Source organism: Salmonella sp. NW645, from assembly GCF_051703725.1.
GTDB classification, from domain to species: Bacteria; Pseudomonadota; Gammaproteobacteria; order Enterobacterales; family Enterobacteriaceae; genus Salmonella; species Salmonella enterica.
Window position 1 is genome coordinate 57,672 of record NZ_JAMMKR010000008.1, and the last position, 57,671, is coordinate 115,342.

Consider the following 57,671-nt stretch of genomic DNA (forward strand, 5'->3'; position numbering starts at 1 on the left):
AATGGAAGAGCGCGCGACGATTGCCCGTGAGCTACACGATTCGCTGGCGCAGGTACTTTCTTATTTACGTATTCAGTTAACGCTTTTGAAGCGCGCCATTCCTCAGGATAACGCCGGCGCGCAAAGCATCATGGCGGATTTTTCCAGAGCGCTGAACGACGCCTACCGTCAGCTTCGCGAGCTACTCACCACGTTCCGTCTGACGTTACAGCAGGCCGATTTACCCTCCGCATTGCATGAGATGCTGGAAGATTTACAGAGTCAGACCCCAGCCAAACTCACGTTGGATTGCCGTTTACCCACGCTGGCGCTGGATGCGCAAATGCAGGTGCATTTGTTGCAAATTGTGCGTGAAGCGGTCCTGAACGCCATTAAACACGCCAACGCGAGCGAAATCGCCGTGAGCTGCGTCACCGCGCCTGACGGCGATCATACCGTTTATATTCGTGATAATGGCATTGGTATCGGCGAACCGCATGAGCCTGCCGGACACTATGGTCTGAATATAATGCGTGAGCGCGCGGAGCGCCTTGGCGGCACGCTGAATTTTTCGCAACCCTCCGGCGGCGGCACACTGGTCAGTATCAGTTTTCGCTCCTCCAACAAGGAAGAGAGTCAGTTAACGTAAAGAACGGCAAATCGCCGGAAGGCCAGATGTCAGGCTTTCCGGCGTTGGCACAAAAAGTATGCTGTAAAAGCGCATGATAATTTACATTATCTCCTTTATTTCTCCACGTTTGGCTCGTAGCTTGCCGCTACAGTGAAGCAGTTCAAATCTATAACGATATGTAGAAACACGAGGTTCCCCTTTAATGGCGAATTTTTTTATCGATCGCCCCATTTTTGCCTGGGTGCTGGCTATCCTGTTGTGTCTGACAGGGGCGTTAGCCATTTTTTCTTTACCTGTTGAACAATATCCCGATCTGGCGCCGCCCAACGTACGTATTACCGCGAATTATCCGGGAGCGTCGGCGCAAACGCTGGAAAATACCGTAACCCAGGTTATTGAGCAGAATATGACGGGCCTCGATAATCTGATGTACATGTCATCACAAAGCAGCGGAACCGGGCAGGCGACCATCACCCTGAGCTTTATTGCGGGAACCGATCCTGATGAGGCGGTTCAGCAGGTGCAAAACCAGTTACAGTCCGCGATGCGTAAACTGCCGCAGGCAGTACAGGATCAAGGCGTCACGGTACGCAAAACGGGCGATACTAATATTTTGACCATCGCTTTCGTCTCTACCGACGGCTCTATGGACAAGCAGGATATCGCCGACTACGTCGCCAGTAATATTCAGGACCCGCTCAGCCGCGTCAACGGCGTGGGCGATATTGACGCTTATGGTTCACAGTACTCTATGCGTATCTGGCTCGATCCGGCCAAATTGAATAGTTTTCAGATGACCACGAAAGACGTGACCGATGCAATTGAGTCGCAGAATGCGCAAATCGCCGTCGGGCAGCTTGGCGGTACGCCTTCGGTCGACAAGCAGGCGCTGAACGCCACCATTAATGCGCAGTCACTGCTGCAAACGCCGCAACAATTTCGCGATATCACCCTGCGCGTTAATCAGGACGGTTCCGAGGTCAAACTGGGCGATGTCGCCACCGTGGAGCTGGGGGCGGAAAAGTATGACTACCTCAGCCGTTTTAACGGCAATCCGGCTTCCGGTCTTGGGGTTAAGCTGGCTTCCGGCGCGAATGAAATGGCGACCGCGAAGCTGGTGCTGGATCGCCTCAACGAGCTGGCGCAGTACTTCCCTCACGGCCTGGAATACAAGATCGCGTATGAAACCACCTCCTTTGTTAAAGCCTCGATTATCGATGTGGTCAAAACGTTGCTGGAGGCTATCGCGCTGGTTTTCCTGGTGATGTACCTGTTCCTGCAAAACTTTCGCGCCACGCTGATTCCGACGATCGCCGTGCCGGTGGTATTAATGGGCACCTTCTCCGTGCTTTACGCGTTTGGCTACAGTATTAACACATTAACCATGTTCGCGATGGTGCTGGCGATCGGGCTCCTGGTCGACGATGCCATCGTGGTGGTGGAAAACGTCGAACGTATCATGAGCGAAGAAGGGCTCACGCCGCGTGAAGCGACGCGCAAATCCATGGGGCAGATCCAGGGGGCGCTGGTCGGTATTGCGATGGTGCTGTCTGCGGTATTCGTGCCGATGGCGTTCTTTGGCGGTACCACCGGGGCGATTTATCGTCAGTTTTCTATCACCATTGTCTCGGCAATGGTGCTGTCGGTGCTGGTCGCCATGATCCTGACACCGGCGCTGTGCGCAACGTTATTAAAACCGCTGTACAAAGGCGAACAACACGGGCAACGCGGATTTTTCGGCTGGTTTAACCGTACCTTCAATCGTAATGCCGAACGTTATGAGAAAGGCGTAGCGAAAATTTTGCATCGCAGCCTGCGCTGGATTCTGATTTATGTTCTGTTGCTTGGCGGCATGGTGTTCCTGTTTTTGCGTCTCCCCACCTCCTTTCTACCGCAAGAAGATCGGGGCATGTTCACTACGTCTATCCAGCTACCGAGCGGTTCTACGCAACAGCAGACCCTGAAAGTCGTTGAAAAGGTTGAAAACTATTACTTCACCCATGAGAAAGACAACATTATGTCGGTCTTCTCGACGGTAGGTTCCGGCCCTGGCGGGAATGGGCAAAACGTCGCGCGCATGTTTGTTCGCTTGAAAGACTGGGACGCGCGCGATCCCACCACCGGCTCCTCGTTCGCCATTATTGAGCGGGCGACAAAAGCGTTTAACCAGATTAAAGAAGCTCGCGTCTTCGCCAGCAGCCCGCCGGCAATTAGCGGTCTGGGCAGCTCCGCCGGTTTTGATATGGAATTACAGGATCACGCCGGAGCAGGCCATGACGCGCTGATGGCCGCACGAGATCAACTCATTGAGCTGGCCGGGAAAAACAGTTCCTTGACCCGCGTGCGTCACAACGGCCTGGACGACAGCCCGCAACTGCAAATTGATATTGACCAACGAAAAGCGCAGGCGCTGGGCGTATCAATTGACGATATCAACGACACCCTGCAAACAGCCTGGGGATCGAGCTACGTCAACGACTTTATGGACCGGGGCCGCGTGAAGAAGGTCTATGTTCAGGCCGCAGCGAAATATCGTATGTTGCCGGATGATATTAATCTTTGGTATGTCCGTAACAAAGACGGCGGCATGGTCCCCTTCTCCGCCTTCGCCACCTCGCGCTGGGAAACCGGATCGCCGCGTCTGGAACGCTATAACGGCTATTCGGCGGTAGAAATTGTCGGAGAGGCCGCGCCGGGGGTCAGTACCGGGACGGCGATGGATGTCATGGAGTCGTTGGTACATCAGCTACCGGGCGGTTTTGGCCTGGAATGGACAGCCATGTCTTACCAGGAACGGCTCTCCGGCGCGCAGGCGCCTGCGCTGTACGCTATTTCGCTATTAGTCGTCTTCCTGTGTCTGGCGGCATTGTATGAAAGCTGGTCGGTGCCCTTCTCGGTGATGCTGGTTGTGCCGCTCGGGGTCATCGGCGCGTTACTCGCCACCTGGATGCGCGGGCTGGAAAACGATGTTTACTTCCAGGTGGGGCTGTTGACCGTTATCGGCCTCTCGGCGAAAAACGCGATTCTGATTGTGGAATTCGCCAACGAAATGAATCAGAAGGGACACGCGCTGTTAGACGCCACGCTGTACGCCAGCCGCCAGCGCCTGCGACCGATACTGATGACTTCGCTGGCGTTTATCTTTGGCGTATTGCCGATGGCCACCAGCACCGGGGCAGGCTCGGGTAGCCAACATGCTGTCGGAACCGGCGTGATGGGGGGAATGATCTCAGCAACCATTCTGGCTATCTTCTTTGTACCCCTGTTTTTCGTGCTGATACGTCGCCGCTTCCCGCTGAAGCCGCGCCCGGAATAAGCTCCTGGCCAGCCTGATACGAGGTGTCGGGCACAAAAAAGGCGACTTTCGTTGAGTCGCCTTTTCTTATCCCCTATGGGAGCGCGGTGCCTTCCAGTCATTTATTTACGAAGCATGACTTCGATAAAATCTTTCCAGTTCCCCAGTTCACGTTCAATCATAATAGCCTCTCTTATTATTATGGGTATTCTACGTAGTTAGCGGTATAGAGAGAAGTTCATTTAACCGATTGTTGCGATATCCTCTGGTTACGCTGTCTATGATATTACTATGGCGCTGTAGCCGTAAATTTTATGTGACTTACTGCAATATTTAGCAACATTAATACCTTTTCTACTACTTTATCAAATCGGGTTAAAAAACAATCAATTGCATGTGCGCAAAATAGTATTTGTCCCGCGAATTATAAACAAGCCACATTTGGAACGTTTTGGAATCATTATTCACATTCACTCAACAATGTTATATTGATTGCCGATCAGCGCTGGATAAATAACCATTAACAGCCACACTTATTATCCCGCAGACGATACTATTGATTATTTATTCGAATTTCGCGTTAAAGGATTCAATATGATTACCCTCTATGGCATTAAGAATTGCGACACGATCAAAAAAGCGCGCCGTTGGCTGGAGGAGCATGGCATTGATTATCGTTTTCACGATTACCGTGTGGATGGCATAGACCTCCCTCTTCTTAATACCTTTATTGCCGAACTCGGCTGGCAGCCTTTACTGAATACGCGCGGCACAACATGGCGCAAACTGGATGAAGGCGACCGCAGCGGGATTACCGATGCCGACTCCGCCGCTGCTCTCATGGTTGAACAGCCGGCAATCATCAAACGCCCATTGCTCTGCGCGCCCGGGAAGCCTATGCTGCTTGGTTTCAGTGAATCCCGTTATCAGCAGTTTTTTGATGAGGTGTAGTCTATGTCGTGCCCGGTTATTGAGCTGACACAGCAACTTATTCGTCGCCCCTCCCTGAGTCCGGATGACGCAGGCTGTCAGGCATTAATGATTGAACGCCTGCGTAAAATCGGTTTTACCATTGAGCATATGGATTTTGGCGACACGCAAAATTTTTGGGCATGGCGTGGGCGTGGCGAAACGCTGGCGTTCGCCGGGCATACTGACGTCGTACCGGCAGGCGATGTCGATCGCTGGATCAATCCGCCGTTTGAGCCTACGATTCGCGACGGAATGTTGTTCGGTCGCGGCGCGGCGGATATGAAAGGTTCACTGGCGGCCATGGTGGTGGCTGCTGAACGTTTTGTTGCGCAGCATCCTCATCACCGGGGCCGCCTCGCGTTTTTGATTACCTCTGATGAGGAAGCCAGCGCAAAAAATGGCACCGTAAAGGTGGTTGAAGCGCTGATGGCCCGTAACGAGCGGCTGGATTACTGTCTGGTCGGCGAACCTTCCAGTACTGAAATTGTGGGCGATGTCGTCAAAAACGGGCGTCGCGGTTCTCTCACCTGTAACCTCACTATTCATGGCGTTCAGGGGCACGTCGCCTATCCGCATCTGGCGGATAACCCTGTTCATCGCGCCGCGCCTTTTCTTAATGAACTGGTCGCTATCGAGTGGGATCGGGGCAATGACTTTTTCCCGGCCACCAGTATGCAGGTAGCCAATATCCAGGCAGGCACCGGCAGCAATAATGTCATTCCGGGCGAACTGTTCGTGCAGTTTAACTTCCGTTTCAGCACGGAACTGACCGATGAGATGATCAAAGAGCGGGTACATGCGCTGCTTGAGAAGCATCAGCTGCGTTATACCGTAGACTGGTGGCTTTCCGGCCAGCCGTTCCTGACCGCACGCGGCAAGCTGGTGGACGCGGTGGTAAACGCCATTGAGCACTATAATGAAATTAAACCGCAATTACTGACGACGGGCGGTACGTCCGACGGACGTTTTATCGCCCGTATGGGAGCGCAGGTGGTAGAACTGGGGCCGGTGAACGCCACCATTCATAAAATTAATGAATGTGTGAATGCCGCCGATCTCCAGCTACTGGCTCGTATGTATCAACGTATTATGGAACAGCTCGTCGCCTGATGAGCGTTCCTGTAAGAGGAAATAAGCATGGACTGGCTGGCAAAATATTGGTGGATTCTGGTATTGGTGTTTCTGGTAGGCGTACTGCTGAATGTGATCAAAGATCTCAAACGCATCGACCATAAGAAATTCCTTGCCAATAAACCTGAGCTGCCCCCGCATCGCGATTTTAACGATAAGTGGGACGATGAAGAAGACTGGCCGAAGAAAGATCAGCCGAAAAAGTAACCGGATAACATGCCGGACAGCTATCGCTATCCGGCATGCTCCCCACCGCCGGGCATTACGTCGCGCAAACGCTGCGTTCGTCCGGCATCCAGCGCAATCAGCGCCTGCGCCGCCTGCGCACGCTGCAACGCCAGCAGAGCTTTACGGCCTGAAATGCGTAGCCGGGCGCACAGTTCGGCATCGCTGGCTTTTTCCTCCAGCCGCCCTCTCAGCGCCGGTAATGGCAATGCGCTGTATTGCAGTAAACGATGCAGGCAACCTAACGATGTCAGTAGCGGGCGGTGCGCGAACGCAAAACCGACCAGCTCACGCCAGTCTTCACCATTAAGCGCCTGTTCGCGTAACGCCGCCAGCGGTATCGCCTCGCCGTTCCACTGCGTCAGGATATCCGCATCGCGGCGCAAACGTCGGTGTTCCTGCTGCGCCAGCCGTTTTCCCGCGTCGCTCAGCGGCAATAACGCCATCGCCGTATAGCAACCGCTGCTCGCCTCCCGATGGTTGCCCATCCGTACCAGTACAAAGCCGCAGCGTTGCCAGAAACGCCACAGCTCCGGCGTATAGCCGAAGCTGACGGAAAGATAATCACACTGCGCCGCCTGCATGCACGCGCAGGCAATCAACTGCTGACCGATGCCTTCGCGCTGGCGGGCGGGGTGCACCGCGATACGGCTTACGCGACGCCCGACCAGCGTGGCGGCTAAAGGGTCGCTACCGTGCGCCGCCAGCGACTGCGCCACCAGATTTCCACGCGGACGCCGGAAACCGGCCCATACAGCCTGACTGAGTTCTGCGGATAGCCCGCCCTCTTCGACCAGCCAGAGGGCGCCCGCCACACGGTTATTCGCCGTAGCCTGCAAAAAATGCTGCCCTGGCGCATCCATCATTCGGCGCAGATCCAGCGGCGAAGTACGATAGTGCGCCCCCGACAGTAACTGATACACAGCCCTCGGCAACGCGGGCGTCTCCCCCCAGGCCTGTTGGTAAAACGCCGAGATTGCTATCGCGCCATGTGGCGCCTGCGCAAACGCTTCATCGTCGAATATCAGCGCCTCGCTGACGATATTTTCCAGCGGGCATTCTGGCGCCCAGCGGACAGGCTGACGAAGCGTGAAGCGGTGAAGCTGCGGAAAACGGGCGCAAAACTTAAGTAAAAAACCGCGTCCGGTGCCTTCGTAGCCCTGAACGGTGGTGGTGAGTAGTATGCGGGGAAAGCGCGAAACCAGTTGCAGCAGCAGCGGCGAGGGGATTGCCGCCGCCTCGTCAACTACCAGCCAGTCGGCTCTTGCCCCGCTCGCCAGCAACGCATCCGGCGCCATAAAGCAGAACCGCTCACCGGCAAACGCTGCCAGGATATCCGTTGCCGTTTTCGCCGGTGCGGTCACGATAGCCGTGCCCGCCATCCGGGAGATGAATTGCCCGGCCAGCGCCGATTTGCCGCGCCCACGGGGGGCAATCACCGTCGCCACGCCGGGCGGCATTTCACGTAAACGCGATAAGATAGCCGCCTGCTCCGGCTGCGGCTCGCCGGTGGCGGGTCGCCAGCGTTCACGGGAAGGATAAGATGGCCAGCAAAACGGCTGGCGCTGTCGCCAAAGCAGCGTTTGCGGATCGCGGGAGAGAGTCCGTTTAAGATGCTGTGCAAACTGCGGTGTGGGGATAGGCTGCGCGCAGTCGCTCCAGCGCAGTGAATCGGTATCAGGCCTGCTTTCCCACGTCTCATACGGCGGCATCAGCAGAAGCAGCCAGCTTCCGGCCTGCAAGGTCCCGCTCAGGGCGGCAAACGCTGCGGCGTCAAAGCCCTGCCAGGCATCAAATATCGCATGACGAAATTCACGGCCCAGCAGCGTTTGTAACGCCTGTGGCGTACAGCGCGGCTGCGCGGGCGCGTCAGGCGCAACCCACAGCCAGTCACCGGGCAGCGCAGCGCGTATCGCCTCGGCCCGCTCCCGGCACCACGCCGCATCGCCGCTGATGACCAGTAAACGGCGAATGCCTTCCTGTGTCATTTGCGACGTTAACGCCTGTAGCGCATCGATATCAGACATCCCTGCCCCGGTTTATCAAAAGTTTTTGCCAAATGTATTACATTGCGCCGGGTCACCGCTGTCAAATCCACGCTTAAACCAGCTGTAGCGCTGTTCTGAGGTGCCGTGGGTAAAACTATCCGGCACGACGCGCCCCTGCCCCTGCTGCTGTAAGCGATCGTCGCCGATAGCCTGTGCGGCATTGAGCGCCTCTTCCAGATCGCCCGCCTCCAGTACGCCTTGCTGCTGCATACTGTGTCCCCACACGCCGGCAAAGCAATCCGCCTGTAGCTCCATGCGCACCGAAAGGCGATTCACCTCCGTTTGCGACGCGTTTTGCTGTAACTGGCGTACTTTCGGCTCAATACCTAACAGTTTTTGTACGTGGTGGCCGACTTCGTGGGCGATGACATAACCCTGAGCAAAATCACCGTCCGCGCCCAGCTTATTTTTCATATCATCGTAAAATGAGAGATCGATATAAACGGTGCCGTCCGCCGGGCAGTAAAACGGCCCCATCACGGACTGACCCGCGCCACAGCCGGTGCGCGTCATACCACGGTACATCACCAGTTTTGGCTGCTGATAGCCGCGCCCCATTTTTTGAAAGAGTTGTCCCCAGGTATCTTCGGTCGTCGCCAGGATCACCGAGGTAAATTTTGCCGCTTCATCATCATTGGGGCTTATCGAACGCGTCGACTGCTGCTGCGAAACCGGCTGACCGGTCAACAGACCGGTTAAATCCACCCCATAGTACCCTGCGACCAACACCACCACCAACAGAATGATGCCGCCTTTCCCGCGCGGAAGACGAAAGCCAGGGCCCCCCAGCGAAGGGCCGCCAGGCCGATTACGTCTGTCCTCTACATTGTTGCTTTCACGACGCCCTTGCCAGCGCATAATCACCTCATTCTCTCTTTGTTATACAGATGATCGTAGGCGGTCAGGCGCAGGATTACCACAGGTAAACGCTATCAGAATGAGGAAAGGATGATACCGGAGAGCGGTTGCCCCCCGGTCAGAAGCGGAATTAATCTAATTTCACGCCCAGGCGATGCGCGACGGCTTCATAGGCTTCAATCAGACCACCCAGACTCTGGCGGAAGCGGTCTTTGTCCATTTTGTCCAGCGTCTCTTTATCCCACAGGCGGCTGCCGTCCGGCGAAAACTCATCGCCCAGCACCACTTCGCCTTTATACAGGCCAAACTCCAGTTTGAAATCCACCAGGATAAGACCCGCGTCATCAAACAGTTTTTTCAGTACGTCGTTGGCTTTGTAGGTTAGCTCTTTCATACGCGCCAGATTTTCCTGACTTACCCAACCGAACGTTTCACAGTAGGAACTATTCACCATCGGGTCGTGCAGCGCGTCGTTTTTCAGGAACAGATCGAATATCGGCGGGTTAAGCTCCATGCCTTCTTCCACGCCCAGACGCTTGACCAGCGACCCTGCCGCACGGTTGCGCACCACACATTCAACCGGCACCATCTCTAGTTTCTTCACCAGACACTCGGTATCAGACAGCAAACGTTCCATCTGGGTCGGGATGCCCGCCTCGGCCAGTTTGGTCATAATGAAATGGTTGAATTTGTTATTTACCATGCCTTTGCGATCAAACTGTTCAATGCGCGCGCCATCCCCTGCTGACGTATCATTGCGGAATTCGAGCACCAACAGGTCCGGGTTTTCCGTGCTGTATACGGTTTTCGCTTTACCACGATACAACTCAGCTTGCTTTTGCATCTTTAACACTCCTGGGTGTGAATTAACGATAAGTATTCATTTCCTGCTACGCCTGCCGGAGACGTCGGCCTGTAATTGTGGTGCGAAATAGCGGTTAAATCGCGTTTTTGTACCGACGCACACGTTTGCGTATCTTACCAGAAAAAAGGGCCGGATTACTCCAGCCCTGTTAAATTACTTGTTGAACGCTGCCTGGAAGACGGCAACCAGCGCGTCGTTCTGGCTTTGCGTCAGAGTATGCCCCTTAGGATCGATAAACTGCAAGCTGCTGCGGTTATCTAAATCGCCGACCTGCAATTTATAGTCTCCGGATGCCAGGCCCGGGTCGCTAGCGCCCAGATCCCGCCAGTCGCTGTCAGACAACGGTTTGTACGTTACCGCCATGCTGCCCTGAGAGCGAGTGCTGTCGGTGACTTTCATGCCCACTTTTTCCAACGCGGCCGGGAGGCGTTGCCACACGAGGTTGAACGGACCGCGAACGACCAGCATAGGTAAACCGGTATCATCAGCGGCGCTCTGCACATCCATCGTTGCGGCGGAACGGTTCTGCGCGGCATTTGCCGCATCCGTAGCGGTCTTATCCAGACCGGCGGAAATGACGTTCATCATTTCCGTGCTATAGCGCTGCAGCGACGCCGCGTCAGCGACCGGCTTGCCAGCCTGTTCCAGATTAACCAGTTTTACCGTTACCGCCTGCTGATAGCCCTGCGGCTTCACCGAGATTTGATAACGTCCGCGATACTGTTCGTCTTCATCCAGGCGGTTCCAGTTCACCCAATCGGTCGTCAGGGTCTGGCTGGCATCGTCACGTTTTTCAATCGGATAATTTTTCGCCTGAATCACGCTGACGACTTGCGGCCACAGCGTGCTGCTCCGGCCATTCTCCACCAATAACGTAGCGGTATCGCCAGAGAACTGGGTACGCGCGCCGCTCACTAACGCTAACGGCTGCGCCGGCGGACGGATATCCAACGCCTTACCAACCGCGCCGCTCCCCTTCGTGACCGGAATAACGTAGTCGCCGGTCGTTATCGGCAGGATCATTCCTGCCGGGGCGTGAAGTTCAGCAAGCGGCGCGGCATCCAGATAGGATTCATCGCCGCTTACCTGGCGCTTGTAGCGCGAATCGGAACTACAGGCAGCGAGCAGCAAAACAAGCGAAACACCCGCAACCTTCGCCAGGCGCGACTTTTGTACTGAGTAAGCCATCAAATCTCCCTAAACTTTACAGCAGGCCAGCATGCTGAAGCGCTGCTTTGACGATGTCACGACCATGGTCCGTGATAGGCGTCATTGGCAGGCGCAGCGTGTCGGTCGCCACAAGACCCAATGCCTTACATGCCCATTTCACCGGGATAGGATTGGGTTCGACAAATAGTTTGTTGTGTAACGGCATCAGACGCTGGTTGATAGCGCGCGCCTCGGCAAATTGCCCTTCCGCCGCCAGTTTGCACATGTCAGCCATCTCGCGCGCCGCTACGTTAGCCGTAACGGAAATCACGCCATGACCACCCAGTTGCATAAAGTCCAGCGCAGACGCGTCATCGCCGCTAAGCAGAATAAAATCGTCTGAAACCAGCTCTTTGATCTGGTGAACGCGGGTTAAGTTCCCTGTCGCCTCTTTGATAGCGATAATATTTTTTATTTCCGCCAGACGACCCACGGTTTCCGGCAGCATATCGCAACCGGTACGGGACGGCACATTATACAGAATTTGCGGCAAGTCAGTGTGTTCCGCGATGGCTTTGAAATGCTGGAACAAACCTTCCTGCGTGGGGCGATTGTAGTACGGCGTTACCGTCAGGCAGCCAACAATGCCGCTATCGTTAAAACGCTGCGTCAGGCTAATCGCTTCCGCGGTCGCGTTTGCGCCCGTGCCGGCGATAACCGGAATACGTCCGTCAGCCAGTTCCAGCGTCATCATCACGACATCGCCATGTTCATCATGGCTTAGCGTGGCAGACTCGCCGGTGGTGCCAACCGAAACAATCGCCGAGGTACCGTTGGCGACATGATAATCAATGAGTTTTTTCAGGCAAGATCTACTGACGTTACCTTTCTCATCCATCGGCGTAACAAGCGCGACAATACTTCCCGTGAACATGGGCCATCCTCTGTGCAAACAAGTCCCTCAATGGTACGTTTGGTATGGCAATAAAAGCAAGCGACCAAAGCCGTTCTGATTGTTGTATGCAGGTTTTTTTTATGGTTTCCTTAAGATTACCTCACCGCTCAAAGGAATAACTGGTTTGACACCGTCATCACAACACTATTTGGTTATCACTGCGCTGGGCGCCGACAGGCCCGGTATTGTGAATACCATTACTCGCCATGTCAGCAGTTGCGGCTGTAATATCGAAGACAGCCGACTGGCGATGCTGGGCGATGAATTCACGTTTATTATGTTGTTGTCCGGCACGTGGAACGCGATTACCTTGATTGAATCGACATTGCCGTTAAAAGGCGCGGAGCTGGATCTGCTGATTGTGATGAAACGGACGTCCGACCGCCCCCGCCCGGCAATGCCCGCGACGGTATGGGTTCAGGTTGAGGTCGCCGACTCCCCGCATTTAATTGAGCGATTCACCGCGCTGTTTAATAGTCATGAAATGAATATTGCGGAGCTGGTCTCCCGCACACAGCCGGCTGAAGGTGATAAAGCTGCGCAATTATTTATTCAAATCACCGCACATAGCCCGGCGTCGCAAAATTCCGCAAATATTGAGCAAGCCTTTAAAGCACTATGTACAGAACTCAATGCGCAAGGCAGTATAAACGTCGTCAATTACTCACAACATGATGAACAGGATGGAGTTAAGTAATGAATCCACTGAAAGCCGGTGATATCGCACCGAAATTTAGCTTGCCGGATCAAGACGGGGAACAAGTAAATTTGACCGACTTCCAGGGACAGCGCGTTCTGGTTTATTTCTACCCAAAAGCCATGACACCCGGCTGTACCGTGCAGGCCTGCGGCTTACGCGATAACATGGACGAGCTCAAAAAAGCAGGCGTGGACGTGCTGGGCATCAGCACCGATAAACCTGAAAAACTCTCCCGTTTCGCTGAAAAAGAGCTGCTGAACTTTACCCTTTTGTCCGATGAAAACCATCAGGTGTGTGAACAGTTCGGCGTCTGGGGCGAAAAGTCGTTTATGGGCAAAACGTATGACGGCATTCACCGCATCAGCTTTTTGATTGACGCTGATGGTAAGATTGAACACGTCTTTAATGATTTTAAAACCAGCAATCACCATGATGTGGTGCTGAACTGGCTGAAAGAAAACGCGTAAAAGCCTCAGGCCGCGCTGATGTGCGGCCTGGAAAGGAATGCGTCGTCAGGCTTGCCGCGCCAGACGCCATATCGCCGCCACATTGCGCGCCGACAGGCTCAGGTTATATTCCGCCTCGTGTAAGGCTTCCGGCAGCGTAACGATATGCGACAAAATCGACAGCGCTGCATCGATACCCTGTTGATACACAACGTGATGATCGTGTTGCAGCCCACCGGCGAGCGCGATAACCGGTTTATGATACCGCTTCGCCACTCTGGCGACGCCAATCGGCGTCTTGCCGCAAATACTTTGGCTGTCCAGCCGCCCTTCTCCGGTAATCACCAGATCGGCATCTTTAACCGCCTGCTCAAGCTGTAGCGTTTCCACGACAATCTCTACGCCGGCGCGTAATTCCGCATTGAGCAATCCTAAAAGCGCGGCGCCCATTCCACCTGCCGCGCCCGCGCCGGGAGCATTAATCACCTCACGCCCCGTAGCCTGATAAATATGTCGGCCCCAGTTTTCCAGCGCCGCGTCCAGGGTGTTCACCATTTCCGCTGTCGCCCCTTTTTGTGGGCCAAAAATGGCCGATGCGCCCTTGGGACCACACAGCGGATTGTTGACATCGCACGCCACGGTTATCGATACCTTACGCAGCAATGGGTGACAACCGGACAGATCGATAGAGGCCAGCGCCGCCAGCGCCTCGCCGCCCGGAGAAAGCGAGCGCCCCTGTTTATCGCGCAATATAACGCCAAGCGCCTGCATCATCCCCGCGCCGCCGTCATTCGTCGCGCTGCCGCCAATTCCCAGAATAATACGCTTTACGCCACGCTCCAGCGCCGCGACGATTAACTCGCCGGTGCCGTAGCTGGTGGTATTAAGCGGGTTGCGCAATTCAGGCGAAACGTGATGCAGCCCGGATGCCGCCGCCATTTCAATCACGGCGGTATCGCTATCGCCCAGCATTCCCCAGCGCGCGGTCACCGGTTGCCCAAGCGGGCCTTGTACCCACTGGTCGACATAACGCCCGCCGCTGGCCTCCACCATTGATTGTACGGTTCCTTCCCCGCCATCCGCCATGGGCACTTTAACGTAGTCGGCGTCAGGATAAATTTCGCGGAACCCCTTTTCTATCGCCTCAGCGACCGCCATTGCGGACAAACTTTCTTTAAATGAATCAGGAGCAATAACAATTTTCATAGGGATTATCCTGCAAAACCAAAGAAACCGAACATCAGAGTAGAAATAAAGGTAATGGCTAACCCCACCAGCGTTTCATACGGCATTAGCTTTAAACGTTCATGAATTTGCATATTGACGCTGCCGCCCGTCGCGTGGAAAAAGCTGCCGTGCGGCAGATGGTCCAGCACCGTGGCGCCCGCATGGATCATAGCGGCTCCCGCCAGGGCGGAAACGCCAAGTTCAAGTAATGTGGGAGAGAAAACGCCGGACGCCACCGCCGTTCCCGCCGTGGTTGAGGCCGTCGCCATTGACATCATGGCGCCAGACACGGGCGCCAGCAGCCAGGACGGCAATCCCGAAGCGGTGAGGCCATGAATCAGGACATCTTTAAGTTCGGAATTAGCGATAATGCCGGCCAGCGTACCGGTTCCCAGCAACATAATAGCGACAGGCGCCATACGCATCAGACCAGCGACCATGTACTGGTTACAGTGGCGCGCGCGTCCCATCAACAGCAGACCGACCAATCCCCCTACGGGCAGGGCAATTAACGGGTCAATGGAAATGTCGGCAAACGGACGGAGAGAAAGCAGGAAAATAGCGACCAGCGGCGCGCTAATCGCCACCAAAAAACCGGGTCTGGCGACGGAGTCATCATGGTGAGTCACTTCATGATCGGCGACGCCCGCGCCTTTATTATTCAGCCGTTTCGCTAACAGATAGGCGATAATAAGCCCAACGATGCCCGGAACCACGCCCGCCAGCATAATAGAGGTAAGAGGAACATGAAACGCATCGGAGGCGGCAATAGCGTTCGGGTTAGGTGACATCACGTTACCCGCTTTGCCGCCGCCAACCATCGCCAGCAGAATAGCGCTTTTTGACAGGCCAGCATTACGCGCAATCGACAGCGCAATCGGCGCGACGGTAATCACCGCCACATCAATAAATACGCCGACGGCGGTCAAACATAGTGTGGCAATGGCTAATGCCAATAATGCCCGGGTTTCCCCCACTTTGCGGACAATCGTCTCAGCAATCGTATTCGCCGCCCCGGACTCAATTAATACGCCCGCCAGTACGCCTGCGGCCAGAATACGCAATACGGCATTAACGATGCCCTGCGCGCCTGACACCATCAGCGACACGGTTTGCAGAAGATCGGCGCCGCCAATCAAACCGCCGACCAGCGCGCCCGCCATCATGCCGTAGGCTGGCGACACTTTTCTTAAAATTAATACGATGGCCACAACCAATGCGGCAATGGCTCCCAGGGTGGATATCGACGTCATATACTGCGCCTCCTTTAACATGGAGCGCGCAGTATGGAAAAAACCGCCTAAAAATCCGCTGGAGCTTTCAACAAATTTCGATTCGACCAGGCAGCGGTAACTTGTCGGACGGTACAGATTCGGCCTGGAGCTCCATACCGATATAAAGCCAAAGCGTACTTTTTAACTCGTTGATTTTTATGTGCGTAATATCCTCACAGCGCTGTAAGCGATAGCGCAATGTATTCACATGAATATGCAATGCTTTGGCCGTTTGCGTCAGGTCACAATTATGTTCAAACCAGGTTCGCAGCGTCTGTTGCAATACGCCTTTCGCGTCATGTTGCGCCAGTTGCAGCCACAGACGCGATAACTCCTGCACTTGCCAACTTTCAGACAGCCCGCTTAGCAGCGCGGGAAGCGCGTGGTCATGATAAAAAATGTACTGGCTGCGCAGCTTTTGTCTTTTCGCCATCGCCTGCGTGGCTCTCGCAGTGAGCAAAGATCGGTGCAATCCCGTCTCGCCGGCAAAATAACCCCCAACCAAAATACGGCTAAAGCCCGATGATGCAGCCCATGATTTAAAAATCTGCAATTCGCCCATTTCCTGGCGGGTATTCCACTTTCCCTCTTTTAACGTGATAGGCTTAATAATGATTAATTCATTAAATTCGGTAAACGTCACCAAATGGTTGCGCGCGTGATTCTCGAAATAATCCATTACATTGCGCAACGCTTCGCGATCCGGCTGGGAAAGTTCAATAATCAGCACCACTCTGGGAACCGCCAGATCAATACCCAGATAGGCCGCCATGGAGCGCAACGACTCTGTTGAATTTTCTCGCAAAATCAATTGGTTGATCAGCTCTTCGCGATAGCGTTTATCCCACTGTCGCTGTTCGATCAGCACCATATGCTCGATCACCAGCTCCGCCGCCATTTTAACCAGCTCGGCATACGCGCGAACCTCCTCCGGCTCGCCGGTAATGCCGACCACGCCGATAAGCTGTTCATGAAAAGAGATGGGAAGATTAATGCCGGATCGCACGCCTTTTAGCTGATTGGCGGTAGCGGAATCAATTTCTACAATACGGTTTTCCTTCAGCGCCAGAATGGCCCCTTCGTGACGCTGGCGAAGCCGCGAAGGTTCGCCAGACGCGATAATGACGCCATGTTCATCCATGACGTTTACCGAGTAAGGAATAATTTTCATGGCTCGCTGTACAATTTGCCGCGCGGTATACCCTTTCAAGTAATGTTTTCTCAACACACTCATTCCCTGTTTCGTTATCGCTTCACATTAAAAAAACAATCTCGCATCAATGATGTCACTTATTAACGAATTTCTCAGAAGAATGCTTAGGCTAAGTCACCAAATTTTGGCGGCTTTACAGCGAGAATTTTGTAGGTTCCGACAATAAAAATGCCGCAACACGGTGCGGCATTAAAAAAAAGAGCGGCTTTCTAAGCGCTTGTCCCTCATCAGGCGTGCGCAAAATGGCGGCAGGGCACTATGATGTCGTTCACGCTTTACAACTTTTGTACAGGCCGCTCAGGATGAGGCATCTGTCACCTGACCATCCGGCCAGGCATGGACAACGGCTTTAATCAGCGTCGCCAATGGAATGGCGAAAAACACTCCCCAGAAACCCCACAGACCGCCGAAAATCACCACTGACAGAATAATCACCAGCGGATGCAAATTCACCGCTTCGGAGAAAAGTACCGGTACCAGCAAATTGCCATCCAGCGCCTGAATAATCAGATAAACGGCAAAACAGCTCCAGAATTCCGTCCCCAGGCCAAACTGAAACAGCGCGACGCCCACCACCGGAATTGTCACCACAAAGGCGCCGATATAGGGGATCAGGACCGAAAAGCCCACCAGTACCGCCAGCAGTAGCGAATAATTGAGGCCAAACAGCAAAAAGCCCAGCCAGGTCGCTACGCCCACCACCACCATCTCCAGCACTTTTCCGCGGATATAGTTGGTGATCTGCTGATTCATCTCATTCCACACCTGCCCCGCCAGCCCGCGATTACGCGGCAGCACGCGGCGCACGGCATTTAGCATCTGCTCTTTATCTTTTACCAGGAAAAAGACCATCAGCGGCACCAGCACCAGATATACCGCCAGCGTCAGTAGCCCGACTAACGAAGCCAGCGAATACTTCACCACCGAATCGCCCATGTTAAGCATCCGGGTACGCATGTTTTCCGCCATCGCATCAATAATGCCCGCATCCATCAGCGCCGGATAGCGTCGCGGCAAGGTCGCGGCAAAATCGGACAGTTTATTCAGCATACCGGGCATATCACGAATCAGGTAAATACCCTGCTGCCAGGCAATCGGCATCACCACAAACGCCATTAATAACAGAATGCCGACAAAGAGGATAAGGACAATGGAGGCTGCCCAGCGCCGGGAACAGCCAATCGCCTGCAGGCGCGCCGTCGGCCACTCCAGCAGGTAGGCCAGTACGATAGCGACCAGCAGCGGCGCTAACAGGCCGCTAAAGAAAAAGAGGATGCTAAAACCAGCCACCAGAATAACCAGCAAGGCAATCGCCTCCGGGTCGCTGAAGCGACGGCGATACCATTGCATTAACATTTCGAGCATAAAACCCTTCCCAGAACTCAACTGCGGGATTGTGATGCCGAATTGTATCGAAATGTCACAAAAAAGACTTCGCTTTTTATCGTTGATTCAGGAAACTAAAATAGTGAGTCTGTGCTCATCACAGTTACACTTATGAAGTGTCGGAGCGTGGAACGATATTTCACGACGTTGGTCAAAGGGCTATCTCAAAACAACAGGATAGAGGTTATGTTCAGGCAGTTGAAAAAAAACCTGGTGGCAACCCTCATTGCAGCATTGGCTCTCGGTCAGGTCGCGCCCGCATTTGCCGACCCTGCCGACACGCTGCCCGATATGGGAACCTCGGCAGGAAGCACGCTTTCTATCGGACAAGAGATGCAAATGGGCGACTTTTATGTGCGCCAGCTACGCGGCAGCGCGCCGTTAATCAACGATCCGCTGCTGGTGCAATACATTAACGCGCTGGGTATGCGTCTGGTCTCGCACGCCGACTCCGTCAAAACGCCCTTCCATTTTTTCTTGATCAATAATGACGAAATCAACGCGTTCGCGTTCTTTGGCGGCAATGTGGTGCTGCACTCGGCACTTTTTCGCTACGCGGATAACGAAAGCCAGCTAGCTTCAGTCATGGCGCATGAAATCTCCCACGTGACGCAGCGCCATCTGGCGCGCGCGATGGAAGATCAAAAGCGCAGCGCGCCGCTTACCTGGGTGGGCGCGCTGGGTTCCATTTTGCTGGCCATGGCCAGCCCACAGGCCGGTATGGCGGCGCTAACCGGTACTCTGGCGGGAACGCGCCAGGGAATGATAAGTTTCACCCAGCAAAATGAGCAAGAAGCCGACCGTATTGGTATTCAGGTACTGCAACGCGCCGGATTTGACCCACAGGCGATGCCCTCTTTCCTCGAAAAACTGCTCGACCAGGCGCGTTACTCCACGCGTCCGCCTGAAATTTTGCTCACTCACCCCTTACCGGAAAGCCGCCTTGCGGATGCCCGCAACCGTGCCAACCAGATGCGCCCGGTCGTGGTGCAATCTTCCGCCGACTTTTATCTCGCCAAAGCGCGCGCCCTGGGAATGTACAATTCCGGACGTAACCAGCTTACCAGCGACCTGCTGGATCAGTGGTCTAAAGGCAACGTGCGTCAGCAACATGCGGCGCAATATGGCCGGGCGTTGCAGGCGATGGAAGCGAGCAAATACGATGAAGCGCGCAAAACGTTGCAGCCGCTGTTAAGCGCGGAACCGAACAATGCCTGGTATCTTGACCTCGCCACCGATATTGACCTGGGGCAGAAAAGAGCCAACGACGCGATTAATCGCCTGAAAAATGCCCGCGATCTGCGCGTTAATCCTGTGCTGCAGTTAAACCTCGCCAATGCGTACCTCCAGGGAGGCCAGCCCAAAGCGGCGGAAACCATTCTGAATCGCTACACCTTTAGCCATAAAGATGACGGTAACGGCTGGGATCTGCTTGCTCAGGCCGAAGCCGCGCTGAACAACCGCGATCAGGAGCTGGCGGCGCGCGCTGAAAGTTATGCGCTGGCGGGACGACTGGATCAGGCAATTTCACTGCTCAGTAGCGCCAGCGCCCAGGCAAAACTGGGTAGCCAGCAACAGGCGCGTTACGATGCGCGTATCGACCAGTTGCGCCAGTTACAGGAACGCTTCAAGCCATACACGAAAATGTAATCGCCGTTTATTAGCCGGATGGCGTCACAAGGAGAACTCATGACCGACACGATTAAAATCTACCATAACCCGCGCTGTTCGAAGAGCCGCGACACGCTGAACCTGCTGAAATCTAACGGCGTGGAACCGGAAGTGGTGCTTTATCTGGATACGCCCGCTGACGCCGCCACCGTGCGAGAACTGCTGCGTATGTTGGGCATGTCCAGCGCGCGCGAACTGATGCGCCAAAAAGAAGATCTCTATAAAACGCTTCATCTGGCGGATAGCCAGCTGAGTGAAGAGGCGTTAATCCAGGCGCTGGTTGAACACCCTAAACTGATGGAGCGCCCCATTGTGGTGGCAAATGGTCAGGCGCGCATTGGCCGACCGCCTGAGCAGGTGCTGGACATCCTCGGTTAACCGTTGAACGCCGCCGTCGCGGCGTATTACAGTTTCAGGATCTCTTTGACAAACGGGATCGTCAGTTTTCGCTGGGCAGTGATCGACGCATGATCGAGCTGATCCAGCGTCATAAACAGCGTGCGCATTTCGCGATCAAGACGTTTGAGTAAAAACCGCCCGACATCTTCCGGCAGTTCAAACCCCCGTAACCGGGCGCGCAACTGTAGCGCCTGAAGTTTGTCTTCATCGGAAAGAGGCTGGAGTTTATAGATTTGCCCCCAGTCCAGACGGGAAGCGAGATCGGGCAAGCCCAGATTTAACTGTCTTGGCGGACGATCGCCGGTGATCAATAACCGCGTCTTACCGGACTCCAGAATGCGGTTATAGAGATCAAAGATCGCCATCTCCCACAGTTCATCGCCAGCAACACACTCAATGTTATCAATACACACCAGCGAGAGGTGTTCCATACCGTCGAGCACTTCCGGCACGAACCAGGTGCGTTTATCGAGCGGGACGTAGCCTACCGCATCTCCACGCTGCGACAGTTCAGCGCAGGCGGCGTGCAGCAAATGGCTGCGGCCCGCGCCTTCACGCGCCCAAAGGTAGATATATCCACTATGTTCCTGGCGCAACACGTTTTGTAACGCGGCCAGTAGAGAGGCGTTATCCCCCGGCCAGAAACTTGCGAAAGTTTCGTCGTCAGGAAGATAAAGTGGCAAAGAGAGCTGTGCCGGTGTGTTCAGAGATACCTCAACCCAGGATGACATAAAATCGCGCTGAGTTTACCACATAATTCCCTTGAGATAGAACCGGGCAGCATCGCTGCCCGGCAACCCGTTACTGATGCGGAGACTCCGCATCATTTGCCTCCAGTACCACTTCTTCCGGACGCAACAGGCTAATCAGTTTAAAAATCAGGCTCAGGCCAATCCCGACGATGGTCGCCAGAGCCATCCCTTTCAATTCTGCCGCGCCGATATGCACTTTCGCGCCGCTCACGCCGATGATCAAAATCACCGAGGTGAGGATCAGGTTTTGCGCTTTGTTGTAGTCGACTTTTGATTCGATCAATACGCGAATCCCCGACGCGCCGATGACGCCGTACAACAGCAGCGAGACGCCGCCCATCACGGGTAACGGGATAATCTGAATCGCCGCCGCCAGTTTGCCGACGCAGGAAAGCAGAATGGCGAAAATCGCCGCGCCGCCGATAACCCAGGTACTGTAAACGCGGGTGATCGCCATGACGCCAATATTTTCCCCATAGGTGGTATTCGGCGTGGAGCCGAAGAAACCGGAGACGATCGTCGACAGTCCGTTAGCGAACATCGAGCGGTGCAAACCGGGATCGCGCACCAGATCTTTTTTGACGATATTCGCCGTCACCACCAGATGACCGACATGCTCGGCGATCACGACCAACGCCGCGGGCAGAATCGTCAGGATCGCGAACCATTCAAAACGCGGCGTATAGAAGGTCGGCAGCGCAAACCAGTGTGCCTGGGCAATGGGCGTGGTATCGACCACTCCCAGCGCGAATGACAGCGCATAGCCTGCCAGCACGCCGATCAAAATCGGAATGATCGCCAGGAAACCGCGAAACAGTACGGAGCCGAACACCGTCACCGCCAGCGTGACCATGGAGATGATAATTGTTTTCGTGTCCGGCGACTGCCCTTGCGCAGGCAGCAATCCGGCCATCCCCGCCGCGACGCCAGCCAGCTCCAGACCGATGACGGCAACGATTGCGCCCATTGCCGCAGGCGGGAACATCACATCCAGCCAGCCGGTGCCCGCTTTTTTAACGATGAAAGAAACCAGACAGAACAACACGCCGCACATAATAAAACCGCCCAGTGCCACTTCATAACCCAGCGGCAACAGCAGTAGTACCGGGGAAATAAAGGCAAAGCTCGATCCGAGGTAGGCCGGAATTTTACCTTTGCAGATAAAGAGATACAGCAGCGTTCCGATACCGTTAAACAACAGCACCGTCGCGGGGTTGATATGAAACAGAACTGGCACCAGCACGGTCGCGCCAAACATGGCGAAAAGGTGCTGTAAACTAAGCGGGATTGTCTGTAAAAGCGGCGGTCTTTCACTCACCCCGATAGCACGGCGCGTCATAGTGTTTTCCTCTAAGTGTGTTTGTTATGAGTTGTTTTATTCAAAAAAAAGCCGACTCTTAAAGTCGGCTTTTAATTATTTATTCACTTACTTGGTACCAAAAATCTTATCGCCGGCATCGCCAAGCCCCGGAATAATGTATCCGTGCTCGTTAAGCCCCTGATCGATAGAGGCGGTGTACAGTTCAACGTCCGGGTGCGCTTTTTCCAGCGCCGCAATGCCTTCCGGCGCGGCGACCAGCACCAGCACCTTAATGCTGCTACAGCCTGCTTTTTTCAGCAGGTCGATGGTCGCGATGACAGAACCGCCAGTCGCCAGCATCGGGTCGACGATCAGCGCCATGCGCTCATCAATGTTCGATACCAGTTTCTGGAAATAAGGTACTGGCTCAAGCGTCTCTTCGTTACGGTACATCCCGACTACGCTGATACGCGCGCTCGGTACATTTTCCAGAACGCCTTCCATCATGCCCAGACCCGCCCGCAGAATCGGCACAACGGTAATTTTTTTACCTTTGATCTGGTCGATTTCCACCGGGCCATTCCAGCCTTCGATGGTGACTTTTTCCGTTTCCAGGTCGGCTGTCGCTTCATACGTCAGCAGGCTGCCTACTTCTGAGGCGAGTTCACGAAAGCGTTTAGTGCTAATGTCGTTTTCACGCATCAGACCCAGCTTGTGTTTGACGAGTGGGTGTTTGACTTCCACGATCTTCATACTCTTCTCCTATCCTCAGATGACTGGCAACCACAAAAAAAATCGCCGGATTATACCGCTTTTCCTCTCTGGCGCAACACAATGTATGCTTGACCTGGATCAACCAAAAGCGCAGATAGCGGAAAAGTGAGTATAAATCACTCACGTTGAAACAGGCGATAAAGGCTAACAACCGTTTGAATCTTAGCAATTTTAAGGATGAATGGCCTGTCCAGACCACCTGTCGTAAACCAAGTGCTGGATATCCTTTTCTTTTTTACCAACAGAGAAATTTTCAAGCAGCGACCGAAACCATGCCAAAAAAATCGCCCGGATATCCAGGGCGCAGACCACGCTCGCAAACGTTTGCTTTCCCTGTTAGAATTGCGCCGAATTTAACTTTTACCGCAAGAAAAAACGTGGGGAACCAGGCAGTGACCGATAAGACCTCTCTTAGCTATAAAGATGCCGGCGTCGATATTGATGCGGGTAACGCTCTGGTTGATCGAATCAAAGGCGTAGTGAAGAAAACTCGCCGCCCGGAGGTTATGGGCGGTCTGGGCGGTTTCGGTGCGCTGTGCGCGTTGCCGCAAAAATATCGTGAACCGGTACTGGTTTCCGGCACTGACGGCGTAGGCACCAAACTTCGCCTGGCGATGGACTTAAAGCGTCACGACGCTATCGGTATTGATCTGGTGGCGATGTGCGTAAACGATCTGGTCGTTCAGGGCGCGGAACCGCTGTTTTTCCTCGATTACTATGCCACGGGTAAACTGGATGTCGATACCGCCGCCAGCGTGATCAACGGTATTGCCGAAGGCTGCCTGCAATCCGGCTGCGCGCTGGTTGGCGGCGAGACGGCGGAAATGCCGGGCATGTATCACGGCGAAGATTACGATGTGGCGGGTTTCTGCGTCGGCGTAGTCGAAAAATCAGAAATCATCGACGGCTCCCGGGTTGCCGAAGGCGACGTGCTGATCGCGCTCGGCTCCAGCGGCCCGCACTCGAATGGATATTCGCTGGTGCGGAAAATTATTAACGTTAGCGGCTGCGACCCACAAACCACTTTGCTGGAAGGGAAGCCGCTGGCCGATCATCTGCTTGAACCGACCCGTATCTACGTAAAATCGGTTCTGGAACTGATTGAAAACGTCGATGTACACGCTATCGCCCACCTCACCGGCGGCGGCTTTTGGGAGAATATTCCGCGCGTTCTGCCGGAGAATACCCAGGCGGTAATTAATGAGTCGTCCTGGCAGTGGCCCGCTATCTTTACCTGGCTGCAAACCGCCGGTAATGTCAGCCGACATGAAATGTACCGTACCTTTAACTGCGGCGTCGGCATGGTGATTGCGCTCTCCGCTCCGGAAGCGGACAAAGCGCTTGCTCTGCTAAACGAGAAAGGTGAAAACGCATGGAAAATCGGTATCATCAAAGCCTCTGATTCCGAACAGCGTGTGGTTATTGAATAATGAATATTGTGGTGCTGATTTCCGGCAATGGAAGCAATTTACAGGCGATTATCGATGCCTGCGAAGCGAAGAAAATTAAAGGCACCCTCAGGGCAGTATTCAGCAATAAGGCCGACGCGTTCGGCCTTGAACGCGCCAGAGAAGCAGGCATTCCGGCGCAAGCGCTGACTGCCGATCGGTTTGACAGCCGCGACGCCTTCGATCGCGAGTTGATTCGCAAGATAGACGCGTATGCGCCCGATGTGGTCGTGCTGGCCGGTTTTATGCGTATTCTGAGTCCGATGTTTGTCGCGCATTACTACGGGCGTCTGCTGAACATTCACCCTTCCCTGCTGCCAAAATATCCGGGGTTGCATACCCATCGCCAGGCGCTGGAAAACGGCGATGAGGAGCACGGTACCTCGGTGCATTTCGTGACAGACGAACTCGACGGCGGCCCGGTCATTCTCCAGGCGAAGGTGCCGGTTTTTGCCGACGACAGCGAAGATGATATCACCGCACGCGTACAAACTCAGGAACATGCGATTTATCCGCTGGTGATTGGCTGGTTTGCGCAGGGGCGTCTAAAGATGCGCGATAACGCCGCCTGGCTGGACGGGCGTCGTCTGCCGCCGCAAGGTTATGCGTCTGACGAATAATACGTCATCGGACAGGACTGCGTCTGCTTGCCGGATGGCGGCATAAATGCCTATCCGGCCTACTCTTTTCCCTTCCTTTATGCTATCAGTTTATTGTCATATTTTTCTGGCGCAGTTGGACATTAACGCGTAATGCTCGCCATAATCATCAGGCAGTGTCCCGTGAATAAAACGGAGTATAGGTAGTAATGGGTCAGGAAAAGCTATATATCGAGAAAGAACTGAGCTGGTTAGCATTTAACGAACGCGTGTTACAGGAAGCAGCGGATAAATCCAACCCGTTGATTGAGCGGATGCGGTTCCTGGGAATCTATTCTAATAACCTCGACGAGTTCTACAAAGTGCGTTTCGCTGAATTGAAACGACGCATTATTATCAGCGAAGAACAGGGTTCAAATTCTCATTCACGCCATTTGTTAGGCAAAATTCAGTCCCGCGTGTTGAAAGCAGACCAGGAGTTCGACGGCCTGTACAACGAATTACTGCTGGAAATGGCGCGTAATCAAATCTTTCTGATCAACGAGCGTCAGCTCTCGGTGAACCAACAAAGCTGGTTGCGCCACTATTTTAAGCACTATTTGCGCCAGCATATTACCCCGATTCTCATTAACCGGGAGACGGATCTTGTTCAGTTTTTAAAAGATGATTACACCTATCTGGCGGTGGAGATTATCCGCGGCGATACCATCAACTATGCGCTGCTGGAGATACCGTCCGACAAAGTCCCACGCTTCGTTAATCTGCCGCCGGAGACACCGCGCAGACGCAAGCCGATGATCCTTCTGGATAATATTCTGCGCTACTGCCTGGATGACATTTTTAAAGGGTTCTTCGACTATGACGCGCTTAATGCCTATTCGATGAAAATGACCCGCGATGCCGAATATGACCTGGTGCATGAGATGGAATCCAGTCTGATGGAGCTGATGTCTTCCAGCCTGAAGCAGCGCCTGACCGCTGAACCTGTGCGCTTTGTCTATCAACGCGATATGCCCGCCGCGCTGGTCGACGTGCTGCGGGAAAAACTGACGATCTCCCGGTATGACTCAATCGTACCCGGCGGGCGCTACCATAATTTTAAAGACTTTATTAATTTTCCGAATGTCGGTAAAGCCAACCTGGTCAATAAACCGTTACCGCGGTTACGCCATCTTTGGTTTGATAAAGAGAAGTTTCGTAACGGTTTTGACGCGATTCGTGAACGTGATGTGCTGCTCTATTATCCGTACCATACCTTCGAGCATGTACTGGAACTGCTACGCCAGGCGTCGTTTGACCCAAGCGTGCTGGCGATCAAAATCAATATTTATCGCGTAGCGAAAGACTCGCGCATTATTGACTCGATGATCCATGCCGCCCATAACGGCAAAAAAGTCACCGTGGTGGTGGAGTTGCAGGCGCGCTTCGATGAAGAGGCGAATATTCACTGGGCCAAGCGGTTAACCGAAGCGGGCGTCCATGTTATTTTCTCTGCGCCCGGGCTGAAAATTCACGCCAAACTCTTCCTCATCTCACGAAAAGAGGGCGATGACGTGGTGCGTTATGCGCATATCGGCACCGGTAACTTCAACGAAAAAACAGCGCGGCTGTATACCGATTATTCGCTGCTGACCGCCGATGCGCGCATTACCAATGAAGTGCGCCGGGTCTTTAATTTTATTGAAAACCCCTATCGCCCGGTCACTTTCGATTATTTGATGGTTTCTCCACAAAACTCACGGCGTCTGCTGTATGAGATGATCGATCGTGAAATCGCCAATGCCCAGCAAGGCTTACCGTCAGGGATTACGTTAAAGCTTAACAACCTGGTCGATAAAGGGTTGGTCGACAGGCTATACGCCGCGTCGGGTTCGGGCGTCCAGGTCAATCTGCTGGTGCGCGGTATGTGTTCTCTTATTCCGCAACTGGAAGGCATTAGCGATAATATTCGTGCGATTAGCATTGTGGATCGCTATCTGGAGCACGATCGGGTTTATATTTTCGAAAACGGCGGTGATAAGCAAGTTTGGCTCTCTTCAGCTGACTGGATGACGCGTAATATTGACTACCGTATCGAAGTCGCTACGCCTATCCTCGACCCGCGGCTTAAACAACGCGTCCTGGATATCATTGACATTCTGTTTAGCGACACGGTAAAAGCGCGTTTTATCGATAAAGAACTCAGCAACCGCTACGTGCCGCGCGGCAATCGCCGTAAAGTCCAGGCGCAGCTGGCAATTTATGACTACATCAAATCACTCGAGCAACCAGACTAACGCTATGCCAATTTACGATAAATCCCCTCGCCCGCAGGAGTTCGCTGCGGTCGATCTCGGCTCAAACAGCTTTCATATGGTCATTGCCCGCGTGGTTGACGGCGCAATGCAGATTATCGGGCGCTTAAAACAGCGCGTCCATCTGGCGGACGGGCTGGGCGCGGATAACAAACTCAGCGAAGAAGCCATGGAACGAGGGCTTAGCTGTCTGTCGTTGTTTGCTGAACGCTTACAAGGTTTCTCCCCTTCCAGCGTCTGTATCGTAGGCACCCATACGTTACGTCAGGCGCAAAATGCCGCTGATTTTCTCAAACGCGCGGAAAAGGTTATTCCCTACCCGATAGAGATTATTTCCGGTAACGAAGAAGCGCGCCTGATTTTTATGGGCGTAGAACATACGCAGCCGGAAAAAGGCCGCAAGCTGGTGATCGATATCGGCGGCGGGTCAACAGAGCTGGTCATTGGCGAAAACTTCGAACCCAGGCTGGTTGAAAGCCGTCGTATGGGCTGCGTGAGCTTCGCGCAGCTCTACTTTCCCGGCGGCGTTATCAATAAAGAAAACTTCCAGCGCGCCCGAATGGCGGCAGCGCAAAAACTGGAAACCTTAACCTGGCAGTATCGTATTCAGGGTTGGAACGTGGCGATGGGCGCTTCCGGTACGATTAAGGCCGCTCATGAAGTTCTCCTGGCGCTGGGTGAGAAAGATGGCTTCATTACGCCGGAGCGCCTCGATAAACTGAAGTCAGAAGTGTTGAAGCACCGCTCCTTTAATGCGCTCAGCCTGCCGGGTCTGTCTGAAGAACGAAAAGCGGTCTTTGTGCCGGGCCTGGCGATTCTGTGCGGCGTTTTTGATGCTCTGGCTATCCGCGAGCTTCGCCTTTCCGACGGCGCATTGCGCGAAGGCGTGCTGTATGAAATGGAAGGCCGCTTCCGCCATCAGGATGTTCGCAGCCGTACCGCAAAAAGTCTGGCCAATCAATACAACATTGACAGAGAACAGGCCAGGCGCGTGCTGGAAACCACCATGCAAATGTACGAGCAGTGGCAAACCCAGCAGCCAAAACTGGCGCATCCGCAGCTTGAAGCGTTGCTCCGCTGGGCGGCAATGCTGCATGAGGTTGGACTGAATATTAATCACAGCGGTTTACATCGCCATTCGGCTTATATTCTGCAACACAGCGATTTGCCCGGCTTTAATCAGGAGCAGCAAATGATGATGGCGACGCTGGTGCGTTATCATCGTAAAGCCATAAAACTGGATGATATGCCCCGCTTTACGCTGTTTAAGAAAAAACAGTATCTGCCGTTAATTCAGCTACTTCGGCTGGGCGTATTACTGAACAACCAGCGGCAGGCGACCACCACGCCGCCGACGCTGCGGCTAACGACCGATGACAGCCACTGGACGTTATGTTTTCCGCATGACTGGTTCAGCCAGAATGCGCTGGTACTGCTTGATCTGGAAAAAGAACAGCAGTACTGGGAAGCGGTAACTGGCTGGCGTCTCAATATTGAGGAAGAAAGCTCGCCGGAGATCGCCGCGTAAATTGTGGATCAGACGCCGCGCTGCGGCGTCTGCCTTTACTGAATCTCAGATAATAGCTGCGGCTCGCCAATTAAATATCCCTGAAGATAGTCGATCCCCAACGACAGCACGACGCTTCGTATTTCTTCGCTCTCGACATACTCCGCGACGACCTGCATTTTTTTCATTCGCGCTAAATGACAAATAGAAGCCACGATCTGATAATCGAGACTGTTTGACACTATATTGCGAATAAAACTGCCGTCAATTTTAAGAATATCGGCGTTAACGTTTTTCAGCCGCGCATAGCTGGCGTAGCCTGTACCGAAATCATCAATCGCTATCTGACAGCCAAACTGCTGTAGCTGTCCCAGCGTCAACTGCGCCTGCTCAGCATTGGTGAGAGAGTTGCTTTCCGTTACCTCAAAAACCAGTTGCCAGGGTTCAACCTGATATTGTTTAAGCAACTGCTTAACTTCTGCAGGAAAACGGGCGCGACATACCGATGTTGGCGACAGATTAATGGCAAAACGATGCGCGGGCATATATTCCCGGCTGGCCGCCATAAACCGCAGCGTGTTTTCAATCACCCAGAGATCGATAGCGGAAGACAAACCAAACTCATGCGCCACGGGTAAAAAATTGTCCGGGTTGATAACGTCGCCGTTGTCATCCCTGAGTCGCAGTAAAATTTCATGGTAAACGTCCCCACGTACACCGAAAATAGGCTGCGCCATCAGGAAAAAATGATCGTGCTCCAACGCCTGTTGCAGGCGATTCATCATCGCAATTCTGCCCTTCAAATCGCGCTGCAGGTGCATTGCGCCGCGCCGCTGTAAATCCTCCGGCGCGTTAGTCGTCAACGAAAGATCGGAACTAGTGCTTAATTCGCCCAACAGCAGATAAAGGTGGCTAACCGGAGAACGCACGCAGCAGTAGCTCACGCCGACAGGCGGCTGTAGCGGCAGTCCGTCCCAGATAAACCGAAACTGCTTAATATGTTTATCCAGCGCTTCAATACGCTGCTGATGCGCCTCTGTATTAAGACGCAGCACCAGGTCGTGCCCTGACATCTGGTAGACGCACTCATTTGAGGCCAGCATCGGCGTAATCCAGTGAGAGAGCTTTTGCTTATACTGGATGCGTAGCATGACGCCATAATTTTTACCCAATAGCTCCAGACCCGGCACGTGTAAAAAACAGATCGTAGACCAGGGCGCATTTTGGAGCGCGCGGTTTAACGCACGTAAATTGGGAAGATGTACAACCGGGTCAAGATAGGCCAGCCGCCGTGCGCGACCACTCACTACGCGCTGGCGCGTGGCCAGCACAGACATATAATTAACAATAAAAGAAAAAACCAGATAGCTCGAAGAGGTAATCGCTAATTGCGTATCATAACCTGAATACCAGGGCATATAACGCTGATAATAATGAATTGACGTAATTAGCACGACGGCCCAGATAATTGAAATAAACTTATAGCCATAGCGCATCGCGCCCCACAGCATGACCGGCAATAATAACGAAAGCGTATAGTTGGTACTAAATATTGAACTATTATCAGTCAATGGCATACACAGTATAAACATTAGTGTAGTCAATACGGCCAGCCAAATAACGATCTCTTTTTTAGTGGCCTTGCTATCAATCTGTAGCTTTAATTGCTGATAATACCCGCGCAGGTGCAGGGGATTGCGGAGAGTACGAATAATAAAATAGCACAATGGCACGCCTATAAGGTTACCGACCAGTAACGCCTGGTAATTAATCAGCGTGTTGATATTAAAGGGCATTACCCCCATCAGGCTGGCTTTACTTTCGTACATGCCAACAAAAGCGGCAAACTGGTAGATGACCAGAAATAATGTTGCTGAACAAAATACCTGCCAGAACATTCGTTGAAACAACAGGTGGGCGTCGCCGTGGGAAACATTATTTCGCCGGGGGGAAAAGACACGATAGCCGCCCCAACTTAGCACGATAGTAATGATAAAGTGCATCGTCACAGAAAGGGTTTCATACAGACCTGTCTGCGGGTATCTGCGCCAGAAGATAGCAAGCACAATGCCCGGCAGTGCTGCCCAGCCGAAAAAGAGCATCAGGCTAAGCATAAAAGCTAACGGCAGGTAAAAAAGAACCACATTTCCAGTGCTGGTAAGCGCATAAGTATTTGCGCTACTTAAAACAGGTAGTAAAATCGAAGGGAGAATGAGCGGTAGTCCCCACCATTTATCTCTGATATTTATATAAGTTTTATTTAGTTTCATAGATGCTCAGCAGAACCCCCCAATCCCAAAGGGGCGTTAACAGACAGGCATCCCACCTGACTTTAAATTGATGATGCGATATACATCACACGATAGTCATCGATTGTAATTATTAAACAAAAGTAACATTTGATTTAAGTCAATTATTACCTTTCTCCTGCCGCCTTTATTCGTCTTTTTATTCTTTGTTATCATTAATTTATTATTAATGTAAATACTAAAATTATCTTCCATAACAATATAAGATAAATCAACTGACGCAATTTTACATTAAGAGGAATTGACCATCGGTTCGCAGTATGCCTTAATGTAGAGTGAACGCAGGCTTGTTACGTTCTTCGCCTTGATAATACCCTTGAAGAACCCAGCCTGATCCCGCCCATACCGCTGGGCCAACGTTAAGGAACCCTTTGTGAGTCAGGCCAACAGTATGCGAAAACGACATCGATTTAACACTCGCATGACCCGTATCGTACTGCTTATCAGTTTTCTCTTCTTCTTTGGACGTTTCGTCTACTCTTCTATCGGCGCCTGGCAGCACCATCAGGATAAAAAAGAAGCGCAACAATCATCGCTTTCTGTCACCACGCCGGGACAACGTTAAGCTGTTATCCGTTAAAAAGCCCGCGCAAGAAAAAGAAGCTTTAGCGTTGACGCAAAAAGACAATCCCACTCAATGGGTTCAGGCCATGATCAGACGCTTAAAGAGCAACCGCGGGATATCCTGCCTGGGTGATAAGATCACATGCGCGGTTACTAAGATTCCCTCGACCGAATACAAAATCCGATAGCCTTCAGCGTGGTTAAACTCCCGGTAGCTGGCACAAGTTCAGGGCAAATCTGGCATCCCAGCGGGCACTGGCGTACGGTACTCTCAAACTGTGTGAGTATCTCTACGATAGCCGGATGCCGCTCAACCTCAACGCGCTTCAGGAAACCCGCTATTGTGTCGATGCAGTGCTTTACCGTAAACATATACTCAAAGGTCACCTGCGGTTCCGCCCTATCCGCCAGAGCCAATGCGAAATCAGGAAGATAACCATCGTGGGAGGAGAATAAGGTGACCAGTCCCATACGTCAGAATTTGTTTTGTAAAGAGCCACGTGGGATCAGATTACCGACGTTGACAGACAAAACCATCAACTCATTACAGCTAAGCTCAACGAATAATTTAGGTCGTTTCGTTGGTCGTAATGTACCCTGGCTCGGTTGGGTTATGACATTCACTACGATTTATGATATCCAGCGTGATATTAAAGATACATTTAATCGTGTGGCGGTTCCTAAAGATCGCATTCAGTGGACGTACTTCTAATGAGAGATATTGAGAAAGAAATTATCGATTTTATCGATCAGGAATATAACACTAAAAAGTACTTTCTCTGTGGGTCAAAGCGAACCATCACGCTTGATACCAGTATTAGGGATGATCTTAAACTCGTTTTTGAAGATAGTGAAGAATTTCTACAAGAGTACTTCAAACGTTGGAATGTAGATTCAGAAGGATTTGACATACTCAACTATCTGAATCCAGAGTATTTTGGAAGTAAAGAGCCTGATCCGCGTAAGCCACTAACAGTTGGTATGCTCGTTGAAAGTGCTAAAGCTGGACGTTGGTTATATAGTTGAAGAATAAGTTATTATATTTTAAATACCTCTTATTTGGGCTGAATCGCCACGGATAATCTGGACACTTCTGAGTCGTTGGTAGATCTTTTTCTTTATCCGCTCACGCTTCAGTAGCTGGAAAAAGCTTTCTGCAACCGCATTGTCATGACAGTTGCCACGACGGCTCATACTGCCCTCCAGTCCGTGCGATTTCAGGAACGACTGCCATTCATAGCGGGTGTACTGACTACCCTGATCAGACTGAACCAGCACCTGTTTTTGGGGATGACGTCGCCACACAGCCATCAGAAGCGCATTCAGGACAATATCTTTTGTCATTCGTGGTTGCATTGACCAACCGATAACTTTGCGCGAGAACAAATCAACGACCACGGCAAGATACAGCCAACCTTCGTGGGTTCGTAATTACGTCAAATTTGCCGTCAGGAGCTGTGCGCTACACAAAAAATGCATCTATGCACATAAATAAAAACCCTCTGCAAAAACAGAGGGTTAAATTTCCTTTTACCTGTTCATGAAAACACAGGAAGGGTTATCGGCTTATTCCCACTCAATGGTAGCCGGTGGTTTACCGCTAATGTCATACACCACACGGGAAATCCCGTTGACTTCATTGATAATGCGGTTGGAAACACGACCCAGGAAGTCATACGGCAGATGTGCCCAGTGCGCGGTCATAAAGTCGATGGTTTCGACGGCACGCAGAGAGACCACCCAATCGTACTTACGACCATCGCCCATGACGCCTACGGAACGGACCGGCAGGAAGACGGTGAACGCCTGACTAACTTTGTCGTACAGATCCGCTTTGCGCAGTTCTTCAATGAAGATAGCGTCCGCACGGCGCAGCAGGTCGCAGTACTCTTTCTTCACTTCACCCAGTACGCGCACGCCGAGGCCCGGCCCCGGGAACGGATGGCGATACAGCATATCGTACGGCAGGCCCAGCTCCAGACCAATCTTACGCACTTCGTCTTTGAACAGCTCTTTCAGCGGTTCAACCAGCCCCATCTTCATCTCTTTCGGCAGGCCGCCGACATTGTGGTGAGATTTGATGACGTGCGCTTTACCGGTTGCAGACGCCGCAGATTCGATAACGTCAGGGTAGATGGTGCCCTGCGCCAGCCATTTCACGTCTTCCAGTTTGAGCGCTTCTTCGTCGAACACTTCCACAAAAACGCGACCGATGATCTTACGCTTGGCTTCCGGATCGTTCTCACCAGCCAACGCGGACAGGAAGCGGTCTTCTGCCGGTACGTGAACAATGTTCAGACCAAAATGGTCGCCAAACATGTCCATCACCTGCTCGGCTTCGTTGAGGCGTAACAGGCCGTTGTCGACGAAAACACAGGTCAGATTTTTACCGATCGCGCGGTGCAGCAGCATTGCGGTTACGGAGGAATCCACGCCGCCGGAGAGACCGAGGATTACTTTGTCGTCGCCCACCTGCTCGCGAATGCGCGCCACGGCGTCGTCGATGATCTTCGCCGGCGTCCACAGGGCTTCACACTGGCAGATATCGCGTACAAAACGCTCCAGCATACGCATACCCTGGCGGGTATGGGTCACTTCCGGGTGGAACTGTACGCCGTAGAAGCGTTTTTCTTCGTTGGCCATAATGGCGAACGGGCAGCTTTCGGTGCTGGCGACGGTCACGAAGTCGGACGGAATCGCCGTCACTTTATCGCCGTGGCTCATCCACACGTCCAGCAGCGGTTTGCCGTCGGCGGTCAGGGAATCTTCAATACCGCGAACCAGCGCGCTGTCGGTCAATACTTCGACCTGCGCGTAACCAAATTCACGCTCATTAGAACCTTCTACATGACCACCAAGCTGCATCGCCATAGTCTGCATCCCGTAGCAGACGCCAAATACCGGCACGCCTGCTTCAAAGACATACTGCGGCGCGCGCGGGCTGTTTTCTTCGGTGGTGCTTTCCGGGCCGCCGGAAAGAATAATGCCGCTTGGGTTGAAGTCACGAATTTGTGCTTCTGTCACATCCCACGCCCACAGTTCGCAGTAAACACCCAGCTCACGCACGCGGCGTGCAACCAGTTGAGTGTACTGAGAACCGAAGTCCAGAATGAGGATGCGATGCTTATGAATGTTTTCCGTCATTGACGCTTATTCCGAGGCAAGTGAAACAGATTAAATAAATCGCCCGACATGAAGTCGGGCGAAGAGAATCAGGAGCCCAGACGGTAGTTCGGGGACTCTTTGGTGATGGTCACGTCGTGAACGTGGCTTTCCTGGATACCCGCACCGCTGATACGCACAAACTCCGCTTTAGTACGCAGTTCGTCGATGGTAGCACAACCGGTCAGTCCCATACAGGAGCGCAGGCCGCCCATCTGCTGGTGAATGATCTCTTTCAGGCGACCTTTATAGGCTACGCGGCCTTCGATACCTTCCGGCACCAGTTTGTCGGCAGCGTTATCGCTCTGGAAGTAACGATCAGAAGAGCCTTTGGACATCGCGCCCAGCGAGCCCATGCCGCGGTAAGATTTGTACGAACGGCCCTGGTAGAGTTCGATTTCGCCCGGGGATTCTTCGGTACCGGCCAGCATAGAGCCCACCATTACCGCGCTTGCACCTGCGGCGATGGCTTTGGCAATGTCGCCGGAGAAGCGGATACCGCCGTCAGCGATAACCGGAATTCCGGTGCCTTCCAGCGCTTCAACTGCGTCGGAAACAGCGGTGATCTGCGGAACGCCCACACCAGTCACGATACGAGTGGTACAGATGGAGCCAGGACCGATACCGACTTTCACCGCGCTGCAACCGGCTTCCGCCAGCGCGCGAGCGCCTGCGCCCGTCGCAACGTTGCCGCCGATGATTTGCAGGTCAGGATATTTAGCGCGCGTTTCACGGATACGTTGCAACACACCTTCAGAGTGACCGTGAGAAGAGTCGATCAGCAGTACGTCAACGCCTGCCGCCACCAGCGCGTCAACGCGCTCTTCGTTGCCCGCGCCTGCGCCGACCGCCGCACCGACACGTAAACGGCCCTGCTCATCTTTACAGGAGTTTGGTTTACGTTCCGCTTTCTGGAAATCTTTTACGGTAATCATGCCAAGCAGATGGAAGTTATCATCAACGACCAGCGCTTTTTCTACGCGTTTTTCGTGCATTTTTGCCAGCACGACTTCGCGGGCTTCGCCTTCACGAACAGTCACCAGACGCTCTTTCGGCGTCATGTAGACACTCACCGGCTGGTTCAGGTCAGTCACAAAACGCACGTCACGACCGGTGATGATACCCACCAGCTCGTTATCTTCAGTCACCACCGGATAGCCCGCAAAACCGTTACGCTCGGTCAGGGCTTTCACTTCATGCAACGTGGTGGTTGGCAGGACGGTCTGCGGGTCGGTCACTACGCCGGACTCGTGTTTCTTCACGCGGCGAACTTCTTCCGCCTGGCGCTCGATGGACATGTTTTTGTGGATAAAACCAATGCCGCCTTCCTGAGCCAGGGCAATTGCCAGGCGCGCTTCCGTCACGGTGTCCATCGCCGCAGAAAGCATAGGAATATTCAGACGAATAGTTTTCGTCAACTGCGTGCTGAGATCGGCAGTATTCGGCAAAACGGTGGAGTGAGCGGGAACAAGGAGGACGTCGTCAAACGTCAGGGCTTCTTTAGCGATACGTAGCATGGGCAATATCTCACCTGGGAGGTTAATAAATATTGCCGCGGCATTATACAGAACGTAATCGGTTGCATCTACATTTTTTTGCAAATAGTGCTTGCGATCCCCCGTGAGCAGGTTACTATCGATTGAATAACCTGCTGATTTAGAATTTGATCCCGCTCACATGTTATCCTCTCAAACCTCCTCAATTTTTACCGTAAGCCGCCTTAACCAGACGGTTCGTCTGCTGTTAGAACAGGAGATGGGACAGGTATGGATCAGCGGCGAGCTTTCTAATTTCACGCAGCCTGCGTCGGGCCACTGGTACTTTACGCTCAAAGACGATACCGCTCAGGTGCGCTGTGCGATGTTCCGTAACAGCAATCGCCGGGTGACGTTCCGCCCGCAGCACGGGCAGCAGGTGCTGGTACGCGCCAATATTACGCTGTACGAGCCGCGCGGCGATTATCAAATCATCGCCGAAAGTATGCAGCCGGCGGGCGAAGGCTTGTTGCAGCAGAAATATGAGCAGCTAAAAGCCAAACTCCAGGCCGAAGGGTTGTTCGATCAGCAGCATAAACAACCGTTACCCTCCCCGGCCCACTGCGTGGGGGTGATCACCTCGAAAACCGGCGCAGCGTTGCACGATATTCTCCACGTGCTAAAGCGTCGTGACCCATCCCTGCCCGTTATTATCTACCCGACTGCGGTCCAGGGCGATGACGCGCCGGGGCAGATCGTTCGTGCTATCGAACTGGCGAACACGCGGGGCGAGTGTGATGTGTTAATTGTCGGGCGCGGCGGCGGCTCACTGGAAGATTTGTGGAGTTTTAACGACGAGCGCGTGGCGCGGGCGATTTTTGCCAGCCGCATTCCGGTGGTCAGCGCCGTCGGTCACGAAACGGACGTCACGATAGCTGATTTTGTCGCCGACCTGCGCGCGCCGACGCCATCAGCAGCGGCAGAAATTGTCAGCCGTAACCAGCAGGAGTTGTTGCGCCAGATTCAATCCGCCCAGCAGCGTCTGGGCATGGCGATGGACTACTACCTCGCCAACCGCAGCCGTCGTTTCACGCAGATTTTTCACCGTCTGCAACAGCAACATCCGCAACTGCGTCTGGCCCGCCAGCAAACCGCGCTGGAACGTCTACGCCAACGGATGGGGTTTGCGCTTGAGGCCAGGATTAAGCAGGCCACTCAGCGCCAACAGCGCGTAAGTCAACGCCTGAGCCAGCAAAATCCGCAGCCGCGAATTCACCGCGCGCAGTCGCGCATCCAACAGCTGGAATATCGTCTGACGGAGAATATCCGCTCACGGTTAAGCGAACAGCGCGAACGCTTTGGCAACGCGGTCACGCATCTGGAGGCGGTCAGCCCGTTAGCCACGCTGGCGCGCGGCTATACGGTTTCGACGACAACGGACGGCAAGGTGCTGAAAAAGATCAAACAGGTCAAAGCAGGCGATATCATGACCACGAGACTGGAGGACGGCTGGCTTGAAAGTGAAGTCAAATCCGTCACGCCGGGCACGTAATCCAACACTCCCCTACCCTTTGCAGCGCGATGTTGGGTTTCGACTTCGCCTCAGCCAACCTACGCGCCACATTGGATAAGGTGTAGCCATAATCTGACGATCAACCGGTTTGTCATTCGCCTCAAAACCGGGCAGAGAATACCTGCCCGGTTTTGTCACTAACTTACCAGTTATAGCGCAGATTGAGGCTACCGTTCAGATCGCCAAAATCATTGCTGCCAGTCTGCCCGGCAACCTGAGCGCGAACGCTCCACTGCTTATCGATATCTGCCTGCAGACCTACTTTCAGCTCCGCACGGTTAGCCGGAAGATCCTGTTTCACCGTAGCATCATCAAACGATACCGACACATCATCGCTGGTGTGCAGCCAGTTAGCTTCAGCAAACGGCTGGATAACCGTACGACTGCCCTTGTACAGCTTGCCGTCAACTCGCAGACCCAGGCGCGTTGTCCAACTGTCACTATCCTGACCGTCGATCCGGGTGCCGTAGTTATCCTTCACGCTATCCGCTGAGTAATTCTGCCAGACAACCTGCGCCTGCGGCGTCAGACTGACAGTATTGCCGTTACTCAGCGCAATATCGTAGCGATAACCGGTTTCCAGCGAGACAGCGTTAGCGGTTGAATCGTAAGATTCAGAACCCGCATCACCGCTCTCTACGCTGTTGTTGTAGAAACCATATTGGTACCAGCTGTCGACATACGCGCCGCTATGCGTTTGGGCATCGGCAAACCAGGTGGCATAGACGCCAAGGTTGTAGCCGTCTACGTTGCCGCTACTGGTGAACTGGCTACCGTCTGCGCCACGGTTACCGGTACTGTCGGTATCGGCGTTGATGTAGCTCGCCATGACGCCAACGGTAACGCTCTGCTGGCCGTTGCCCCAGGCCAGAATGTCGCCGCCTAACTGGAACTGGGAGTAGTTGCTGTCCATATCGATATTGCCGCTGACAGCCTCGGATTCCGCTTTACCCGCTTTGAAGCGCGCCCATACGCTGCCATCGGCGTTACGATACTGGCTACCCTCGCGGTCATAGAGGGTCTGCATTTGCAGGTTGCGCGCCATCCACTGGTTGCCCATGTACGCGCCGATATCCGCACGGTACTGCGGTGCGACATCGCCGCCATCGTCCGGAGGCGTGACATCACGGTCATCATCTGGAGGCGTGACATCACCGCCGCTGTCGTCATCATCAGACTGTGCTTTTGACGCCAGATACCAGTCGTTGTCACTTTCATTCCAGTACAGACGGTAGGTATACAGACTGGCGTTAACTTCATTTTTTAACACAAACGCATCGCTTGTCGATGTGCCGCCAACATCCACCACTTCGATACCGTTAGTGGTCTGCGCCCCATTGCCGATGCCGTTGATGTACAGATCGGTGGTGCCGGAGGCATCGCCGGTAATGACTAACTTATCGGTCGCCGAATCATCGTCGCCCAGGACGGTATTCAGGTAAAGCGAGCCGCCGTTGCCGGTGTAATCGCCATCGACATAAAGCGTATTGCCAGGCGTGCTGGAGGAGCTGCCGCTGGCGAGCGTCCCCATGTTGATCAGATCGCCATTGAGGGTGAGGATGGCGCCAGTTTCCTCGCTGTCGCCGAAGACCAGCGTCCCTTCGTTGGTCACCTTACCGTTAACGGTCGTACCGTTGCTGCCGCCGAAGGTCGCGTCAGAGGCGACGTTCACCGCCTGCTGGCTGCCCATTTCGCCAATCGTACCGTCCCCGGACAGCCACAGTGTGCCTTCCTGTACGTTGGTATCGCCGCTATAGGTATTCGCGCCGCTCAGCGTCAGTTTACCCGCGCCCAGTTTGGTCAGCGATTTACCGTCCCAGTCGCCGTTGCCGGTTTTATCGCCCAGTACGCTGGTGACTTCAAAACTGTCGCCTGCGCCCAGGGTAAACGTGCCATGTGCTGGCGTCGCTGACGTGGCGGTCGCATTCCAGCTCAGCCCTTCGGTAAGCAGATATTCTGACGCATCTTCAGGATTGATTGTCCCGGTTACGGTCAGATAGTCCGGCTTGTCAGTAAGGTTCATCGTCAGGCTGGTAAAGTCGCCGCTGATATCGCTGTCCATATCCATCAGTTTAAAGGACTGGAACTCCGCGTCGGAGGCGCGCGCTTGCAGGCTGGCGTCGCTGACGACCAGATCGCCGCCAAGCGTGGCGCTGCCGCCGGTAATCAGCGGTTGCACTGAGTCACTATTCAGCTCAACGTTCAGCGTACTGCCATCTTGCTGAATTAACGCGCTGTCGCCGAGATCCAACGAGGTGCCGAGCGCCAGTTGGGTCGTCGCGCCGCTATGAGTGGTGATGCCGCCCACCGCACTGACTTCACCATCTGCGTCCAGCACCAGCGTGGCGTTATTGTCGACCAGGCCGGTGCCCAGCGCCGTCGTACTGGCGGCGACCAGCGTACCTTCATTGATGGTGGTGCCGCCGCTGTAGTCGTTGTCGCCGGAGAGGATCAGCGTGCCTGCGTCTTCTTTGGTCAGCGATTTACCGTCCCATGTGCTATTCGGATCAAGCGTGTCGTCAACGTCTGTCAGATTAGCCGCAACGTTAAAGCTGCCGTCAGGGTCGCTAAGGGTAAAGGTACCGTGAGCGTCGGTAGAAGCGTTGTCTCTGTCCGCATACCAGGAGAGGGAGGCCGTCAGATCATAGTGGGTGTTGTCTGCTTCGTCGACTTTTCCGTCGATAGTCAGGAAGTCAACATCTTCTCTATTCATTCCCGCGACGGTCAGATTGTCGAAATCGCTGGTAATGGCGCTGTCGCTGTCAATCAGCGTGTAGGTGTATGCCTCAGGCGTCCAGCTGTCTGTAACGCTGCCGATGCCTGTGACGTTCAGCGTGCCGCCCAGCGTGACGCTGTCGGCGGTAATGGCGATTTCACCGTTGGCCTTACTGAGATCAATATTCAGCGTACTATCGGCTTGCTGAGTCAGCGAGTCGACGTTGAGCGTCGTACCTTTGGCCAGCTCAGTCGTTGCTCCAGACTGGGTTGTGACATTCGCAAGATTGAATTCGCCCTCCGCGTCCAGCTTCAGCGTACCCGCGTTATCGACATCACCGCCGCCCAGCGCGTTAACGTTGGTGGCAATCAGCACACCGTCGTCAATAGTGGTGCCGCCGGAGTAAGTGTTATCGCCGCTTAACGTCAGCTCGCCCGTACCGGTTTTCACCAGCGCGCCGGTGCCGGAAAGCGTATTTTCCAGTTCGCCTTCGCCGACCTGAAGCACGCCGCTGTTGGCAATAACGCCAGTGCCCAGTGAATCCGCATAGTCAGCCGTCAGCGTACCGCCGGTTATGGTGGTGCCACCGCTGTAGGTGTTATCGCCGGTCACGATCAGCTCATCGTTACCGGTTTTGACAATTTGGCCCCCACCGGTCACGTTGTTATCCAGCGTGCCCTGACTCAGCGCAAGCGTTGCGCTTTCTGTAATCGTCACATCGCCAGTACCGAGCGAGGCGGCGTCTTTGGCGGCCAGAATGCCGCCGTCAATTTCAGTGTCGCCGTAGTCGTTGCCAGTGTTGCTGAGGATCAGCGTGCCGTCGCCCTGTTTGGTTAGCTTGCTGCCATCCCAGTTGGAGGTCGCCGTGGTTTCGTCCAGTTCGCTGGTGACGGTAAAGGTACTGCCTGCATCAACGGTAAAAGTGCCATGCGCAGCGCGCGTAGAATTTGCGCCCGCGTACCAACTCAAGCCCGTAGACAACTCGTAGTTGGTATTATCATTCGCATCAACGCCCGCGTTGATCGTAAGGTAATCCGGCATAGCAGAGATGTCGGCATCCAGCGTTACGCTGTCAAAATCGGTAGTGATCGCAGTTTGCGAATCAATCAGCGTGAACGATCCTAAGTGTTCGTCGGTTTCGGGCGCGACAAAGGTGGCCGTTGAGCTAAGGTTCAGCATCCCGTCCAACGTGACGTTGGCGGCTTTGATAATTGGCGAGCTGTTGGCGGTATCCAGCGTCGCGTTTATCTGGCTGCCGTTCTGCAAGGTCAGGGTATTGTCCACCGTCAGCAGCGTACCTGTCGAACCGCTCGCGTTGCCCAGCGTAATGCCGCCGTCGTTGGTCAGGTTGCCGACGGTTGACGGGTCGGTCATGTTCCACTGGCTGGTTTCGTCAAGCGTCAATGAACTGTTCAGGCCGTTGACGCTCCCTTGCAGTGAGGATTTTTCGGCCAGCGACAAGGACGATACTGTGCTCCCCGCGTCAATGTTGCCATTCAGCGTTGTGTTGTTGGCCTCTACGGTTGCCGCATTATCCAGTTTAATAGCCGTTGGGCCAGTCAATGTGCTGTCGGTTAATGTAATGGGCTTTTCCATCACCGTGTTTTTATCAACGTGCAGCGCGGCGGCGTCGTCTGAGGTCACGTCCGCATTATTGACCGTCAGCCCGGAGTTATTGCTGTAAAAACTGCTGCCCCCCGTGGTCATCAAAATACCATCGCCTTTGGCGATGATGGTGGCGCCGTCAATGTTGACGGAAGATTTGGCGCTCTTAATGCCGATATCTTCGGACGTAATGACCATCGAGTTTTTATTATCGCCGGAAATGGTTACCGTTGAGGCATTACCAGCCTCAATGGCTGCGCCTTTGGCATTATCGTGCATGATGGTTGAGTTCTTGATATCAAGAATACCCTGGTTGGAGGCAATAACCGTACTTTTCGTGCCCGTAGAACTCACCGTACTATTGGTCACATACAGAAAGGCGTTGCTTGTCGTGTTACCAGCCACGCTCAATTGACCATTCGTCAGCGTAACTTCGCTTCCGTCCTTTATTTTCAGCGTGCTGCCCTCGCCAACCGATATGTTGCTAGTGGTTTCCGCTGTTGCTGTTACCTTGATATCGCTCAATGTCGCTTGTGACTCGCCGCTGAGCGTCATGATGCCGTAATTGCCTTTGACCTGGAGGGTCCCTCCCGTTAGCGTTATGCTGCTCTGTCCGGTGAGTTCGATACCAGTACTATAGTTTCCTGTCGTTGAGATTTCTGCGTTGGTGAGATTAAGCACCGCGCCGCTGGCGAGCTTAATCGCCGTGGCGATTGCGTAGCTACCGTCCGGGAGGAGATCTCCGCCGCCGTCCGTCTCAATCACAACGCCCGTGCCTGTGCCTGAGGTTGGCTGCCATCCCCCCTTAGCCGTTGCCAAACCTTCCAGATACAGAGCCGTACCCTGGCCGGTACCTGAATAAGAAATTGGCGACGTTTCTGCGTTCAGGTCGTGGTCGGTTCCGTCAATGTAGGACACCGGATTATCGGCCATAGCCAGCGGACTGGCGAACCCAAGCGCGGCAACAATTGCGAAGGCCAGCGCATTGTGTTTTGCACTAATTGTCCATCCTGACTCAGGCTTTTCAATAGAAAGGGCGACTTCATTAGCGTGCGCCTGTATTTTAACTTTGCTGTGGCCTCGCGCCAGTTCTGAAGCCACGACATACATATTTCGCACGGCGCTCCAGACGATACTGTAGGTCCTGTTCAATTTTTAAATTTCCTTTTAATAACGTTCACGAAGCAAACTTGATTTTGATTGGCTGTAAATAGCTTTTAAATGGTGTATATAAATGAGATAAATAATAAATAACAAAAATATAGCTCTATGAATGATTACAATCATCTGTAACAATATATTATCAAAGACAGATTATTAACTAATTTCAAGGTCTATTTCAATGCCAGGTCAACCTTTGATTAATTTATAATTGATATAAATACATCCATCCATTTTATAAATATTTATATTATGAATGATATTTAATGGTTTCATATATTGAGATAAATAGATGCGTGAGGAAAAAGGTGTGATTATCATGCAACACCTGGTGTTATTGTAAATATACTCGTCATACTTCAAGTTGCATGTGCTGCGGCTGCGTTCCCTCACCCCAGTCACTTACTTTATGTCGCCTTCCTGCAACTCGAATTATTTAGAGTATATGGGTAGCGCCAGATGCCGGGTTGCAGAAGCGAGACGGCGCTTTTACACACTCGCGGCAAACGGTGGTGACTCCAATTAGCAGAACATATACTTTTCAATGAATGTGTCGATTACTTTTTCATGAAGCTCAATGGAACGTGAAAAGCAGATTTTTTTCGTGCCAGACGCTTAATACGTTAATCCACGCACGTCGCATAACCTGCTGAACTTGCCGGCTTAATGGCGCAGTTTTGATTCCTGGTATTCTCATCCACGCCGCAATACATGCCGCCGCTCGAGGTTGATTTAGATAAATAGGGGTAGCCCTGCGTCGGCCAGCCTAACGAGCTAATGGAATGATACAGCGTCAACAGGTCGTTATTATCCGGTGCTTTGCTAAGGCTACCGCACTGCTTGGCAATATCCCATTTAGTGTTGTCCACCGTATGCGCCATCGCCCAGTACTCGTTATTTGTATGCACTCCGTTGGTAAATACTGGCGTCACGCCTGACAGCAGCTCAGCCTGAAGCCACGGACGATGCAGCGTTTTTCCGTTAACGGATGTCGTATCCGCCATATTTCCCCAGAACAACGCTTTATCCGTATCCGGACTGGTAAGTACCATAAAAATCACATCCAGTGATGCGTGAAGAGTCGTATTGTCCGTCAGTTTCACCGTGAGTGGCGTTTTCAGTCCCAGGCTTTTATCCTGATTAAGCGTAAACGTTGCCGTACCGTCGCTGCCGGTAGTGCCGGTAAAGACAATCCCGGTGGTGGTCATACTTTGGCTGGCGCTTGCGGGTGTCAGCGCTTTAAGCATGAGATCGTCTGCTCCGGCATCCGCTGCCACGTCGCCATCCGTTACCACCGTACCTGCCCGATTTTTCGAATCGCCACGTGACAACGTAAAACCGACGTTGGCGACCGGGTTACCGCTGCTATCTTTTACCGTCACCGTTAACGGCATCGCGCTTCCCTTCTCCACTACCGCCGCGTTTTTCGCGCCGTCCATCGCCGTCGAGGTCAGCGTAATACTGGCAGGAGTAGAAGTACGCGGCTCGACCAGACACACCTGAGCGCCGGTGGCAGTCGATGAACTGGCGGTGCCTTTATCGCCGCTATTCAGGTTTATAAATTGGTAATATCCGGTATTCGGCGCACGATCCGCCGCCCACCAGAATTTGTTCCCCGCCACCGGCCAGCCGTAGTTTGTACCGATTGCGCCGTCAGGATTGTCGCCATACAACGTTTGCAGATCGCCTGACAACGACTGGTATTCGACATCACAGCCGGTTGCGCCCGCTTTTTCAGTGTTCGCTGCGGTGACTAAGGGCCATGTTTCATTGTTAACCAGGTAAGTACCGCTATTCGACGTCATCTCCGCCGCCAGCAGCGGACGTCGGAACTTCACGCCCGCGCTGTTGGTCACGGTTTCCGGCATGTGTCCCCAGTATTTGGCTTTATCGCTGTCCGGGCTGGTAATGACGGTGAAAATGACGTCCATATTGCTAACTGTCAGCGGATCGTCGACAAGCATCGCCTGCAGCGGTGTTCTCAGGCCACGGGAGTCATCCTGCGTCACTTCGAGTTGCGCTTTACCATCCTCATCCGTAATGCCATACCAATAACTTGTGCACGAAGATACCGTGCAGTTAAACGTCATTGAGCCCGTAGACGGCGCAACCGATGTGAGTACCATGCCTCCGCCGGAACTGCCATCAACGACACCCGCCCGGTCTATCGAAAGCGTTCGTCCCAAACGGATAGCGGTATTGGGCTGCGGCGTGCCAGAACCATCCCTCACAGTGACGGTCAACGGCAGACTCTCGCCCTTCTTCGCCACTGGAGCGCCTTTATCCGGATCCATGGCGCTGGAGGTGAGTTCTATCGACAAGTCCCGGCGCTTTGCCAGACAAAGCTGCGCCGTGGCGGTATTGGCTTTGGTTGTCAGCGTATTATTATCGCTGAGTCTGACATACTGGAACTGACTGTCTGAGTGCGTGGCATCCGGTACTGAGTTACCCGCCCCCCAATATTTTCCTGATGCCACCGGTAGGCCAAGCGTTGTCGTGAGTGCGCCATTGGGATAATCGGTATATAGCGTCTGTAAATCATTTACCGTCGGCAACCCCAGCCGATCGCACGGGCTGGCGGTGTCCTGATACATATTCGGATAACGGCTCCAGGTATACCAGGACTCGTTATTTTCCGTATAACCCGACGTGTCCGCTGTTGAAGAAAGTTCAGCGCGCAGCAGCGGTCGCTTAAATTCAACTCCCTTACTGTTGGTAAAGGTTTCCGGCATATGGCCCCAGTATTTGGCCTTATCGCTGTCCGGGCTGGTCACTACGGTAAAGATTGCGTCTTTACTGTCCGTCAGGTTGCTGCCGTCCATCGTGGCGGCGCTGATAGTGGTCTTTAAACCTGTGGTACTGTCCTGAGCCAGGGTAAATGTCACCTGACCCAGTTCATCAGTTTCCACGTACAGATATTTCGCGGAGGTATCCAGCAGGGATGTCGCAAGGCCGGACGGCATCACATTACGTAGCGTAATATCGTCTGTGGCACCTGAAGCCGATGCGGCGCTGTTGGCGCGATTGTACGACGTTCCCCGGCTGATTTTCACCATCACGTTTTTCATCGGCTGGCCTGCGGCGTCTTTCACCGTGACGGTGGCGGCAATCTGCTCGCCCTTCTTCGCCTTCGCAATCCCGGTGGCTTCATCCTGGCCTGCCAGCGTCAGCGTCAGGCTGGCAGCGGCGCGGCGCGCCGAGACAAGACAGGTCAGCATGTAGTAAGCCGTGGTGCTGGTCGTCGTTTTGACATCATTGCCGTCGTTAAACAGGTTGACCGCTGCGTACAGCGACTGCGCGCCGTCTGACGATATCACGTAATCCCCCGCCCACCAGTAGCGGCTGACGTTGTTGTTGCCCGAACTGGTCATCGGCCAGCCGTTACGGCTACGCATGGCATTATCAGGCCAGGTATTGTACAGCGTCTGGAGGTTGCTGACGCTGGGCAGATAATCGCGCCCGCAGCCGCCGCTGACGCCGTTCCAGGCTTTATCGACGGTTATCATGCCCCAGGTTTCGCCCTTGTCGTAGTAGCCGTTGGCGATGGTCAGCGTTTTGCCGGGCGTAGCGCTGAACTCGCTCGCCAGCAGCGGACGTTTGTACGCCACGCCGCTGCTGTCGGTTAACGTTTCCGCCATATGGCCCCAGTAGCTGGCCTTCGGGGTGTCCGGGCTGGTAACCACGGTGAAAATAACCGGCAATGGCGCGGTCGTTGTGGCGTTGCTGTGCTCTATCGACGCCATCAGCGGCGTTTTAAAGCCAGCGCTCCCGTCCTGGCTGATATCCAGCGTCAGCGTACCGTCCGCGCCGGTAGCGGTGTAATACTCAACGCCGCTGTTACGCGCGTCGCTGTGGTTAATCTGTATGGCTGCCGCCTGCGAACCGTTAACCTCCTGATTCGCCCGCCCAATGCTGTCGCCGCGCGTAAAGATAACCGGCGTGTCCGCCACCGGCTTGCCCTGGGCATCCAGCGTGGTGATGGTGACCGGAATCGTCTCGCCGACCTTCGCTTTAGCGAAACCATCGCTGTCGTTATACTGCGGCGAAGTCAGCGTTATCTGCGTCGCCACCGGATGGGCGTTTTGCAGGCAGACAAAATAGAGTTTTTCATCCCACAGCAGCGAACCGATGCCGCCGTCGCGCAGATTAATCGACTTAACGTAGCGGTTTTCCGATGTCCTGCTTAAATCGGCGGTGCTGTCCTGGTAGTTTTTACCGTCCAGCGGCCAGCCCTGCTGGGTATTCATGGCGCCGCCTGGCCAGGCGTCGTACAGCGACTGGAGATCGGCAAGCGAGGGCACAAATCCCGCGCCGCAGGCGTCTTTCGCCACCTCAAAATTCACGCTGCCCCAGGTTTCGTTATTTTCCGTATTGCTGCCGTGGGTAATGCCGCTGGCGATTTCAGCCGATAACAGCGGGCGCTTAAATACCTCGCCGTTGGCCGCCGCTACCGTTTCCGGCATATGGCCCCACATTTTAGCCTTATCGCTGTCGGGGCTGGTGACCACGGTAAAGATGGTGTCGATGCTGGCCGTCGCGCTGGCGTTATCGTACAGCGCCGCCGTAATCGCGACCTTCGTACCGTGGGTATCCGGGCGGGTGACGGTGATAATTTTGCTGCCGTCCTCGCCGGTCAGTTCGCCGATTTTGGTGGCGGTATCGTTGAGCGATTCACCGTCGATGACCACCGCAGAAACGATGCCGTCGCCGCTACCGGCGATATGTTTTTCCCCCTGGCGGGTATAGCCGTCGCCGCGACTGAGCACAAACGGCGCATCCGGGACCGGATTGCCGCTGGCGTCTTTCGCCGTCACCTTGAGCTGAAGGGTGTCGCCTTTTTTCACTTTCACCGCGTGCTCGCCGCCGACGTCATACCACAGCGACGTATCTACCGGTTCGATGGTAATTGAGGCGGCCGTGGGATTGACGCCAACCAGGCAACTCACAAAATCGGAAGCGTCGCCGGAAGCGGTTTTGTCGCCGGAGGCCAGCGATACCGTCTGCCACGAACTGGCGCTGGCGAAGGTGGAAGACCAGTAGTTATACGACGTCGGCCAGCCGGATACGGTGTGAATTTTATTGCCATCGTTCGCGGTATAGAGTGCGCTAAGCTGGTGATCTTGCGGCAGATGATTAACCTCGCAGCCTCCGGCGTCGGGGTTGTTCAGCGCATCGGCATGGGTAACGCGCGCCCAGGTTTCGTTATTCTGATCTTCGGTCCTGGTCGCGGCAGTCGCTTCCGCCGCCAGTTTTGGCCGCTGGAATTCCATATTGTCCACGGTGATAGTATCCGCCATATGTCCCCACATATGCGCTTTTGGCGTGTCGGGGCTGGTGGGGACGGTGAATTTCACGCTGCGGTTGACGGGGGTGGTGATCAGCGAGTGGAGCGGCAGTACGGTCAGCGGCGTCAGCAAGCCGACGCCCTGCGGCTGTTCAATCACCAGCGTGGCGTTCCCCTCGGCATCGGTGATGCCCTGATACGTCATCGACGCCTGGGAGGAGCCAAACGAGGTTCCCCCCATGACCAACGTTCCGTCGCTGGAGTCGGTAAAACCGGTCGTCGCGTTGTCGCGATTTTTGCCATGCGACATGGTCACGGTAAACGCGGCGTTAGGCACAGTCAGTCCGTTCAGCGCGTTGACGGAGTGCACGTTCATCGTTACCTGTTCGCCCACTTTGGCGACCGCATTGCGTAACGACTCGTTGCCATCGAAGTAAACGTTCAGGATGGTCACCAGTTCGTTGCCGGAACAGGAAAGATAGTTCGGTTCAGCGCCGCTGAACATGCTGTCCGCGCCGGTCGCCAGGTTGACGTGCGCGGTGGTAGAGCCATCGGTATCCGCCGCGATATAGCTGTGTTTCTGCGTCGGCCAGCCGTAGGTCGTTTCCATCGCGTTGCCGGAATGGGCCGCATACAGCGTATCCAGCAGCAGTTGCCCCGGCACCTGGCCCGCGCCGCACTGGTTTGTCGCCGCCGTTACCGAGTTAAACGTGGCCCAGTATTCGTTATTCTCAAATTCAGAGCCGGTGTCCTGCGCGGCTTCGTCCGCCAGCAGCGGACGTTTGTAGATATTGCCCGCCTCCACCACGCCCTGCATATGGCCCCACATGCGCGCCTGCGCCACGTCCGGGCTGGTGACTACGGTAAAAATGACGTTCTGCGTCGCTTCCGTCCCGTCGAACAGCACCACGCGCACCGGGGTTAACACGCCCGCGCCCCGATCCTGGGTCAGCGCCAGCGAGAACTGGCCGTTGGCGTCGGTGACGCCGTGATAGTGACCGTCGCTGCCTTCCAGATTGGTGATGACGACCGGTTCATCCGACCACTGATGCGCCGCGTCAATATCGGCGTTCTTTTGATTCTGGCGATTCTGTTCGTCGCCCAGATAGACATTAAAGTAGCGATAGGGCAGCGGTTTGTTGGTGGCGCTGTCGGTCACGCTGATCTTCATATTGATCTCATCGCCAACCTCGACTTTCGCGGCATTGACCGTTGAATCAAAACTGTCGGCGCTAATCACTAACTTCGGCGTAACCTCCGGCGAGGCTTTATCCACGCAGCTTACCAGCGATTGCGTGGCGTCCGGCATTTGCGTAAGGCTGCGGCTGCGCATATCAATGCTGATATGGTCGGCGGCGATCGACCCCTGGGAGGAGGACCAGTACTCTTCATCTCCGGATGTCAGCCCCACCGGCCAGCCGAGGGTGGTGGATAAATCGCCGCGCTCAATTTTTAACCCTTCCAGTTGGCGCGCATCCGGCAGAATATCGCAGTGTTTATCCGCATTAGCCCAGTTGAACTGCGCCCAGCTTTCATTGTTGATACTGACGGCGCGGTCTTCGCCGTCGGTTTCCGCCGCCAGTTTGGGGCGGCTAAAGGTGTAGCTTTCGCCGTCCACCGTGGCGGTGGAATTGTCCGCCATATGGCCGTACATATTGGCGCTGCCGCTGTCCGGGCTGGTGAGGGTGGTAAAAATCACGTCCACGTCGGCTTTCAGCGCAGGCGCGCCTGACGGGTGCGCCACCAGCGGGGTTTTTACCCCCGGACCGTTAGCCTGGGTGACGGTCACCGTCGCCACGCCTTCCGCATTGGTGGTGCCGTGATATTCTGTGGCGGTGGTGGTCAGTTCGGTATTGCCGACGCGTACCGGCGCGGTATTGTTCACCACGCCCTGGCGATTCAGCGCATCGCCGCGGGTAATCACGAACGCGATATTGCCCGCAGGCTCGCCGTTACAGCCTTTGGTATTCACCGTCAGCGTGATGCTTTCACCGGCTTTGACCTTCGCGGCGTTTAGCGACTCGTCCAGATGATCGGCGACGAGAGTAACCGGGTCGCCCACGGCGGGGGCAATATCCACCGCAATCTTTTGATTGAGTATCTCTACCGCGCTGTCATAAGGCACGCCGGTGCGGGTAAGCAGCCACAGCGGCGGTACGGCGGTTGAGGTATCCAGTTGCGGCCAGACCACCAGGTGGCGGCCCGCCATATTTTGCTCACAGAACGTCAGGTTTGCCGATGGCTGCGGAGACAGCGGCGTATCCGGCGTGGCGGCGTCGGCCCACACCAGCGTGACGGTGGGCGCGCGTTCAGCCTGCCAGGCCAGCGGCGGATCGGCGAAAATATCGCCTTCGGTATCGTGCGGATTGGTTAAGGTCAGCGCGCTGCCTGCATCGCTGGTGCTGAACTGGCTGGGTTTCGCGGAGTAATCAACAGAATTAGCCGCATCAGATCGCAACTGAACGCTGCCCTGATAGACCGGGATCGTCACACTATCGGCCTGAGGGGGAGTACCGTTAATAGCCGCAGTTTGCTCAGTGAGTTCCTGCCATGCGCCGCTGTTTCGCACGGCCTGCGCGAAGAAAGGCGTTAAAATAAAGGCGCATAACAGCAACCAGGATAAAAAACCGACACACTTTTTCGATTTCACTGACGTACCTGAGAAAAGTCCATTTCGTTGCAGCTCATTCCATTAATACAAGGAATTAAAAATGCATCGCGACCGGCACAACGCCAGCCACAAGGGATACACAGGTTGGGCGCGCCTCACCCAACCTACTGCACCCGGCACGAGGCATAAGCAAAACCTTGACTTGAAAGCGTACAGTTTTCCGTATTGGTCGTTTCGTTAAATGAGCAATACTTACCGCCAACCATCGTTTGCGATGCATAGTCATATGTATACGACGACGCCGGCGCAGCCGTAGGCCAGTGCAGGTCGCCAATGATGTTCTTCAGCGCCTTCAGATCGTCCAGCGTCGCGGCGTTTTCCAGCGAGCCGCAAAGATAAGGCAGCGATGTCGTAGCATGAATGGATGTTTCACCATAATCAATATAGTTCGCCGCCCAGGTTTCATTATTAAGCGGCCAGGTGCCTGGCGGCATTTTGGACATCTCTGTTTTCAGGAATGGGCGGCGCAGCGTAACGCCGTTAACCTCAACGGTATCCGGCATATGGCCCCAGTATGACGCATACGGTGTATCCGGGCTGGTTGGTACCGTAAAGATCGCATCGACGCTCGCCGTCTCGCCAGCCAGCTCCGAAAGCGTCGCCGTGATGGATGTTCTCAAACCCAGCGATTTATCCTGGTTTAACGTGAACCGCAACTTACCGTCATCGCCGGTGACGCCATACCATTTCGTGCTGGTTCCCCTCTGGTTATTAAACACCACTGCCGCACCCGCAGGCGATACCGGCGTCAGGGTCATGCCTGATAACGCGCCTTTGGACGCAACCGGCTCGCCAATCACACCGGCCTGAATGTATTTGCTATCCACCGTGCCACGCGAATAAGAGTAATCACGCGTCAGCATAACCGTCGCCCCCGCCTGCGGCTGCCCGGTGCCGTTAGTCACCGTTACCGTCATCGGTATCGCCTCGCCTGTTTTCGCCACCGCCGCCGATTTATCCGCGTTCCACACGTCCGTAGATAACGCAATCTTCATCTGTCGCGGTTCCGTCAGACAGAGCTGGTAATAGAAATTCCCCGGAGTTTCCAACGTGGTGCCGCCATTACCCGTATTGAGATCGGTAAATTGCCAGTAAATGGATTGATTTTTTACCAGGCTGTCGCCTGCCCACCATTTTTTCTTGATGGGTAATCCAATGTCGGTCGTGATCTTACCTTTGGGGTGATCGCGGTACAGCGACTGGAGATCATCCTGCGTGGCCATCTGATTTATCGGGCACGCGCCATAATTCCCGGTATTAAAATTATTCACCGTAAACCAGGTTTCATTGGTTTCGAAGTAACTCGACGTATGATTCTGCGATGAGAGTTCGCCATACAGCAGCGGGCGCATAAACTCCGCGCCGTTGCTGGCGGTGAAGGTTTCCGGCATATGGCCGTACATATTGGCCTTGTCGCTGTTCGGGCTGGTGATGACGGTAAACACTGCCGGCAGCGACGAGGTTACTGTCGGCGTATCATACAGGCTGGCAGTCACCACGCTTTTCACCCCGACTCCGCCAGGTTCGTCAAGCGAAAGGGCCAACGTACCGTTCGCCCCGGTCGCCCCATAAAGAACCGATGAACTGTAGGCAAACTCTTGCGTCGCGCCACCAGACTGCGTCATCGTCATGGTGTAGCTGTTGGTAAACGGGTAGTCAGCTTTACGCGGCGTCCCGGCGTCGCGCTTAAGCGAAAACGTCGTATAAGGCACCGGATTACCCGCCGCATCGGTGGTGGTGACGATCAGTGGGATCGACTCACTGTTTTTAGCCTTCACCGCCTGAATAGTGTCATCCGTCGCCAGCGTGGAGGTGAGCGTAATTTGCGTAGCCTGCGTCTTCGGCGTCGTTGCGCAAATTTGGTATTGCCTGTCGTTCACACCGTCATTAACGACGCCCCGGCGCGAATCATCATCCAGATCGACAATGTAATAGGATCGGGGCTTTCCGCCGGTTAACGACCCGGAACTGGAACCGCTCCAGTAAGAACGGTTGATCGGCCAGCCCTGGGCGGTTTTTATCGTGCGGTTTGGGTATTTGCTGTAGAGCGAATCCAGCGCCTCGACGGAAGGGAAATAGCCCGCAGCGCAGTTAACAGCGGGGTCGGTTTTTGAACTGTCTGGCCCATAAAGCCCCGCCCAGATTTCGTTGTCTTCGGTATATTGCGCGGCACTTGCCTGATTGGCTAATTCAGCGTAGAGCTGTGGACGCTGATACTCCGCGCCATCCGCCGCCGTGAGCGACGGCAACATATGCCCCCACATGCGGGCAACGTCGACATCCGGGCTGGTGATGACGGTAAAGATGGTGTCAATGCTGGCGCTCACGGCGGCATTTTCATACAGCGCGGCGATAATGGCCGTTCGGGTGCCGTGTGTGTCCGGGCGGGTAACGCTGATGATGCGGGTGCCGTCAGCGCCGGTCAGCATCCCCATTTTGGTGGTGGTCCAGGCCAGGGATTCGCCATCGATCACCACGGGCGTGACGATGCCTTGCTGATCGTTGCCCTCACTGGCGGTGTACTTCTCGCCCCTGCGATCGTAACCGTCGCCGCGGGTGAGCACAAACGGCGCTTCCGGGATCGGGTTGCCGCTGGCGTCCTTCACCGTCACCTTCAGTTGCATCGTGTCGCCTTTTTTCGCTTTGACCGCGTGAACGCCGCTGCCATCGTACCACTGCGACGCATCCACCGGTGCAATGGTAATCGAGGCCGCCGCCGGGTTATCGCTGGCCAGACAGCTGGCGTAAATGGAGACGTTGGCGTTGGCGAATTCACTGCCGCTAAACAGCGAGATCAGTTTCCACGTGGTAGCGCTCTGGAAGGTCGAAGACCAGTAGTTAAGCAGCGTCGGCCAGCCCTGGGTGCTTTTCATCACGCCGTCGCTGTTGGCGTTGTACAACGCCTCAAGCTGATCGATGCGCGGCAGGCGGTTCGCCGCGCAGCCGCCCTTATCCGGGTTGCCCGCCGCGTCAGGATGCAGAACGCGCGCCCAGGTTTCGTTAGCCTCAGCCTGAGTACGTTCCGGCGTCACTTCATCCGCCAGCTTAGGCCGCTCAAAGGTCAGATCGCCGACGGTGATGGTATCAGCCATATGGCCCCACATTTTGGCTTTTGGCGTATCCGGGCTGGTGGCGACGGTAAACTTCACGCTGCGGGAAACGGGCGTGCTGATTAATGAATCGACGGGCGCAATGCTTAACGGCGTCAGCAGCCCTACTCCCTTCGGCTGGGTGAGGATAATGGTCGCATCGCCGTTGGCGTCGGTGATCCCATGATAAGCCTGCCCGGCAAGGTAGCCCACGTCATCAAACAGCATCTGACCATTGCTGGTGTCGGTAAAACCGGTCGTCAACCCGTCGCGCCGTTTGCCGTTCGCCATGGTGACGGTGAAGTCGGTATAGGCGATCGGCATGCCGTTGAGGGCGTTGCGCGAATGAATGTTCAGCTTAATCTGTTCACCCACTTTGGCAACCATATCGCTGTTTTTGGTCGCCGGGTCATCGTTGAAGTAGACGTCCAGCACCGCCACCATTTCGTTGGCCGAGCAGGTCAGGTAGTTCGGTTGATTGGTAAATTTACCGCTATCGCCGTTTTCAAGGTTGACGTGCGCCGTTCCCGAGGCGTCGCTGTCCGCGGCGATGTAATAGTCTTCGGTTGGCCAGCCATGTTCGCTTTCCATCTTGCCGCCAGCATGTTCGCTGTATAAATGCGCCAGCGATGACTGATCCGGCACCTGGCCGATGCCGCACTGCGCGGTGGCTTTTTCCACTGAATTAAACGTCGCCCACTCTTCGTTGTTTTCGCTGAACTGACCGTCTTTGTGGCTGGTTTCCACCGCCAGCAGCGGGCGTCTATACAGGTTGCCCGCGTCCACCACGCCCTGCATATGGCCCCACATGTTGGCGCCGTCCACATCCGGGCTGGTTATCACGGTGAAAATTACGCTAAAGGGCAACTCGATGCTGCCGCCTTCATCATCCGGCATCACGATGCGGATGGGCGTTTCTACGCCCAGGCCGCTGTCGTGTTTTAACGTCAGGTGTACCTGGCCGTTGGCGTCGGTCACACCGGTATAGTGTTCCGGCGACGAGGCGCGCATATCTTCGGTGTTGATTGTAACCCGTTGGTTATCCCACGCGTCCTGATGCTCTCCTTTGCGGTTTTTCGCAGGGTCAATGAACAGCTCCATATAGCGATAAGGCAGCGGCTTTTGCGTGTCGCGATCCACAACGGTCATCACTAAATCAATCGATTCCCCCACCTGTGCTTTATACGGCCCCTCTGGAGAGAGCGTTATCTGCGGATGCGCCGCAGGCTGGGCCTTATCCACACAACTGACCAGTAGCGTGTCGCTGTTGGCGGCCCTGACGACCGACGCGCTGTTCATATGCACGGCAGCGTGGTAGTCGTTTATCTGATCTTTGGTTGACGACCAGTATTCCGCATCGCCCGTCACCGGCCAGCCGGTGTACGTTGCCAACGCACTATGCTCATGCCTTAGCGCCACCAGTTGTTCGGCATCCGGCAGAATGTCGCAATGGTTATCCGCGCCACTCCAGGTAAACTGCGCCCAGGTTTCGTTGGTGTCCACAACGGTGCCGCCATTTCCGCTGGTTTCCGCCGCCAGTTTCGGGCGGGTGAAAGTGTAGGTCGTACCGTTCAGCGTCGCCGTGGCGTTCTCAAGCATATGACCGTACATGTTGGCCTTATCACTGTCAGGACTGGTGATGGTAGTGAAAATGACGTCGACATTGTCGGTCAGCGTGGGATAGCTTTGCGAAGAGACGATGAGTCGTGTTTTTACCCCCGGACCTTGCTCTTGCGTCACCACCACCGTGGCGTTGCCCTGCTCGTCCGTTACACCGTGATATTCTGTTTGCGTAGTCGTTAACTCGGTATCGCCAACGCGCACCGGGTTAGCGTTATTGACCACGCCCTGGCGATTGATTGCATCCTCGCGACGGATCACGAAGGCGGCATTCGGCGCCACGTCGCCATTACAGGCTTTGGTGGAGACAGTGAGGGTAATGCTCTCCCCCGCTTTGACTTTCGAGGCTGCAAAGTTGGCGTCAATATGATCGCCGCTCACAGAAACAGGATCGCTCACCGCCGGTTTGATATTCAGCGTCACTTTCGGGCTAAGTAGCGGAATGACCGCACTGTTCGGCACCCCGGTACGGGTATAGAGCCACAGCGCGGGAACGCTGTTCTCATCTTCCACCTGCGCCCAGGCAACCAGTTGCCGCCCGGCGAGGTTTTGGGCGCAAAAGGTCTGGTTAAGAATCGGCTGCGGCGAGAGCGGCGTATCCGGCGTGGCGGCATCGGCCCATACCAGACTCATGGTCGGCGGTTCTTGATTTTCCCAGGCGATGGAGGGCGGATCGGTAAAGAGATCGCCTTCCGTATCGGTGGAGTTGACCGCACGCATCGAGGTTGAGGAGGCATCAGCGCTAAAATCGCGCGGCATGGCGGTAAACTCGATATCGTAGGTCTTGGTAGGGTCAAGCAGCATACTTCCCTGATACAGGGGAATAGTGGCACCGTCGGCCAGCGGCGCGGTGCCGTTAACCGCGCCGGTCGTCGAGTTCAGCTCTTGCCAGGTTCCGCCCTTCAATAGCGCCTGCGCAGGCGCGTTCGACACTGCAAACATGATCAGTAATGTCAGTAAGAAATGTACCACTTTATTCACTTGCCGATTCCTGTTCATGAGCGATAGCCACCCGTATTCATTCTCTGTCGTGATTCAACCCACTTTGCTTAGCGTGCAGCTAAGCAAAGTGCGCGGAAAATACCACTCCCCGCAGGGAGTGGTATGTTGAGGACAACTTATTTGCGTCTGTAGTCGATGGACAAACCAAAGCCCTGGACACCGTCGGTACCCACGGTAACGCCGCCGTCTGCTCCCTCGAACGCCGTTTTCGCTTCGGCGTTGGTGACAGGGATGACAAGGTCTTTATCGTTCCAGCTTTCGTTAACGATACCGCCGGTACCAGTACCTGCAATTGCGCTGGTGCCAACGAATTTCCAACGGTAGTCGTACTGGCTGGTAACC

The 57,671-nt window shown here is 54.4% G+C and carries 38 protein-coding genes and 4 pseudogenes (2 of these 42 cut by a window edge); 17 read left to right on the forward strand and 25 right to left on the reverse strand.

Features of this window, described 5'->3' with window-relative positions:
- Together narQ and acrD are read left to right on the forward strand one after the other, a co-directional pair.
- Window positions 1-628: the 3' portion of a nitrate/nitrite two-component system sensor histidine kinase NarQ gene (narQ, locus tag NA389_RS17310; protein WP_000216815.1), read on the forward strand. 1,073 nt of this gene lie to the left of the window's left edge; only the last 628 of its 1,701 coding nucleotides appear in the window; its start codon lies off the left edge, out of view; the stop codon is at window positions 626-628.
- Between the two features lie 184 nt (window positions 629-812).
- Window positions 813-3,926 (forward strand): multidrug efflux RND transporter permease AcrD, encoded by a 3,114-nt coding sequence (gene acrD / locus NA389_RS17315; RefSeq protein WP_001263084.1) that lies wholly within the window; start codon window positions 813-815, stop codon window positions 3,924-3,926.
- Window positions 3,927-4,027: 101 nt separating this feature from the next.
- Here the strand turns inward: acrD and ypfM are convergent, their stop codons facing one another.
- Entirely contained in the window at window positions 4,028-4,087 is a 60-nt protein-coding gene (gene ypfM, locus NA389_RS17320) for a protein YpfM (RefSeq protein ID WP_001386977.1), read from the reverse strand.
- Window positions 4,088-4,499: 412 nt separating this feature from the next.
- On the opposite strand from ypfM, the gene NA389_RS17325 reads away from it, so the two are divergent.
- From NA389_RS17325 to NA389_RS17335, 3 genes are read left to right on the forward strand one after another with little or no spacing between them, the layout of a single operon-like run.
- Window positions 4,500-4,856, forward strand: coding sequence for an ArsC family reductase (locus NA389_RS17325; RefSeq protein WP_000631923.1), 357 nt, complete (start codon window positions 4,500-4,502; stop codon window positions 4,854-4,856).
- Window positions 4,857-4,859: 3 nt separating this feature from the next.
- On the forward strand, window positions 4,860-5,987 hold the full coding sequence (gene dapE, locus NA389_RS17330) for a succinyl-diaminopimelate desuccinylase (RefSeq protein WP_001277825.1): 1,128 nt from the start codon (window positions 4,860-4,862) through the stop codon (window positions 5,985-5,987).
- A gap of 27 nt (window positions 5,988-6,014) precedes the next feature.
- On the forward strand, window positions 6,015-6,215 hold the full coding sequence (locus NA389_RS17335; protein ID WP_000383842.1) for a YpfN family protein: 201 nt from the start codon (window positions 6,015-6,017) through the stop codon (window positions 6,213-6,215).
- A 26-nt stretch (window positions 6,216-6,241) separates the two neighbouring features.
- Here NA389_RS17335 and tmcA read toward each other — a convergent pair whose 3' ends face one another.
- The 5 genes from tmcA to dapA all read right to left on the reverse strand — a co-directional run bounded on the left by tmcA (window position 6,242) and on the right by dapA (window position 12,087).
- Window positions 6,242-8,260 carry a tRNA cytosine(34) acetyltransferase TmcA gene (tmcA, locus tag NA389_RS17340; RefSeq protein WP_001279826.1) on the reverse strand — a complete coding sequence of 673 codons (2,019 nt, stop codon included), beginning with the start codon at window positions 8,258-8,260 and terminating at the stop codon, window positions 6,242-6,244.
- Between the two features lie 15 nt (window positions 8,261-8,275).
- The gene (ypfJ, locus tag NA389_RS17345; RefSeq protein WP_001267523.1) at window positions 8,276-9,139 is read right to left on the reverse strand and encodes a KPN_02809 family neutral zinc metallopeptidase; all 864 of its coding nucleotides are present in this window, start codon (window positions 9,137-9,139) and stop codon (window positions 8,276-8,278) included.
- 130 nt (window positions 9,140-9,269) lie between these two features.
- Window positions 9,270-9,983 carry a phosphoribosylaminoimidazolesuccinocarboxamide synthase gene (purC, locus tag NA389_RS17350; RefSeq protein ID WP_001171630.1) on the reverse strand — a complete coding sequence of 238 codons (714 nt, stop codon included), beginning with the start codon at window positions 9,981-9,983 and terminating at the stop codon, window positions 9,270-9,272.
- A gap of 174 nt (window positions 9,984-10,157) precedes the next feature.
- On the reverse strand, window positions 10,158-11,192 hold the full coding sequence (gene bamC / locus NA389_RS17355) for an outer membrane protein assembly factor BamC (protein ID WP_000331877.1): 1,035 nt from the start codon (window positions 11,190-11,192) through the stop codon (window positions 10,158-10,160).
- 16 nt (window positions 11,193-11,208) lie between these two features.
- Entirely contained in the window at window positions 11,209-12,087 is an 879-nt protein-coding gene (gene dapA / locus NA389_RS17360; RefSeq protein ID WP_000494020.1) for a 4-hydroxy-tetrahydrodipicolinate synthase, read from the reverse strand.
- Window positions 12,088-12,232: 145 nt separating this feature from the next.
- Between dapA and NA389_RS17365 the strand changes: the two genes are divergently transcribed.
- The gene (locus NA389_RS17365) at window positions 12,233-12,805 is read left to right on the forward strand and encodes a glycine cleavage system transcriptional repressor (RefSeq protein WP_000189061.1); all 573 of its coding nucleotides are present in this window, start codon (window positions 12,233-12,235) and stop codon (window positions 12,803-12,805) included.
- Complete coding sequence (gene bcp, locus NA389_RS17370; protein WP_001068686.1) at window positions 12,805-13,275, forward strand: thioredoxin-dependent thiol peroxidase; 471 nt, start codon at window positions 12,805-12,807, stop codon at window positions 13,273-13,275. Before NA389_RS17365 ends, bcp begins: the two co-directional genes overlap by 1 nt.
- A 45-nt stretch (window positions 13,276-13,320) precedes the next feature.
- On the opposite strand, the gene NA389_RS17375 is transcribed toward bcp, so the two are convergent.
- The 4 genes from NA389_RS17375 to NA389_RS17390 all read right to left on the reverse strand — a co-directional run bounded on the left by NA389_RS17375 (window position 13,321) and on the right by NA389_RS17390 (window position 18,333).
- Window positions 13,321-14,460, reverse strand: a complete 1,140-nt coding sequence (locus tag NA389_RS17375) for a glycerate kinase (RefSeq protein ID WP_000706382.1) — start codon at window positions 14,458-14,460, stop codon at window positions 13,321-13,323.
- Between the two features lie 5 nt (window positions 14,461-14,465).
- Complete coding sequence (locus NA389_RS17380) at window positions 14,466-15,734, reverse strand: GntP family permease (RefSeq protein ID WP_000200855.1); 1,269 nt, start codon at window positions 15,732-15,734, stop codon at window positions 14,466-14,468.
- A 67-nt stretch (window positions 15,735-15,801) separates the two neighbouring features.
- Window positions 15,802-16,989: a sugar diacid recognition domain-containing protein gene (locus NA389_RS17385; RefSeq protein ID WP_001533732.1), complete on the reverse strand. Its 1,188-nt coding sequence runs from the start codon at window positions 16,987-16,989 to the stop codon at window positions 15,802-15,804.
- Between the two features lie 276 nt (window positions 16,990-17,265).
- Window positions 17,266-18,333, reverse strand: a complete 1,068-nt coding sequence (locus NA389_RS17390; protein ID WP_000892056.1) for an AI-2E family transporter — start codon at window positions 18,331-18,333, stop codon at window positions 17,266-17,268.
- Between the two features lie 207 nt (window positions 18,334-18,540).
- On the opposite strand from NA389_RS17390, the gene bepA reads away from it, so the two are divergent.
- Window positions 18,541-20,004: a beta-barrel assembly-enhancing protease gene (gene bepA / locus NA389_RS17395; RefSeq protein ID WP_000489631.1), complete on the forward strand. Its 1,464-nt coding sequence runs from the start codon at window positions 18,541-18,543 to the stop codon at window positions 20,002-20,004.
- 39 nt (window positions 20,005-20,043) lie between these two features.
- On the forward strand, window positions 20,044-20,403 hold the full coding sequence (gene arsC / locus NA389_RS17400; protein WP_000132650.1) for an arsenate reductase (glutaredoxin): 360 nt from the start codon (window positions 20,044-20,046) through the stop codon (window positions 20,401-20,403).
- 26 nt (window positions 20,404-20,429) lie between these two features.
- On the opposite strand, the gene NA389_RS17405 is transcribed toward arsC, so the two are convergent.
- The 3 genes from NA389_RS17405 to upp all read right to left on the reverse strand — a co-directional run bounded on the left by NA389_RS17405 (window position 20,430) and on the right by upp (window position 23,229).
- Window positions 20,430-21,131 carry a DnaA inactivator Hda gene (locus NA389_RS17405; RefSeq protein WP_061835882.1) on the reverse strand — a complete coding sequence of 234 codons (702 nt, stop codon included), beginning with the start codon at window positions 21,129-21,131 and terminating at the stop codon, window positions 20,430-20,432.
- A 94-nt stretch (window positions 21,132-21,225) separates the two neighbouring features.
- A complete protein-coding gene (gene uraA, locus NA389_RS17410) occupies window positions 21,226-22,515 on the reverse strand; it encodes a uracil permease (protein ID WP_000198346.1) in 1,290 nt (429 codons plus the stop codon).
- Window positions 22,516-22,602: 87 nt separating this feature from the next.
- Window positions 22,603-23,229 carry a uracil phosphoribosyltransferase gene (gene upp / locus NA389_RS17415; RefSeq protein WP_000706208.1) on the reverse strand — a complete coding sequence of 209 codons (627 nt, stop codon included), beginning with the start codon at window positions 23,227-23,229 and terminating at the stop codon, window positions 22,603-22,605.
- A 413-nt stretch (window positions 23,230-23,642) separates the two neighbouring features.
- Here upp and purM point away from each other — a divergent pair, with 413 nt between their 5' ends.
- The 4 genes from purM to ppx all read left to right on the forward strand — a co-directional run bounded on the left by purM (window position 23,643) and on the right by ppx (window position 29,119).
- On the forward strand, window positions 23,643-24,680 hold the full coding sequence (purM, locus tag NA389_RS17420; RefSeq protein WP_001656828.1) for a phosphoribosylformylglycinamidine cyclo-ligase: 1,038 nt from the start codon (window positions 23,643-23,645) through the stop codon (window positions 24,678-24,680).
- A complete protein-coding gene (purN, locus tag NA389_RS17425; protein ID WP_001028588.1) occupies window positions 24,680-25,318 on the forward strand; it encodes a phosphoribosylglycinamide formyltransferase in 639 nt (212 codons plus the stop codon). Before purM ends, purN begins: the two co-directional genes overlap by 1 nt.
- Window positions 25,319-25,506: 188 nt before the next feature.
- Entirely contained in the window at window positions 25,507-27,573 is a 2,067-nt protein-coding gene (ppk1, locus tag NA389_RS17430) for a polyphosphate kinase 1 (RefSeq protein ID WP_000529555.1), read from the forward strand.
- Between the two features lie 4 nt (window positions 27,574-27,577).
- Window positions 27,578-29,119, forward strand: a complete 1,542-nt coding sequence (gene ppx / locus NA389_RS17435) for an exopolyphosphatase (RefSeq protein ID WP_001123333.1) — start codon at window positions 27,578-27,580, stop codon at window positions 29,117-29,119.
- A 35-nt stretch (window positions 29,120-29,154) separates the two neighbouring features.
- Here the strand turns inward: ppx and NA389_RS17440 are convergent, their stop codons facing one another.
- Window positions 29,155-31,368 (reverse strand): bifunctional diguanylate cyclase/phosphodiesterase, encoded by a 2,214-nt coding sequence (locus NA389_RS17440; protein ID WP_000773651.1) that lies wholly within the window; start codon window positions 31,366-31,368, stop codon window positions 29,155-29,157.
- 96 nt (window positions 31,369-31,464) lie between these two features.
- The gene (locus tag NA389_RS17445) at window positions 31,465-31,602 is read right to left on the reverse strand and encodes a hypothetical protein (RefSeq protein ID WP_031603429.1); all 138 of its coding nucleotides are present in this window, start codon (window positions 31,600-31,602) and stop codon (window positions 31,465-31,467) included.
- 178 nt (window positions 31,603-31,780) lie between these two features.
- Here NA389_RS17445 and NA389_RS17450 point away from each other — a divergent pair, with 178 nt between their 5' ends.
- Window positions 31,781-31,972 (forward strand): YfgG family protein, encoded by a 192-nt coding sequence (locus tag NA389_RS17450; RefSeq protein WP_000075924.1) that lies wholly within the window; start codon window positions 31,781-31,783, stop codon window positions 31,970-31,972.
- 78 nt (window positions 31,973-32,050) lie between these two features.
- On the opposite strand, the pseudogene NA389_RS17455 reads toward NA389_RS17450, so the two are convergent.
- A pseudogene (locus tag NA389_RS17455) lies at window positions 32,051-32,194 on the reverse strand (hypothetical protein); the annotation flags it as partial.
- Window positions 32,125-32,442, reverse strand: coding sequence for a hypothetical protein (locus NA389_RS17460; RefSeq protein ID WP_001667075.1), 318 nt, complete (start codon window positions 32,440-32,442; stop codon window positions 32,125-32,127). The gene NA389_RS17460 and the pseudogene NA389_RS17455, both read right to left, overlap by 70 nt.
- Before the next feature lie 19 nt (window positions 32,443-32,461).
- Between NA389_RS17460 and NA389_RS17465 the strand changes: the two are divergent.
- Together NA389_RS17465 and NA389_RS17470 are read left to right on the forward strand one after the other, a co-directional pair.
- Window positions 32,462-32,683 (forward strand): annotated as a pseudogene (locus tag NA389_RS17465) (STM2901 family protein); the annotation flags it as partial.
- A complete protein-coding gene (locus NA389_RS17470) occupies window positions 32,668-32,997 on the forward strand; it encodes a DUF1493 family protein (protein WP_077905968.1) in 330 nt (109 codons plus the stop codon). The pseudogene NA389_RS17465 and the gene NA389_RS17470, both read left to right, overlap by 16 nt.
- Before the next feature lie 78 nt (window positions 32,998-33,075).
- Here NA389_RS17470 and NA389_RS17475 read toward each other — a convergent pair.
- The 3 genes and pseudogenes from NA389_RS17475 to guaB form a co-directional block, all read right to left on the reverse strand.
- Window positions 33,076-33,402 (reverse strand): annotated as a pseudogene (locus NA389_RS17475) (DDE-type integrase/transposase/recombinase); the annotation flags it as partial.
- Window positions 33,403-33,537: 135 nt separating this feature from the next.
- On the reverse strand, window positions 33,538-35,115 hold the full coding sequence (guaA, locus tag NA389_RS17480) for a glutamine-hydrolyzing GMP synthase (protein ID WP_000138293.1): 1,578 nt from the start codon (window positions 35,113-35,115) through the stop codon (window positions 33,538-33,540).
- Between the two features lie 68 nt (window positions 35,116-35,183).
- Complete coding sequence (gene guaB / locus NA389_RS17485; protein WP_000944174.1) at window positions 35,184-36,650, reverse strand: IMP dehydrogenase; 1,467 nt, start codon at window positions 36,648-36,650, stop codon at window positions 35,184-35,186.
- A gap of 160 nt (window positions 36,651-36,810) precedes the next feature.
- Between guaB and xseA the strand changes: the two genes are divergently transcribed.
- Window positions 36,811-38,160, forward strand: a complete 1,350-nt coding sequence (gene xseA / locus NA389_RS17490; protein ID WP_000953183.1) for an exodeoxyribonuclease VII large subunit — start codon at window positions 36,811-36,813, stop codon at window positions 38,158-38,160.
- A gap of 163 nt (window positions 38,161-38,323) precedes the next feature.
- Here the strand turns inward: xseA and shdA are convergent, their stop codons facing one another.
- From shdA to NA389_RS17515, 5 genes and pseudogenes are all read right to left on the reverse strand, one after another.
- Window positions 38,324-43,654, reverse strand: a complete 5,331-nt coding sequence (gene shdA / locus NA389_RS17495) for a fibronectin-binding autotransporter adhesin ShdA (RefSeq protein WP_072275061.1) — start codon at window positions 43,652-43,654, stop codon at window positions 38,324-38,326.
- A gap of 531 nt (window positions 43,655-44,185) precedes the next feature.
- Window positions 44,186-44,286, reverse strand: a pseudogene (locus tag NA389_RS17500) (IS1 family transposase); the annotation flags it as partial.
- Window positions 44,287-51,597, reverse strand: coding sequence for a DUF823/DUF824 repeat adhesin RatB (gene ratB / locus NA389_RS17505; protein WP_000837151.1), 7,311 nt, complete (start codon window positions 51,595-51,597; stop codon window positions 44,287-44,289). It abuts the pseudogene before it with no gap.
- A 125-nt stretch (window positions 51,598-51,722) separates the two neighbouring features.
- Window positions 51,723-57,326, reverse strand: a complete 5,604-nt coding sequence (gene ratA, locus NA389_RS17510) for a DUF823/DUF824 repeat adhesin RatA (RefSeq protein ID WP_001081440.1) — start codon at window positions 57,324-57,326, stop codon at window positions 51,723-51,725.
- Window positions 57,327-57,445: 119 nt separating this feature from the next.
- Window positions 57,446-57,671 carry the 3' portion of a SinI family autotransporter-associated protein gene (locus NA389_RS17515; RefSeq protein WP_001149079.1) on the reverse strand. 743 nt of this gene lie beyond the right edge of the window, so the window shows 226 of its 969 coding nt (coding positions 744-969); the start codon falls outside the window, past its right edge — the gene reads right to left on this strand; the stop codon is at window positions 57,446-57,448.

Excerpts from the sequence above, each read along its gene's own strand:
- bepA (WP_000489631.1), top strand. The coding sequence starts at position 18,541 with ATGTTCAGGCAGTTGAAAAAAAACCTGGTGGCAACCCTCATTGCAGCA.
- ratA (WP_001081440.1), bottom strand. The coding sequence starts at position 57,326 with ATGAACAGGAATCGGCAAGTGAATAAAGTGGTACATTTCTTACTGACA.
- guaA (WP_000138293.1), bottom strand. The coding sequence starts at position 35,115 with ATGACGGAAAACATTCATAAGCATCGCATCCTCATTCTGGACTTCGGT.
- NA389_RS17375 (WP_000706382.1), bottom strand. The coding sequence starts at position 14,460 with ATGAAAATTGTTATTGCTCCTGATTCATTTAAAGAAAGTTTGTCCGCA.
- uraA (WP_000198346.1), bottom strand. The coding sequence starts at position 22,515 with ATGACGCGCCGTGCTATCGGGGTGAGTGAAAGACCGCCGCTTTTACAG.
- NA389_RS17445 (WP_031603429.1), bottom strand. The coding sequence starts at position 31,602 with ATGGAAGATAATTTTAGTATTTACATTAATAATAAATTAATGATAACA.
- dapA (WP_000494020.1), bottom strand. The coding sequence starts at position 12,087 with ATGTTCACGGGAAGTATTGTCGCGCTTGTTACGCCGATGGATGAGAAA.
- purC (WP_001171630.1), bottom strand. The coding sequence starts at position 9,983 with ATGCAAAAGCAAGCTGAGTTGTATCGTGGTAAAGCGAAAACCGTATAC.
- xseA (WP_000953183.1), top strand. The coding sequence starts at position 36,811 with ATGTTATCCTCTCAAACCTCCTCAATTTTTACCGTAAGCCGCCTTAAC.
- dapE (WP_001277825.1), top strand. The coding sequence starts at position 4,860 with ATGTCGTGCCCGGTTATTGAGCTGACACAGCAACTTATTCGTCGCCCC.
- arsC (WP_000132650.1), top strand. The coding sequence starts at position 20,044 with ATGACCGACACGATTAAAATCTACCATAACCCGCGCTGTTCGAAGAGC.
- NA389_RS17380 (WP_000200855.1), bottom strand. The coding sequence starts at position 15,734 with ATGACGTCGATATCCACCCTGGGAGCCATTGCCGCATTGGTTGTGGCC.
- NA389_RS17335 (WP_000383842.1), top strand. The coding sequence starts at position 6,015 with ATGGACTGGCTGGCAAAATATTGGTGGATTCTGGTATTGGTGTTTCTG.
- tmcA (WP_001279826.1), bottom strand. The coding sequence starts at position 8,260 with ATGTCTGATATCGATGCGCTACAGGCGTTAACGTCGCAAATGACACAG.
- NA389_RS17325 (WP_000631923.1), top strand. The coding sequence starts at position 4,500 with ATGATTACCCTCTATGGCATTAAGAATTGCGACACGATCAAAAAAGCG.
- NA389_RS17385 (WP_001533732.1), bottom strand. The coding sequence starts at position 16,989 with ATGAGTGTGTTGAGAAAACATTACTTGAAAGGGTATACCGCGCGGCAA.
- upp (WP_000706208.1), bottom strand. The coding sequence starts at position 23,229 with ATGAAGATCGTGGAAGTCAAACACCCACTCGTCAAACACAAGCTGGGT.
- purN (WP_001028588.1), top strand. The coding sequence starts at position 24,680 with ATGAATATTGTGGTGCTGATTTCCGGCAATGGAAGCAATTTACAGGCG.
- acrD (WP_001263084.1), top strand. The coding sequence starts at position 813 with ATGGCGAATTTTTTTATCGATCGCCCCATTTTTGCCTGGGTGCTGGCT.
- bamC (WP_000331877.1), bottom strand. The coding sequence starts at position 11,192 with ATGGCTTACTCAGTACAAAAGTCGCGCCTGGCGAAGGTTGCGGGTGTT.
- NA389_RS17440 (WP_000773651.1), bottom strand. The coding sequence starts at position 31,368 with ATGAAACTAAATAAAACTTATATAAATATCAGAGATAAATGGTGGGGA.
- ppk1 (WP_000529555.1), top strand. The coding sequence starts at position 25,507 with ATGGGTCAGGAAAAGCTATATATCGAGAAAGAACTGAGCTGGTTAGCA.
- guaB (WP_000944174.1), bottom strand. The coding sequence starts at position 36,650 with ATGCTACGTATCGCTAAAGAAGCCCTGACGTTTGACGACGTCCTCCTT.
- ypfJ (WP_001267523.1), bottom strand. The coding sequence starts at position 9,139 with ATGCGCTGGCAAGGGCGTCGTGAAAGCAACAATGTAGAGGACAGACGT.
- bcp (WP_001068686.1), top strand. The coding sequence starts at position 12,805 with ATGAATCCACTGAAAGCCGGTGATATCGCACCGAAATTTAGCTTGCCG.
- NA389_RS17460 (WP_001667075.1), bottom strand. The coding sequence starts at position 32,442 with ATGGGACTGGTCACCTTATTCTCCTCCCACGATGGTTATCTTCCTGAT.
- ppx (WP_001123333.1), top strand. The coding sequence starts at position 27,578 with ATGCCAATTTACGATAAATCCCCTCGCCCGCAGGAGTTCGCTGCGGTC.
- NA389_RS17390 (WP_000892056.1), bottom strand. The coding sequence starts at position 18,333 with ATGCTCGAAATGTTAATGCAATGGTATCGCCGTCGCTTCAGCGACCCG.